Source organism: Rhizobium sp. RU36D (assembly GCF_900176345.1).
Classification (GTDB): domain Bacteria; phylum Pseudomonadota; class Alphaproteobacteria; order Rhizobiales; family Rhizobiaceae; genus Allorhizobium.
Window position 1 is genome coordinate 1 of the sequence record NZ_FWXU01000027.1, and the last position, 55,119, is coordinate 55,119.

Sequence of the window (55,119 nt, forward strand, 5' to 3'; positions counted from 1 at the left end):
ATATGGGCATCGGCGGCATAACCCCCGCACAGAAACTGAAAATGGCCGCGTAAATTCTACTACAGAGCCCCGTTAAAAACGGGGGGATTACCCTATCGTCGACGGTTTGTCTCCATCACGGTGCTCCAGATCGTCTTTTTCCCAGCGGAAATGGTAAGGTTTTCCTGAGTTTTCATCGTAATAAATCCGGGTCGGCAGATCGTTGTCGCGGTTAAATTTTCCGTCTTTTTTCCAAAACGCGTAAACGAGAGCGCCGTTCTCGCCAAACCCCATTTCCGACGGCAGATCACCAGGCGCATCCTGGTCACCAAGCGCATTATACCAGGTAACCCGCCAAGGTATTCCCGTGGCTTTGTGGAATTCGGTTCGAACGCTATGCTTCTCCTGATATGGCTCACTCATAGCTTAAAGTAGCATAAAATCAAAATAATCGCAAAAAGTGTGTAAAGTTGTTTTCTGCTAGGCCGATTTACCTAATCACATCAAGCCATTATCGGACATCTTAAAATCCTTGGAGTGTCCGGCCCCAGTCCGGAAGTTCTGAAAAAGTCCGATCAAAGTCCGGATTAAAGTCATTTCAGTCCGATCGTGAATGCCTGAGCCTCCCTCTGTCACCATTTCAACAGAAGGAAGTTGCGATATGGCAGATAGCAAAAGTTCAGACCGGGCAGGGTATGCACTTGTCCAGGTTCTGTTCGATAAACTTGATGAGCGCGACCGTCGTATTGCCGCGCTTGAAATAGAAATCGCGTCCCTTCTTCGCGAACGTGCGGAACGCCTCTTCAACAAGGAGGACCGCGAATGATCATCGATTTCCCAAAGGGGGCCGCTCCGGCGGCCTCCGACACGAGTTCCCACCTGGCGCTGCGCGATATCAGTCTGACGGTCGCAAACCGCCATTGCGGCATCATCCTCCGCAGCTTCGATCCGTTTACGGATGCCGACAGCCTGAACCGCACTGCGAACTGCAAGGCCTTGTTCGATTCCATCCTCCACACCGAGCAAGGCCGGCCAATGCTTCGGCAATATGAACCGCGCGATCTCATTGTTGATAGCGCGGTGATGATCGAAGCAGGCTTTGAGGGCCATGCGATCGGGACGCTCTATTTCCATCGCGACGCCGGCAACAACATGCTTTTCAAGGCTGTCGTTGTTCATCCCGCTTTCGGCGGTATGAAACTGGCAACCGCCATGATCAGCGTAGCAATACTGACTGACCTGGTTACAAACGGGCCGGCGCAGGAATATCGCTGCACCATTCGGGAACTGCCTGAAGGGCTGAACGAGGCGTCACGAATTTCGTTCGCAAGGTTGGGCTTCCTACTTGAAACCGAGACGGGCAAATCCCAGCTCAAAGGTAACATCCATGATCGCCATCGCTTCGCCTCGGCGGAGCAGGACCAAAACAGCCCGTTCTTCATCCGTTACCGCCGCATGTCGGCCGGTCCTGAAGCGGTCCCGGCAGCAAGGGCGTTCCTTGCAGCATGGAGCGAGGCGATATTGCCCTTCCCTCACAACATCTGACGGTTGAGCTGAATGCACTGATCGCGTGCTTACCGCGCGATCAGTTCGCCCACCGCCTCGTATCTTCGGCTACGGCCTTGTCCAGCTCCGCTTTCTGCTCCTGCAGCATTTTGATCATCTTGCCGACAAATCGGACATAGTCGTCCGGTCCCTCGTGCCGGAGTACCCGCGCCAGATGCGTGCGCACGGCATGAAAAGCCGTTTCGCTCGCGTTCAGATCGTACCCGTTCTCGATCGCACTGGCCGCAAGCTCGATCTCCCCTTCTATCCGAATCCGGCGCGCGCGGTTCGCGCCGTTTGATGCATCCGCATCCTCTGCGTTCCGCAAATCCTCATCCGTCATAGCAAACCACCTTTCTTAGAATTGGAGGAAATTCATGCCTTCCCAGTATGACGAAAACGATCCTCGCAACGCAAATCCGGGGCGGCGTAACAATCCGGGCATCCATCGCGACAGCGGTGAAGTGCGCAAGGAATTTAATTTTGAGGCCGAGTTCGGAGAACGGCTCGCTTCGCTCTCGCCGGAGGGGCGTCAGAGCGTCGATGCCATCGCGCGCCACGGAACAGATCGGCTGGAGCGGGAGATGAACGACCAGCGCCGCTCTCACAAGTATCGCGTGGCGATCGAGGAAAATCGGCGGCTTAAGGATCTGGTCCGGCATCCTGAACTGCGGCTCGGCGATATCAAGCTCGACGGACAGTCCGAGATCACCCAGATCGAAGACCTCGCGAAAAAAACGGTTACTCGCCGCGAGGAAAACTACCGCGAGAATATCCGCGAAGAGACTCGATATTCGATCGAGCGGGAGATGAGTGACGACCGCCAGCGCCGGGAGCGCGGGCCGGACTACGACGTATCCCGCGACGATCCCGAAAGGGAGCGTTGATCCATGGCCCACCCTTTCGGACTTGGGCTCCAAACGTTTGTTGTCGGGGGCACATGCCTTGCCCTCGGCAAAGCCGCCGAAGCTCTTGGTTACCCCCTGTTTCAGGATTTCTACTACGGCATAGCAGGAATTGCCGTTGCCGCCGCCGGGCTGACATTGGCTCGGCAATGGCGGCGAAGCCGAACAGTCGGGAAAATGCTAAGGCCGACCGGAACCTACGGAAAGGCAAGACTGGCGAGCCAAAAAGACGCCATCGAATTTGGCCTCGGTGGCAAGATCGACGGCAAGGGCATTTTCCTCGGTGCGATTGGCAAGACACCGCTGATCTATCGCGGGCTGTCGCATGTTGTCTCGGTCGCGCCAAATGCCGCAGGCAAGACGGCGTCGATCACGATGCCGAATGCCATGTCCATTGGCTGGAATCTCGTATGCACGGACAAGGGCGGCGAAGTCGCCGCCCGCACATGGAAACACCGCCGCGACGTCCTCAATCAGACCGTCGTCGTCATCAACCCATGGAACCTGTTCGCGGCGCTAGGCCTGCCCAACCATCATTTCAACCCGGTTGGGCATCTGCCCGCCTTGGTCGGATCGCCGGAACTTGTGGATGCCGCCCGCGCCGTCGCTTCTATCCTGATCCCCGATCCTCCCACACGAGGCGAAAACCAGTTTTTCCGCGACGCTGCAAAGGACCTCTTAACGTGGCTTTTGATTTATCTAGCGCATCTCGAAGCGGATACAGGAGAACTCGCCTGCAATCTTTGCTACCTCTACAATCTCGTCTGCGGCTCGAAAGAAGACCTCGACGAATGTCTTGCTGCCATGGTCCGCGCGGAAGACTACGGGAACGGGGCCGTGACAAAAGCCGGCGGCCGGATCAAGGCGCGGGCCGAGCGCAACGCCAAGACGTTTGAGAGCATACTGGCCGAAGTGCAAAACGGGTTGGCCCTGTTTGATCCACTCGGCCCTCTCGGAAAGACAACCGAATATTCAGATTTCGACCCGGCCGACCTCAAAAACAAGCCTATGTCGATCTTCATCGCGGCCCCGCCTGAGAAACTGAACGGCCCTTACGGGACATGGGCAGGACTGGTCGTCGATAGCCTCATCCGCACGGTCATGCAGGCAAGGACGCTGCACCCTCGCGTGACCTTTCTACTCGATGAATTCGCCAATCTGAGTACCGGCGCGCTGCCGTCCATCACGCCCGCCCTCTATGTCGGACGCTCCTATGGATGTCAGCTTCATCTTCTCGTGCAGGACCGCACCTCCTTCAAAAGATATCCGGAACCCTCCGCCTTTGAAACGCAAATGGAGGTGATGCAATTCTGGGGCGTGCGCTCGATCGACGATGCGAAATGGCTCGAAGAACGGGCCGGGATCACCTCCATCATCACCGAAAGCGGAAGCCTGCCCGTGACGGAAGGCAGGGCCGTCGCGGACGGCAAATACTCCATGTCCCTGTCTGAAAAAGGCGTGCCCGTCGTCAGCAAGGGCAACGCGCTTCAACTGCCTGACTATAAGCAACTGATCATTTTCAAGAACCAGCCCGTCATTCTCGCCGATCTCATCAGCTACCGCATGATCGACCCTCTCCTCACGCAGGCCGCGAGCCTGCCCGGCGACGAAAACGAACCAGACCTCCCGATACGCTTCACTCTTCCCTGAAATAGGAGCAGTCCATGCGCAAAAAGCGTCCCTCCCGTCCGGGTTTTCTTCCGGACGATACAACCCCCGTGACCGGCAGCACCGCCGGCTCCGGCATTCTGGCCTCGCTCTTCTGGCTAATCGCGTTTCCGGCGACAGCCTATGTTCTCGTCTCCCTCTACGGCCTGCCAGGTTTAAAATTTCAGTACACCTACCAAGGCCCCAAGGATACGCGCACCGAGACCGAGTGCCTCTACCTCACGTTCGACGGCCCCCAGCGCGTGATCCCGCCTGTTCATCAGGACCGCTGCCCCATCATCAAACTCTTCCCCACGAAACATATTCCCACGCTCTTCTGACAGGAGATCAGCATGAACAAGACGCTTGTGGAATGCAGTCTTATCATCATCGCGTGCATAACCGGTCTCGCCAACTATGCCGGGCTCACGCTCACAGCAGGCGCCCATGACTGGTGGACAAAGGGCTTCTTTGCCATCGTCGCCCTCGGCGTGACCACGTTCACCTATGTCGTATGGCACGGTGCCTTTGCCGTTGCACCAAAATTGCCGCTCTTCAGACACCGGGCACGCGGCTGGGGCACCACACTTGCCGCCTGCGCGCTCCTGCTAGGCGTATCGAGTTTTCTAAACGTTGCAGCCTTTGGCGGGGCGGAGGCGATCCGCTACGGATATGAAGAAACTGTGGTCGCCGGAGAAAAAGCTCTCGCCGACGCATCTACATCGGGCGGCGACCTGACGGGATTGCGTTCCAGCCTGTCGGCCCTGGCCGGCGAGGCAGCTAGCCTCAGCTCCTGTGAGGTTAAGAGCGGTTGCGTCTCCGGAGGTCGCGGCGCGGGCGGCATCTCCGCCACTCTCGATGTTCTCGCAAACACTGTCGCGGCGCAGGTGGCTACCATCGATGCGGCTGAACAGGCTTTGGCCGCAAAGCGGGAAGAAGGCAAGGCTTGCCTCGTTCAGATGCGGCAGGCCGTCTCCGCGACGAGCGTAGCTGGAGACCGCGACAAGATGCTGGCCGCTGGAATCGATTGCCTCAACGCCGTTATCGGCAATCTGCACGGCACCGATATTGCTGCTGACATCCGCCAATCTATGGCGGGGATCGTGCAGGGTACGCTTATCCCGGCATCGGTCAAAACCGACAAGCAGAAGCAGGCCGTATCCAACATCATGGCGTCGATGAACGCGAAGGCCCAGGCGATTGCAGACACAATTGGCGCGAAGGACACGGATCAAAGTTTCGAGCCCGTCTCCATGCCCGTGACGAACGCCAGCCAGGCTGTTGTTCTCCACTGGAAAGCCGTTGTCCCGGCCTGGATAACCGGGATTGCCCTCGATCTCCTGCCCTTGATCCTGCTCTCTTTTGAAGCAACCTTGATGGCTTCCCGCCGGGCCTCGCCGGATGATGCGGTTCTCGACTGGCCGGTGCGCGAGCTGATGGCTGCGAAGTTCTTTCTGAACGACGTCAACGCACAGGGCAATATGCTGACGCTTCGTGCCAATCCGCCCGTTCGCAGCAAGGCCGGACCGCGGAGCTACGGCCCTGACGAACACAGCGTTTGATGGAGGGGGCGATGATCGCTGTCCTCCGCCATTTCAGAGACTACGGGCCTGCCTATATGGCGGGCCTCGGGGTCGCCTTTCTAATCAGCGTCGATGTTCTTAGGGCGTCCGGCTTGCAATGGTCGGATATCGCTGCGCTCGCGAAGCAGTTTATCCCGGATCGCAACGGGCGTGAGGTCAAGAATTACGTCGAGTTCACGACTGTAGAAGCGGGCGCCTTAAGCGTGACAACTGGCGTCAAGTTCGCGTCCTCGATTGAAGAAGGTCGGATCACCTCGCAGTGGTGTTACGTGGAGCCTTTGGTCAGCCAAGGGGCGACAACGCTGAATCTCTTTCTATCAACGGTCGAGGGCCGAAATCGCCCGAAGCTTGTCGATTTCGCTCCCGCTGATCTTCAGCCTTTCGGGCTGACGGCGGACGATGCCCAAACTCTCCTTAAAACCTACTGCCGTTTTCAATAGGAGCCGCATCGATGTACGAACTCATCACCAAAATCTGCCCGCCTTCGCTGCTGGCGGGCATCGTGCTCTACGGCCTTGCCTGCGCCTTGTGGTTCCAGCCGCTGGTGGAGCGGCGCCTGGCTACAAAGACGATGATCCCCCAGTGCGAAACCATCATGCGGAACACGCTCACCAATGATAATCGCGCCATGCGCCACGAATACAACAGGCAAAGGGCAGCGCTCGACGTCTACCGCCGTCTGACGGGAAACTTGTCGGATATCCCGTTCATGGACACCATAAACGATCTCGTTGAAGACCTCGCGCCGCCTGAGCTTCCGCCAATCGCCGTACCGAATGAAATAGACACCAGTACCGTCTGCGGATGCGCTGTCGCGGGAGCCTTTGATGCGATCCGGTTTCCAATGCTGCTTCACGTCATGCGTCTCAGGGCCTATCAACCGGCCGCGCTGCAAACATTGCCTCACGTTGCTGCCGGCTTGGCGCGCTCGGGTCAATGCGGGCATGCATCATGACCAGGAGATCGACGATGAATGTCAGCACTGTCTACTACCGGGATCACAACGGTATTGTTGTCACCGACAAATATTTGCGTACGAAACATAAAGATCAAGCGCTCGCGCCGATTACTTCAATCCGGATTGGGCGGGAGCCTCTTCACCTGTCGCTGGCCTTAGGACTCGGCATCCTGCTTTTTGCGTGGCGGTTCGGCGATCTTCTGTACCTGCACGAACAGCTGGCGATTGCGGCAACTGCTTGCATCTTTCTAACGGCAGGTTACTCCCTCGCCTCCCTGCAAATGGGAACCTATATCCACGAGAAGACCATGTTGTGGTCGAGTTACTGGAGAGTGAGGAAGATCCGTGATGCCGTCATCGCAGCAAGGCGCAATCTCGGTGATCAGGCCGAATCCGCTTTCATTGTCGAGGACCTCGACCTTTAAGCCATCCTGAAACGCTCGTTTAGAGGGCCGGCATATCCAGTTTCGCAGCTGGCCTGAACGAAACGGCTTTCGGCTCGACTGCTTCTGCTTCCAAGGAAATGTTATTGCCTTCGGGTAGGTGCCGTTTCACGGCATCAGGCATATCTGCTTTCAGGGTCTCCTCAAGTTCCTTGAGTTCTCCTTTGGTGAGACCCTCCTCGCCGACCCGCTCGCGCGCTGCATCAAGGCGCTCCTGATAGCTGTGAAGTTGATCGCGCTCTTCGAGCAGCAGCTTTTGCGCATCACGGGTTTCTTGCAGCTGTTCCCAGCGCGGGCGCCAGTCTTCGATCTGCTCGGGATCAAGGTCCTTCACCTCGGCACCGTGCTCGTCAAAAACCCGCGTTCCATCTTCTGTTTTAAAAACCTTGCGCCCGTCGGGCAGAATGTAAGCCTTATCGAGAATGACGCGGAGCTCTTCGCGCACTTTGGCCAGGGCCTCGTCATTCTCATGAAGGGCCTCAATGGTAGCGGTATCGTAGCCGTCAAGGCGGACGGTAAAGTCAGAGATTTCGGCATTCGTTGCGAGGGCCGTTAAGAGGATTTCCTCCAGCGATTCCTCTCTTAGATCCTGTTCCTGTTCGCGTTTTTTCTCCGTCTGCTGCCGCGCGAAGTCCGTGTCACGCCGTTCTTCCTCACGCCGCCATTCAGCATGTTTCGCAAATTCCAGGCGATAGGATCGAAGCGGCAGTGGTTCCATCAGCGGCCACACTCCTTTGCCACCATGGCGGCGATGACCGCGCCGGGCAGATAATCCTTGAAGTTGTCAAAAGCGGACTGGATTTTTAGGAGAGTGCCGTCCTTTTGATAAAACCAGTCATAGATGCATTTCATGCCATCTGTCGCCTTGTTGTCATTGGCGTAGCGAGCATAGGCAAGGCCCTCCACGACACCGGAGATATAGAGAACCTGCTCATCAGGGCTCATTTTCTCCCTCACGCTACCGGCCGTGAAGTCTCCCGCATTGACTGCAACCGCCGCCGTCAAGAACGGCACCGAAATCAAAGCGTTTCTCAGCAGAGACGAAGTATTAACTAGATCAATACGTCGCATATACGACCGATTTTGATACAATTTTCATAATTTCTTCACTTGTGTTATCCTATAGTTGTGTTGGATATTTTTTTGTTTGTTTTTACGGATAATTTACTGGCCGTTGAGGCCGTGGCCAAAGGTGCAAAAGGGGTCGTTTTTGAGGCATACCGTCCGGGAATCGCGGATTTCTGAAACGGCAAGAAACATGAGAAAAATCGGATATTTAAGGGTCTCCACTGAAGAGCAGCGGCCCGATCGACAAATAGAAGGTCTGAAAGCGATCTGCGATGAGATGCATATCGAAATCCTTTCCGCCGTCAGCAAAACAAGGCCGGTTTACGAAGGCGTGAAGGCCCGCCTGCGATCCGGAGATGTGCTAGTAGTCATCGACCTTGATCGTGCTTTTCGCTCAGCCGCAGAGGCACTTAGCGAGATCAATCTTTTAAGCAAGCGCGGCATCGGCTTCCGGATCGCCAACTTTGGCTTCGACACCTCGACGCCAGAGGGCTATTTTATGCTGACTGTTCTATCAGGAATGGGCGAATTCGAAAGGCGTATCCTCTCCCGTCGGACCAAGGAAGGGCTTGTCGCAGCGCGCCTGCGCGGAAAAACGCTCGGGCGGCCTAAGAAGCTCACCGACGCTCAGATTGGGGAGGCCATTACGCGCCTGCGGTCTGGTGATTCCAACATGAGTCAGTTGGCCAAAGAGTTGAAGGTCTCTAGATCGACTTTGTCTCGTGCTCTACGGAGCCGCTGAAGACCTAACTTGGCTCCGATGCTTCTTCGTGCGCAAGGGATCGTCACCCGTGGGGGCTCGTGAGGAGCTCGGGGCACAGCGTAGGGGTCGGCCCCCAGGGCTGCGTGCAGCAAAAGCAAATATAGTTATCTAGAAAATCAGACGTTTGTGCTATCTTCCGGCAAATCTAATGCGGGAATCGCCAATGTTTGAAGACCTGCTTAAATCACTACAGCAGCTTGATGGCATGAAAATCTCGGTGCCCGTCGCGGCTGAAGCTGACGCCGACGGCTTTGTTGATCGGCAGTGCCCGGCAACAGAATGCGAGTTTCTTTTCAAGGTGCAGGAGGAAGACTGGCGGGACATCGTCACTGACGAGGTCGTGTGGTGTCCGTTCTGTGGTCATCAAGCCAAGTCCGACGAATGGTGGACGCACGAGCAGATCGAAAAAGCAAAAGAAGCTGCTCTTGCCGAGGTAAAGCATTCGATCAATCAGGCGATGCGCCGGGACGCGGATCTTTTCAATCGCCGCCAGCCGCGCCGGTCGTTTATTTCGATGTCGATGAAGGTTGACGCGAAGCCAAAGGAGATCGTTCTTCCGGCCGCTGCCACCGACCCGATGCAGCTCAAGATCAAATGCCCGGAATGCGCCTGCCGCTACGCCGTCATTGGTTCGGCCTATTTTTGCCCGGCCTGCGGTCACAACGCCGCTGACCTTGTCTTCAGCCAGTCACTCGGTACGATCCGCGCGACGCTCGACAACCTGCCAGCCATCGCCTCCGGGCTGCCGTCGCGCGATGATGCAGGCAATATTGTCCGGCTGCTGACAGAAGATTCACTGCAAAGGATCGTGACGGCATTTCAGCGTTTCGCCGAAGCGCTCTATGCCAAGCGGCCGGGTCAACCGGCTCCGCGCCGCAACGCGTTTCAGAATCTGGATGAGGGAAGCAAGCTTTGGCAGGCCGCCTGCGGAAAGACCTATGATGCGTATCTTTCGGCAGCGGAACTCGATCTCCTGAAGCGCCTGTTCCAGCAGCGCCACCTCCTTGCCCATCGCGAGGGTCTCGTCGATGCCGACTACATCACAAAGACGGGCGATCAGAATTATCGGGAAGGCCAGCGCCTTGTCGTCAAGGAAGTTGCGGTCCGCGAATGCGTCGCGCTCATCGAGAAACTCGCGCAGGGTCTAGCGGCTGACGCGACATGATGCCAGGCAGGGTGCGTTAGTCGATCACAAACGACGGTTGGTATGACTTGTTGCCCTGACGGTCGAAGTCGAATTCATAGATGACGCACGGTGCGATTCCCTGATGATGCTGCCCCATGAAAAACAGCAGGCTGTTCGGGCACGCGGCAAAGATGTGCACTAATCCATCGGGATCGTCGTCGCGCAAACTGCGAATACTAATGGCAATCTGTTCGGCCAAAGCAGCTGCGTGGCCGCCACCGGCAACGTTCTGATGCCCCGGCCCTTCCGAGAACGCGAACGTAACGAGTTTGCCAATATTCGGAAGGTACTGATCAACGTAGCGGCGAATGTGCGGCGCCACTTGCTGGGCAATGCTGATGCCGACGGCGATCTCACTTCCCTGACCGAACGTTTGCTCGGTTATCTCAAGACGCGGGCCAGCGGTCCCGTCGCCCGCCTGCCAGATGCGAGAACCAACCCGTCCCTTCTGTACCAGTTCGGTGCTGACACCCGATTTTACGTCGAGCACCGCACCTGAAAGAAACGCAATCGACGCGTGAGCGTCCAATATGAGACGCAGCTTCGGAGATTTTTTCGCGGCCGCCCCGAGAAAGGCGGTGACCAGTGGCCTGATGTCCACCTGCCAATCGCGCCCGTCCTGAAGATAGCGCTGCCTGAAAGCATCGGTCAGGATCAGGGAGTTTTCAGGGGTCGCGCCGACGATATCGGCAGCAGGACCGAGAAAGCTGCGGATTGCTACAGGAAGAAACTGCTCTTTGGGCTGCTGTTTTTCCAGCAGCAACCCCTCTTCGCCGCAAAGCTTGAGGAGTGTCTCGCGGGTCAGGCCATTAAGCTGCCGGATCTTCAGTTGCCGAGCCAGTTCGTCATACCTGAAATCTGATGCGGCCGCGCTGCATCCCATGACGCCGACGACCTTCGCCTTGATGTTTATTTCGGAGCGAAGCTCGTCCAGCGAACGATGCCCGTCAATGATGCGGAAACCACCGATCACGGCCTTTAGGGCGTTATCATCGGGAAGCTCCAGATGCTCCCGCCAGAGCTTGCGGACTTTTCCCATCCTGCTGCGATCGGTCGTGCCGTCGAAAAGGCGTTCAATCAAAAGCGTCCGATCGTGGCCGGAGACCAGCTCTGCCAGAGGGTCGCCGTCCTTGATCCGATAGGTGGTCAGGAACGAAAAATGGGCGTTCTGGCCCTGCGGCAGCTTCGCTCTGGCTTCCCTCAATCGCTGGAGCAGCGAAAATGACTGCGCGCCGATAAAGTCGGGATCGATGAAGTCTTCATAGCCGAAGCGCCCGCCGGTCTCGACGTGCCACTTGATCTGGTGATACTCGGCTGCAACGCGATCCGGCCCTGACCTTGCGACGGGTGGATCATATTTGACGACGACATCGTCGAAAGATTTGGGGCCGTCCGCCTCGAACGTGACTTCGACGACACAGGAGTGATCGTCTAGCAGGTTGAAGGCGTTTTCCCAAAAAATCCGAGACTGATAGTTGTCGCCATGCCAGCGAGCAGTGACCGCGTTAGCCATTGCGGCCCTCCTCGAACGGACGTGTGGCCTGCATGGCTGCCACCACTTCGAGCGCGCGTGCAGGCTTGACGGCTGATCCGGGATAGGCGTCCAGAATAATTCCGGGCAGCAGGCGCTGGGTCAGGTCGGAAAAGGTGTAGCCGTAAGGGCGATCCTTACTAGCACCGGTTGCCATCACCATCCTCTCAATATCGGCTTGGCCGAATCCAAGCTCGCCAAGCGCCCCGGAGAGAAGTGCGCGACGCTGTGCCTCGTCAGGACGACCGAACAACAAGATGTCGGCTGCGCGCCTTTTCACCGCCGGGTCCAGCGCACCGAGGCGGTTGGTGCACATGATAACGGCTGCGGGCAAGCTGGCGTTCGCAATCCGATCAATTCCGCGAATGAAGGCGTTTACGCCTGCACGATCTTCATGGTGCATCTGCGCGTTTTCGCGCGACTGAACCAGAGCGTCGGCTTCGTCCACGAGCAGTATGACCCCGCCACGGGCTTTGCCCGACCGTCCCTTGAGCTTGCTGGCTTCGCTAATGGCATAGTCGAACGCCGCCGTCAGCAATTGCGTCATTTCCCCTACGCGGCCCTGGCCACGCGTGGACAAGCTCAATGGCAGCAGCGTCAGGTCGATATCTTCCTGACGCGCGACTGCGTCGCCGATCGTCTCCGCCAGCTCGGTCTTCCCGGAACCTACATCCCCCGCCAGAACGACGAGCGGCGGACGGCGCTGAACTGTGGACAGCAAGCCATTCATCTTTGGATGGTGCTTTTGTGCCCAGGCTTCCAGCCCGGCCGGATTGACGAGAAGCGCCAGAATCTTGGTCAGACGAGCCTTCTGATCGTCCAGTCCCACAAGACGTGCAAGACGTTCACGCGGACCGATGTCCGGATATGTGACGCGCCGTTCGAAAAACTCGTTGGGTCCCTGCGTTGTGTTCATTACCAGCTCCTTACGCTTGCGCGGTTAAGAGCCCGTCCGCCTGAGGAATAGACGCGGTCTTCAGCAAAATAGCCGGTGACGCCGGGCTCCGGCGCGCCGCCGCGATAGAAAGGCAAAGTCTTCTTGAACGCGTCCTTCTGGTCGCTTGTAAGCATGTCCCAGGCGGCGCTGTAGGTGAGGTAAGAATAGAAGGTCGCGCCCGAGATGTTCGCTCCGGGTTTGATACGACCGGGGTCTTCGTCATTGGCGGCGGCATCGGCAAGATCATGTGCGGTGTAGCGCAGCGTAGGTTCGATCCAGTCGTTATTCCGGCGGTAGCCGTAAGTGACGACGCCGAGATAACCAGCTTTCAGCAGACCGATGATCTCGGTTTCGTAGCTGTTGATATCGGCGTCGGACGGCGAGCCGTAAAGTCGCTGCATCCGCTTAAGATCGGTAGCAACCTTCGCCGCCATGTGGCGGGCATGGGTAACAGTGAAGGTGGTGGTCTCGGATACAGTGTAGCTTTGCGACATGGATGCCCTCAAACCTGAAAACTCGAACCGAAAATCTTCTGCCAGTAGTAGACCGTCTCTTGCTTCGTCGGCGCAGCGAGCGCTGCATCGAGTGCATCGCCTGCGTCGAGCGCAGCCGCGACAATCATGTCGGCCTGCTGCGCCGTGTAGAGCCGACTGACATTGTTCCTTACGTTAACCGGATCGATGATCTGGACCGGCTCGGTGAAGTTGCCGACGGTACGCGACGCGTAATAGTCGGAGAACACGATGCGCTCGCGGAAATCGCTCCGCGCTATGTAGGTAAAGAAATGCTGCAATGCCTCCGGATAGTCGGAGAAATCTGCACCGCCATCTGCCAAATGCGCCAACACCATCTCAACCATGAAGGATTTGAAGCGGAAACCGTCACGCTCTCGCTTCATGATGCGCGTCCAGTATTTGGCGAGACGGACGACCTGCGCGAAGTGTGTCGGCTGCGCCGTCTTGCGCTTCCCGGCAAACTCCAGATGCAGCGGAATGCTGGTCTTGAGAAACGACCCGTCTTCCTGACTGACAAGATTGCCATACCACTGTGGATCGCCGTCATAGAGAATGGGCACGACATCGACATCAAGGCCGGAGCCCCTGAACGAGACCGTGACACTGTATGTCTGCGGCTGGACCTGATCAGGGCTGAAATTCGGGAAGGCTTTCCGCAGGCGCTCGGCCAGATACTCCAGGAGCGCCGCGACATCGCTCGGCGCGGATGCGCCGCTGATGTAACAGGCCACATCGATGTCATTGAGCGAACGAAGTGCTGTACCCTTGGCAAGGCTGCCGGAGAGCATCATTTTCTTGAGCGTGAAATCCGGATGCTCGGCGAGGTAGCCCTCCAGCTTTTCGCGCAGCCGCCGCGCCTGTGCACGGTATTCCTGCGCCTTGTCCCTCGGCAAGTTGACCTTGTCTTCGGCGAATCCGACAAGGTCGGCGTGATCGACATGGAGGCGGCTCATAGGGTCACGTTTTCCTTGCGCTTGACGGGTTCGACATGAGATACATGTCTAGTATATAGGACGAGACGAAAAACTCGTCAAGTTTTACATGACGGAGTAGACATGACTGATCAACGGGACCCTTCTCAGATTTTTCAGGAACGGCTGAAAAAGGCGCGCGAATTAAGGGGTTACAGTCAAGAAGACCTGGGCACGCGCACAAATATGCCGGCGAGTTCGATCGCCCATTTTGAGACCGGAACACGCAAGCCTTCGTTCGAATCACTGCGCCGGATCGCGATCGGACTGGAGATTACGACCGATTACCTGCTGGGCCGGGTCGATAGCCCAGAGCTCGCACAAGCCGGTGATCCTCTCTTTCGAGATATCGGGAAGCTGACCGGCAATGACAGGGAGATCGCCAAGGATTTTCTTGAGATGCTGGCCAAGCGCAACAGCAACAAGAAAGATCAGCACGAATGAACACGCCCGCGAAGCGCATTTTCAGTCTGAAGATTGCCAAGCAGACGGCGGAAGCCTTTCTTCAGGAGGAAGGCATAACATCGCTCCCCGTCGATCCGTTTGCGATTGCGGAGAGCCGCGACATCGTTGTCGAAGGCAAGCCGGAGAAGACGGATGGGGTGTCGGGTATGCTGCTTCGTCACGGCAACAATTTCGGAATCATCTATGCGACCCATATTCCCAGCATGGGCTTCCAGCGGTTCAGTGTGAGCCACGAACTGGGGCACTATTTTCTTCCGGGACATATTGACCAGGTCTTGCAGGGCGGGGTTCATCTGTCACGGGCGGGGTTCGTGACGGCCGATCCTTACGAGCTGGAAGCCGACCATTTTGCAGCAGGGCTTCTTATGCCTTCGGCTCCGTTTCGAAAAGCTATCGACGCCTACGATCCTGGCCTTGAGGCAATCGAGGCCGTTGCCAACCTATGCGTGACATCCCGCACGGCCACGGCCATTCGCTTTGCAGAACTGACCGATGCCGCCGTTGCCGTTATCATGAGCACCGGCGGGATTATCGACTACTGCTTCATGTCAGAGGCGATGAGGTCGCTTCCGAAGCTAGACTATTTGCGCAAGGGCACGCCCCTACCTACGGGAACCGCTACAGCCCGATTGGCTTCGGACACTGTGCGCGTGAGAAGTGGCGACCGGATCGCCGACGAGGTAGATATTCGGGATTGGCTTGGCGGTTTTACCAAAACAGCTGTTTCAGAGGAGTCGGTGGGGCTTGGGGGGTATGGAAAGGTCCTTACCATTCTCGTATCTCCCACGGTCGGGCGGGATGACGAGCTTGATGAAGATGGCGAGGAAGACAAACTAATCGAGAGCTGGACACCGCGGTTCCGTCGGTAGCGAACCAGAAGCCTTAAACTTTACACGCAACGAGTACCCATGACTTATGCGTTGAGTTCGCTTGCGACCGCGTTCACTTGGTAGCAAAGGTATCACTTTCCAATGCGGGTCCGCAGATATACGACGTGTCTTTAATTGCCGCTTGAATATTCCACACGCAATTTTTCGACATACGGCAGCATGTCGACCAATGGTTTGCATTGCAATCCACTCCGCCAGCAGTATCAGCTTCGAGGCACGCACTTCAGTGCCCTCCATGTCTGGAATGGAGGCGCGTTCGCGCGATTTAAGCTTACCTTGTTCCATCTCTAGGGTAGAATGACCGCTCTGTGCTCGGTGCATCATGGATGACCAGCTATGGATTCGCCCATACATGTACCCGTCGCCTTGCATTCCGAAACTTTACGTTGAAGATGGTGGAGGATGGAGGCGTCATGGATTTTTTTGACAAAGGCGGCAAGGCAACTTGCTACACGCCAGACGGAGAGCATTTGTATGGCTGGACGGGAAAGCCCGTTGGCTATTTCAGCGACGATCGCGTCTATGCCTTCAACGGAAAACTGTTGGGCTGGTTTAGCGATGGCTGGCTCTACGACCGTAAAAACAAGCCTGCATTGTTTTCGTCGGACGCGAGCGGCGGACCAACCAAGCCTGTCCTTAGCGTCTTGCCCGTAAAATCAGTCCGCTCGGTGCGCCCCATCAAATCCGTGCGACAGGTGGCGCATGTCAGGCCTGTCAAAAGCCTATCATGGTCCCAGTATTCGAGTGCTCTATATTTCCAGCAGTAAGACCGCATCGGTCTTATCACGTTCCTTACCCCACGATGCCCCGATGGTCACACCACACTCTGAAATTTTGTATATTTACGCGCTTAAATCGTGGGAACTGAACGAGGTGACGCCGTTTCAGGGGTTTGCACCAGGGTTGATTCCCTTGGCTCCGCTGCTAGCGCTCCCTGCATTTTTGCCCACTGATATAGAGCAACTTACGATACCGCCGGAAGACCAGATGGCGCGACGGCGTGGTGGCATGGGGCATTGGATATGGAGTCCGGTCAATCTCGATACGCTGATCGAAAAGCGAAAGCCCTTGCCTGTTGTTCCCTTCATGGTGCTGTTCACCGCAGATGCGGGTGTCGCGCATTCAGTTACCAAATGGCGCAAAACGCTGACATTGAAACCACTTCATGTCAGCACCATTGCAGGTGTGGGTGCGCTGGCACCTGACGAGCTGACACTGGAACGGCTCCGCCTGTATTGCCGGATGGCACTCCGTCAAGCCAAGACCTTGCAGCGCAAGCTCGATATCGGGGATAGCGTTAAAGCCCTCGACAACTGGAAGCCGCTGGACGCGCGACCTTCGAGCCTGTTCTTTCACGGGCATAATGTCACCGTTGCCAACGAACTGACATTGCGAAGCATCGGGGAGGAAGCACCGGAGAATTCCAAAGGCCATCTTAATGTGTCAGAGCACGAAAGCTATGTCCGCGGCATCACGGAATCGACGCAAGCCGTGTTGAAGCTTCATGATGCCATTGCCGATCGCGCTGCATTTCTCGTTCATCCACGCCAGCCCGATATCGTGCTGGTCGCTCCGGCTTCTTACCGGAGGATCGAGGAGCGGGCTCAACATAATGCGCCGTCAGAGATAGTGAAAAAAGTTCTTCGGGCCATGGACCGCCAACGCGGCTTCACCCTCAGTCTCAATGCCGAGGAAGAAGATGTGGACCGTATCGGTCCGATCATGAGTGAGAGAGGGGCAGAGCTCAGGCTACAATCTTTGGCGGTCGCATTGCGATCCGCATCCACACTGGCCGCAACGATACGGCTGCCGCCGGCGGTGAATAGAACAGATGGCGTGGTGGCACAACTGTCGGCGCATCTGCGATCCTATGACAATCCTCCCGACAGCAAAACGGCGAGAGTGTTCAGAACAGTGCAGAATGCACTAAAAGACGCGGTACCTGCCGAGCATCTCGCGCTTATGCAGGGATCGAAGTCCGGCATCAAAATCATTGCGGACGCGGCGCTGGAATGGTTGCCCATAGATGGGCTTCCTCTGGGGCTTTACACTGACGTGTCGCGCATACCCGTGACGCCGGGCAACATCCTTATGGAGCAGTTGCGTCCCCGCCCGCCGATACAGGTCAGGCCCGAGAGCTTCCGTAACTTCCTGCTTCTGTCGATGTTCGATGAAAAAGACCATCTCGCGGAGCTCATCGCACAGGCCATCGACAAACTTGAGGATAGTAAAGGGCGGCCCATCCGCGGTACTCGACGCACGCCCCGTACGGTCAAGGAGTTCATCGCGGCGGTGAATGCCTATGAGGGTCCAATGCTGATCGTTGATAGCCATGGGCAGCACATCAATGACAATGTGGCTGGAGGGCTTATCATCGGGGGTGAGGCGATCGATATCTGGTCACTTCGTGACCAGATCCGCATGCCTCCGATTGTCGTCCTGAGCGCGTGCGACACCCATCCTCACGACCGCAACCATGCTTCCGTGGCCAACGGCTTCTTGAGCTGCGGCGCATCGGCCGTGCTGGGCACCGTGCTCCCCATTCGAGGGGAGGATGCGGCGTCCTTCGTGCGAAGGCTATTGCTCCGTGCAGTGGAGTATGGCGGGATTATGAACAGTACGGGCCGGTCGGTGCCATGGACCAATATCGTTAGTGGTGCACTCAGGATGCAGCTAGCCAGTGACATTTGCGGCGGCCTGAAAGATCGTGGCCTTGTCACGGAGATGCAAGCTGCAGAACTACAGCTATCCGCCAATATGGATCTCAATCCACATCGCAAAGACTGGCTGCACAGGCTGGCATTACGGTGCCAAGAGGCTGGAGGCTTCAACGCTGTCCGATGGCAGGTCCTTTACGACGATATTCTCGCCGCATCGGACGTGATACGTTACACCCATCTGGGCAATCCGGAAACCATCATTCTCTCGGAGCCAGCTATGTTCGAGCGGTTTCACAAAGCTTTCGAATAGGCGCGCCGAATGAGCCGGTTTTGCGCGTGGGGTGTCCGGATGCCAGTCGGCGGTTAACCACTGCTACGGGCATGGGCCAGGCTCCATCAGTGCTACCCTTGGCCAGAATTCGCCTTCAGCGAAAGAACGAGCGTCATCGGATTTGCCGGCGAAGCGGTAAATCCGTAGCGCTCATAAAAGGCCTTAGCCTCGTCCGAAATCGCATGAACGAGAAGCCCACGAATTCCCATGATGTGGGCCGCCTGACCGGTGCGAAGGACGGCATCTTGCAAAAGCGCAGCGCCAATACCCTGGCCCTGCCAGTTACGGTCAATCGCCAGACGCCCGAGGACTGCCATGGGGATCGGGTCCGGCATATTGCGCCGAACGCCTCCGGGCGCGTCTGATGCAGCGAGTGCTCCAGAGGAAAGGCAATAATAGCCAATCACCCGTGCCTCATCGCAAACGACATATGTGCGCGAGGCTCCGCTGACCTGATTGGCGCGCGCCCGGCGGCGCAACCATTCATCAAGGCTGTCGTGACCGCTTTCAAATAGGGTAAGATGATGCGCTTCATCGAGAAGCGTAGGCGCGAGCAGCATTACGACTGCCAAGGCTTGGAAGCGTTCATCAGTCGCTCAAAGCCCGCACCGCTCGGCGGCTGGTCGAGGACGGCAAGATAATGCTCGTAGCTCTCGGAATCGACCTGCACGAGGGTTTGGTCGAGAAGCGCGTCCTCGGCTGCTATGCGGGCGGCATCGATCATAAAGTCTGAGCGGGTTTTGCCGCGTGCCTTGGCGGCACGGTCGATAAGCACGCGCACGTCCTCACGCACCTTCAGATTGACAGGGCGGACTTGGGATTGGGAGCCGGATTTCGGGGCCATAGTATGTTCCTTTTCTTACAATCATACCATGACCGGATACACAATGTGTATCTATTTCTGGTGCTATGCGTTCGATGGTGCCGCTTGCTACCGCGATCGATCCCATGACTTTTGGCCCAAGTAGCCTCTGCGCCCAATCGGCACTCATATTGTTTTGACAAACTTTGCCAAAACACCACATACTGGAGGTATGGAGAGTGACATGGCCACCATGAACGTATCTTTGCCCGACCCCATGAAAGACTGGGTGGAAGCCCAGACCAAGACGGGACGCTATGCCAATGCGAGCGATTACGTCCGCGACTTGATCCGCAAGGATCAGGAGCGGAACGACAAGATCGCCGCCATGCAGCGTTTTGTCGATGACGGCTTGAAAAGCGGCATCGGCTCGCGATCAAAAGACGAGCTTTTCGCAGCGGCACGGGCTCGGGTTGACGCCTCTCGCAGTAGCTAACAATGGTCTTTCGCCTCACCGAAGAAGCGGAAGAAGACATTATCGGTATTGCCGAAGACGGCATGCGCCTGTTCGGGCCAGATCAGGCCCGAAAGTATCACGACGAGCTGTTCGCGGTCTTCGATCTGATTGCTGAAAATCCGCGCATGGCACGAGAGCGGCAAGAGATTTCGCCGCCGGTTCGTGTCCATCCGTTCAAAGCCCATCTGGTTGTCTACACGATTGAAGCGAGCGGGGACGTGCTCATCGTCCGCGTACGGCACAGCCATGAGGACTGGTCGAACGAGGCCTCCTAAATCTCCTTTCCCTGCCTATATCGCGGTTCGATGGCCCGAAGCCGACCTTTCAGTTCCTTGGCGATATGGGTCTCAATGACCTTGGTTGCAAAGGTCTCCGGGGTGAGATCCGGTACGATCACTGCATTGAGCCCCAAGAAGCTGCGATAGCCGGTTTCGGACAGAAAGGGCTTGTCATGGTCCACCGCATTGGCGCTGAAATTCATCCATGTCATGAACCTCCCGCCTATCCCGAACATGCCGTCCATGTCGATGCGGACGCGCATAAGCCGCACTTTGATTATGAAGCTGCCGACCTGCCCCCAGAGGGGAACGGTCCCTGTCTCTGCCGCGCTCAACCGCGCCAGCATGCAGCCCGGAGCGTCCGGCCCTGCCAGAATGCCCGGCTCACCGTTGTTGAGGCGCAAGGCCAGTTCATTGGCTTCTTCCCGAAGCGCCAACGCCGCTTCAAGGTCACCGGCCAGCATTGAGGTGTGATGCCGCTCGATCAGGCCGCGATAGTAGGGCAGTGCTTTGTCCATCGTCGCAGGTAAATGGCCGTGCGTTCTTTCGAACGCAGCGGCTTTGTTGATGGTCTCGGCATCGGCAAGGAAACTATCGAAGCCGAGTTGAGCCGGATCGGCATAAGAGGATCTGCGCTTCATTGCTCCCGCCTCTCTACGCTGCTTCGGATTTGGTCGAGGCGACGGCAGACAGGCCGTGGAGAAAATCCGCAGCGCGCTGTGCATGAGCGGCGGCGGAGAAGATGGCCCGCTTGTCGCCCTTCAGAACCTTGAGCCAGCTATCGATATAGGCGGCATGGTCCTCCATCACTTCGGGGGTGATGGAAATATCAGCGCATAGGAAGGCCGCGCCAAGCTCGGCAACAAGCTCCTCGGCGGCATAGCCTTCATCGCCCCAACGCTTGCGGCCAAGGTCTCGGTCGAGCCTGTCTTTATGCTTCGTCCAGTGGACGCTTTCATGGGCCAAAGTGGCGTAGTAGCTTTCCGCATCCTTGAAAGTCTCAAAGGGCGGCATCTGGATACGGTCTTCGCCTGGGCTATAGAAAGCCCTGGGGCCGCCGTGCCGGATGTTCGCACCGGTTGCCGCGAAGAAACGATCCGCTTCCGTAATCCTTTGAACGGGATCGAGCGCCGGGGGCGCGGGCTGATTGTACTGCGCCGGGAGTCCATCGATCTGCTCGACGTTGAACACGGTATACCCCTTCATAAAAGGAATGTTGCGTTCGATCTCCTCGCCGTTGGCCTCGTCGGTCTCGGATTTGTGCAACGTGCTGGCATAGACGACAAGGCTGCCGCGTTCGCCCTTGCGGACATTCGCGCCAAGCTCCTGCGCCTGCTTGAAAGTCATCCAGATAGGGGCGGAATAGCCCTTCTCGATGGCCTCGGCCCACAACATGACGATGTTGATCCCGCGATAGGGAACGCCATTGCTGCGCAGCGGCCGCGTGATCCGCCCGGCTGCATTTTCGCCGCTCCATGGTTTCATCCAAGGCCGGACGCCCTGCTCCAGATCGGCAATGATCCGGCTGGTGACACGCTCGTAGACATCTGCTCTGTTTTCGTTTTTCATGGGAAAGCTCGCTTTCAAAAGGGTTGAAGGGCGAAGCTCTTTTTCTTTCTAAAAGCCGCGCCTGAACCCTTGGCCAGCGCCGAGCGTCCAACTAAAAACCCGCGTCAGCGGGTTGGACGATCGACCGTAAGAGCGGGGCTCCAAAGCCTCACCGCCCGAGGGCGGGGAGTTCCGACAACACGGGAGGGCTTCAGCCCGAATGGAGCGGGCCGGAGGAACTGAGGCTATTGGGCAAGCCCCGATCGTCGGTGTAAGCTGGATAAAAGGGTTCCTGCGCGCGGGAACCGGGCGCCAAAAGAAGTTGGCGGCTGAGTATCAGACGCCACCGCTAGGGTCTGCCAGGGATCGTGACCCGGATGGGCCGAAACCGCCTTCACGGATTCGGTGGCATAGCCATAGAGGCCGGTCGGAATACCGGGGCAGCCGTCAATGAACTTGCCCCGATTTAGGGGAGATCGCGGCCGCCGACGTGACATTATCGGCTGACGAGCCGGATTGTGTAAATCCAAAATATCAGCTTAATGTTGAGGTCTTCAATCCTTTGCACGCAGCGAGACGGGCCGTTGCGGGAGTCGATCATGTTAAAAGCCACCAAAGAGGAGACTGAGGAAGTCAGGGAATATTTCGAATGGCAGGCGCCTGACCTTCAGGTAACCTTCATGCAGAAGGTGTACTCGGAAGCCGTCATGAACACTCGCCACGACGTGTGGGATATCCACACCAACAAGGATCGGTGGTGGGTGATAACGGGCGGCACAAACCTGTACTCGCAAGAGCAGTTCCCGAATATGGATCTTGCTCTGACCTTCCATCTCGGCCTTATGCTGCGCATACCGCGCACGGAGAAACAACAGGAAGGTGATCTCAACATTCTTCCGTTCGGCTCCGTATTCGAGAAAATCGAGGAAGCTGGCACTGCCTTGGCACAGGCGCAGAACCTGTCGGACTATCAGGCTGTCGGCGTTCGCTGCCGCGAGACACTGCTGGAACTGATCGGCGTCGCTCAGGATGCCGCGATGTGGACGGATGAACCGCCGCAGCGTGCGAACTTTCGCGCGTGGGCGGAAATTATCTGCAACAGTCTTCTACCAGGCGACAGCAACAAAGAGCGCCGTGGTGCCATCAAGAATTCACTAGATTCCGCATGGACATTCTCGAACTGGCTGACGCATTCAAAGTCCGCCAGCTGGCTCGACGCCGAGATGGCGCACTCGTTGATCCAGCACGCCATCGGCATGGCGACATCACTTATTGTCCGTGAATTGCGCGGAGTGCCCCCGGAATGCCCGACGTGCGGATCGCCGCATCTCGAACCCGACCAAGGCGAAAACACAGAGCTGCCTAGCATACTCTGGGAGCGGCCACGTTGTACCGATTGTGGTTGGACCGGCCGGCCTGTTCCAATTCTCGACCTTGAGAATGGACAGCCCATCATCGTGCGTGAGGGGGAAAGCAGCGATGAGTGCAGCATAATGACTGTCCCGCTTCGCACGATCGTAAAGCCGGGAGAACCCGTGATCAAGCCACTGAAGGAACCAGAGGCTGGTCCTCCGGAGCACACAGTCTATTTCGCTTACGGGTCGAACATGTCGACAGCCCGGCTGCGCGAGCGCATGCCACGCTGTGAGCCGATCGGCATTGCGACCCTGCCAGGCCACACCCTTCGTTTTCACAAGCGCAGCATTGATGGTTCAGGAAAGTGCAATGCGTTTAAGAGCGGCTATGAGGATAGCGTGCTCGGGGTCCTATTCAGTTTTGATCCTGCCGAGCGTAACAAGCTCGACAAGGCAGAAGGCGTAGGCAGCGGATATGTGCATGCAACGGTGACGGTTATCAATGAAAAAGGGGACAGGCGGAAGGTCCTCACCTATCTGGCGACCACTGACTACATCGACGACACTCTCAAGCCTTATGACTGGTACAAAGACTTTGTCGTTGCGGGTGCCAAGGAACACAATCTGCCCGCTGACTATGTCGGTAAATATATAGAGTCCGTTGAAGCGGTAGCAGATCCCAATGAGGCGCGGGGGAACAAGCAGCGGGCTATACTGGAAGTTCTTAGGCAGTGAGGCTGTCTGTAATTGAGTGAGGCTGAATGCCCCCAAGCCCGCGAGGACCAGCGCGAGATCCATGGTGAACCGGAAGCACGAGCTGAAATCTTGGTCCTACGCGCTCTGGCGTGCCATGTTCGCGCGATGACGCAGTAGGCGCGCAAGGCTTGTACACGCTGAGGCGGCCTCGACACCGATACACCCGACGACCCAATCTAGTTGATGATCCCGGACTTGCATGCGCGCGTTTACAAGCGCCGATTTGATCGCTTGGGCGAGTGCGCCATCTCCTAGAGACTGGTGAACTGACGGCAATGCCAATATGTCCACGGTCGTAGCGAGTTGTAAACTAGAAGACCGTATCTTAGCAATTCTCCATCCCTGCTTTTCATCGATCACGGCAATGGCGCCCGTGTCATTTGCGATGGCAATAGTAGCGGCCTCGCCGTCGCCTAAAGTTTCGTTCGTTTCACCGGAGACGAGGTCCTCAAACAATATGGATGCCGCAGGCGACATTGGGTCTCTATGTACCATGCCGGTGTCGAGCAAGCCTCGCATAACTACAGCGTCTTCATGCCCGCCGCCCAAAATTTCGGCCGCGGCATAGTCACTGACCCTGATCGGTACAGTCAGTGCTGCGAGAATCCGTTCGCAGTATCCGGAGCCGATCAGATTAATAAGCACGCTGGCGTCAAGGACAAGTGCGCCTTCGTTCGAACTAAGAGAGCTTGAAAAGGTCATCCACCTCGTCCTTACTGCTCTCTGCCTCCTCGATAAGCGCCCGCACTTCCACGCGGGGCAGCTTCAGCAGGCGGACCAACTGCTCCTCCGATACCAGATCCTTCAACGCAGCTTCACTTGCGAGTGTCTCCAGCCGGAGGGACGACCTTGCCTGAACCGCGTTGCTATCTGCTTGGGCCGCACCATCCCCTAGCACTTGGCGCGTTTGTTCCCGCGTGAAGCCGCCGTTGCTGGCAAACCAATCCCAAGTCCCCTTCTTGACGATCCGAAGATCTTCAAGACGCACCACCAGAGCCTGCTTCGAGACACCGAAAAAATGTGCGAGCAAGATGATGTGCCGCCTCGTCAGGTGCGAGGAGCCTGCCGTGATTTCCTTGTATTTTTCCATGACCACGCGGGCCGGCATAAGAAAAGCTGGCCCGAACGCGATCGCATAGCGCTCCTCGCGAGAGTTTTCATATTTCTCGTCTTCATAAACCTCCGCCATACTTCTCGTAGCAATCAAATGCCCAAGTTCATGGCTCGCAGTAAGCGTCCGCCTTTCCCTAAGGTGAATCGCATTGATGAGCATGCATGCTCCCACCTGTTCATCGAATGCAAACAGGCCAGAGACCTTGGGATGAAGCTTTCGCACATACACCCTGACGCCCATGTGTAGTTCCAGCAGCGCGGGAAGGTCCTGTATGGGGCCGTCCCCTATTCCGAGCCACCGCCGTAAGTCTTGGGCATCCTGCTCAGCCTGCACCCGGACATCTCCCACGGAAATCGACTTCTCGGGGGGATAATGCCGAGGCCTTGATACACCGACTAAGTCTTCCAGTTCCACTTCGGCTTTCACCAGGTCGTTAAGCAGTCTTGCGGCCTCCTCGATCTCCGGCTGATCGGTCTCAGCAAGCCTGCGAAAGCGCGGAACCAAATCAACGTGTACCGCGCCCTTGCGGAGCAGCGAGTTGACGGAAGTTCCGTAGCGCAGGCTTAGGGCCTGTATCTCCTCTATCTTGGCGGGGCGTTGGCCCTTTTCGATAGCCACAAGGGTAGTGCGGCCGATTCCGGCCGCGCTCGCCGCCTCTTCCTGCGTTACTTTTGCAGTTTCGCGCGCAATACGGAGCCGCTTTCCCAATTCTGCGGGCTTGAGTTGATCGCTGATATTCATGGCCTACTGCTAATCCAGGCGTTCAAGAACGACTGTGCTCCTATGCTATCTATAAAGGCGGACCACTCCTCTTCGTGACGCGTCAACAGCTGGTCCAGCTTGCCTGCGACCACCGGGGCTTCCTCACGGAGACCCGGCGCCAAACCGTGCACGAACCTGCTCTTGACGAGGGTGTACTCGGGTGATTTACGCAGGCCCGCCATATGATCGAAATGCATAACTCCAGCAATGGCATACTGACGAAGTGCCCGCGTAATTTTCTTGAAGTTCGGATTGGCTCCTTCTTCAAAAACCGCCGCACCTAAATTCTCCCAAACATACGTCGAAGCAGGCTCTGATAGACCGGCCGCATGCACGCTGAGGCGCCTCAGAAGGCATGCAGCACAAATTCCGCACTGCCGGAAATGCCCGTCGACGGAGACATGCCGCGCCTGCTGCCAGCACGATCGCGTATCCATCCACTTGACATCGTCGGAACCAAGCCGCGCAAAAGCGGCTAAGGTTTCGCCCTTAGTGTTCCAGATCCGAGGAAACTCGTATCGAACAGCGTGGCCGAGAAGAGCGCGGCTCAACGCTTCCATTCTTGCGGTGAAGGCAGGATGATTGCGATAGTCGGGGTATCCTTGACCTACTGGCAGCAGGGCCGGACCAAGCGCCCCCTGACCGCTCTCCGGCACGATGACAACCGGCGCATTGACCAGAAAGGCGCCAATCGCTGCGATCATGGCAAACTTAAAGCCTCGCGATCGTGCACTATTTTCCCCGTTGTCGCGACCTAGCTCAACCTCGTATGGCACCGCCGTAAAGGGACGTGCAGCCCTCTCCGCTTTCGTAAGACGAGTGCCGCTTCCGCCGAGCCTTACGAGCACGAGTTTGTCACCGCGCGTTGCTCTTTCGAGACCAGCTACCGCACGAGAATCCATGCCGTCGCTATATGCGATCACGGCTTCCGCATTCCTGGGAAACTCCATGACAATCTGCCGTGGAGATTCTGCGGGTGAAATCCGCGTAACAAACTCAATTTTCCATCGATCGCCGGTTAGTAGCTCCAAGCCGGCGATGAGCGGTTCATATACCTTGCTGCTGGACCATAGATCCGCATCGTGGACAGCAATAAGGACGTTGAACTCCCGGCCCCATATGACGGCCCTTCTTGCCAAAGCGCGATCGCAGAATTCGACCGCCGCCGCCACTACCAAGGCGTCGAAGACAACGTTGTTCCAGTTCCGCGAAGCGAAGGACTCTAGCGCAGCAGTCTTAAACCGGATGTCTCGGCCGATAATACAGGCCTGCACATCCTTGCGCCGTCTCTCACTCGATGCGACCACATCAAGGGCAAAGGTCGGCCGTTCCAGAAGAATCGATTCACGCATGGATCGGCACACCATCATTGAGCCCTGCGCGGCGAAGAGACCGCCTTGCGCCAGTGGGGGCAAGCAAGCTGGCACCGAGGGTCGAGGAGACTAGCTGCGCAGCTGCATCTCTCATGCGCCTTTCGACCTTCATGGCACGGCGATCAGTTGACTTCCGTACATAGTGTTCAGAGGTTTGGCGAATTCCTGCATGCGTACTTTCAATAGCGGCGTTACCCACCGCCTCATGAAATGAGTCGCGGCTTAAGCGGCCTTCGGTTGCTGCGATGGTCGCCCATTCCTGCAATTTTTGGCCAAACACGGAGCCCGACGCCAAGGGCGCGGCGTCACGGAGTTGTGCCAAAGCGATCTCAGGCATTCCCAACGAGTTGCCGTCGCGGTCGAAAATTCGGCGAAGTGCGGAAATGTGGCTAGGCGAAACCTCGTTGCGGAAATCGCTCCGCACCGCGCGTGCCAAGGCATCCGCTATTTCTTCGCGGCTGTGATTCGAATTGTCAGCTCTCGCAGCAAGTCCCCGCCATGCCGGTCGCATAGGCAGGCTTCGGTGTGGTCCATCACTCATATCGCACCTCAATGTCAAACATTTCTCATAAATTTCCGACATTGTCAAATCAGTGGGTTGTGACCGCGTAAACTTTTCTAGATGAACGCGAAAATCTCCGTGGTTGGCATTCAGAAGGGGAAGACGGTCGCGAGTTCCGGATCGAATCTGGAGCAAGCAGAGCGAGGTTGCGATCGTACACTGACTGGATTTTTGCAAAGCAGCATCCGATGTTGGTTCGATGGGTATGTGCTTCGTACTGCGTCTACGGCGGATCTGGGGCCGCGCAGCGGGCCAAAAGATTGCACTGACCGTTGGTTACGCCCGTATATCGACGAAGAAGCAAAACCTTGCCGTTCAGCTTCATGCCCTGAAAAACGCGGATTGCGACACGATCTATGCCGACAGGGCAACCGGTGCTTCCCCAATGCGGCGCGGGTTGGCTGCGGCCATGCGGAAGGTCCGGCCGCAGGACCAGTTCGTCATTTGGCGGCTTGACCGATTGAGCCGCAAGGCCACTCACCTGGTGACCGCTGTCGAGAACCTGACGGAGCGCGGCGTGCAAGTTCGCGTATTGACCGGCCGAGGTACGTTTGCGGACTTCTCCAATCCGGAAGGGCGGTTTGTCCTTGGGATTATCGCAAGCTTCGTTCAGTTGGAGTACGAGACAATCGGCGGCCGAACAGCCCAGGGGCTACGGCTCAGGTTGGAGTCAGGCCGGACCTCGTCCCCGCAGCGGGCCAAAGCGTCGGGATGGCTTAAAAGGCACTTTCGGCTGGCGATCGAACGGACATCGGTTCGTCCATGGTCCGGTGTCGGTGGAGAGGGAAATCTCCGGGCCTGACGAGCTGGTTCAAAGGGGGGGCGATAGGCCCTTTGTCGATGGGTGCAGGGAGAGCGACAATCTCCTTGCGCGCGGTCCAGCGACAAGACGCTGGCGAGCATCCAAACCGCGTAGGGTTGGTCATGAGGTATCGGGGAGCAGGAACACTTCCTGATTGGTGATGCAACGACCAGACGGTGCAAGTGGTCAATCGGCGATACGATTGGATGGCGCATGACGGTTCGATACCGGGTCATGCGCCACGGCCGGAGGGGATGCAACGGGGAGCGCGCAGCGGGCTCCCCTTGCCAAGATGGTGCGGCGTATTACGCCCGCACACATCTTGCGGAAGCCGGAGGCGCACGTCCCTTCATTCCCTTTGGCGGATGAAAATTGATTTTATCGCCGTGGCACATTGCGTCGGGGCCAACGCGCAACGCCATTCATATTAGGGTTCTGTGATTTTCACGCCATCGTATTCCAGTTGCTTTTTCACAGAATTTATAGGATAATAATCCTGCATAGGGCGAATTGCGACTTGGCTAGATAGCCGCTCTTGTAATTCGCCTGCACCAAACCCAAGTCACGTTTATTGGCCGCGCCCATGATTGCGCTTCTGACTTGGCTAGTTCTTCTCCCTTTAACTTCTTTCCCGTCACCGCGCCTCGGCGTGGCCGCGACGCTATTGAGGCACGAACATGGTTCCCGACATCGAAAGGTATCGCCGCCACATCGAAGCATTTGACCTTTCAGAAGATCAGAAGACAGAAATCCTTGTCGCCGTCTGGAACCTCGTCGAGGGTTTCGTGGATCGGGCCTTCGACCATGACAGCTACGCTTTGGCGGCGAGTGGTCCGCCAGAAATTGGTGACCACACCGCGACTCTGATAGACTTTAAGGAACCAAGCATGTCAGGCGCATTCAATGCGACCAACCGCGGAGAAACCAAAACACTTTAAGCGAGATACGATCCATGGAGAAACAAGCACCACCGTACGCCGTCATCTACTGTCGGGTTTCAAGCCAGAAACAGAAAACGACAGGCCATGGGCTCGATTCTCAGGAACTACGCTGCCGTCAGCATGCAGATTCCTTGGGCTACAAGGTCGAAGCCGTCTTTCCGGACGACGTCAGCGGTGGCGGCGACTTTATGAAGCGCCCGGGCATGGTCGCGCTCTTGAGCTATCTCGATGCCCAGCCCCATAAGCGATATGTCGTGATTTTTGACGACCTCAAGCGTTTCGCCAGAGATACCGAATTTCACATCAAGCTGCGGCGCGCCTTCAAGGTACGGAATGCTCGCATTGAATGTCTGAACTTCAAATTTGAGGATACGCCGGAAGGACGGTTCATCGAGACGATCCTTGCCGCGCAAGGAGAGCTCGAACGCGAGCAAAATGGGCGGCAGGTCGTACAGAAAATGCAAGCTCGCCTGATGGCTGGCTATTGGTGTTTTAAACCGTGCGTGGGCCTGAAGTTCGCCAAGGTGGAGGGTCATGGAAAGTTATTGGTTCGAAATGAGCCACTGGCCTCCATCGTCGAAGAGGCATTGCGCGGGTTTGCCTCGGGGCGCTTTGCAAGCACCACTGAAGTGAAGCGTTTCCTTGAGAGCCAGCCAAGCTATCCCAAAGAGCCAGATGGCACTGTACATTTTCAACGAGTGAATGATCTGCTCACTCGGCCGATATATGCCGGATATCTCGATGTACCCGAGTGGCGAATTGTAATGCAGCCAGGCAAACATGAGCCATTAATTGACTTGCGGACATGGCAGGCAATCCAGGATCGATTGAAAGGGCCACCCAAGGCTCCAGTACGAAAAGATCTAAGTGAGGATTTCCCCCTTCGCGGTTTTGTCTTGTGCGACTGTTGCGGCAGACCCATGACTGCCGGATGGTCGACTGGTCGCAACCGAAGGTTCCCTTACTATTTTTGCCAAACTAAAGGCTGCGATGAACGCGGACGATCTGTCCGGAAGGAAAAGATCAAGGCGGATTTCGTCGAAATCCTGGAAGGTATGGAGCCATCTAGGGAACTCTTCCTGCTGGTCTACGAGATGCTTAGCGATCAATGGAACCGACGACTCTCGTTAGCGAACGAGTCAGCAGAAGCTGCGAAGGCGGAGCTGCGGAAAATTGACGGCAAGGTTGAGCAACTCATGAATAGGATAGTGAGATCTGATAGTGAAACGTTGGTGGCTGCCTATGAAAATCAGATCAAGAAGTTGGAACAGGAAAGGCGGCTTCTCAAAGAACGGAGCGCTCCTTCGGCCGGACCGCATAAAGAGTTCAAGGAAACTTATAGAACCGCCATGGAATTCCTGGCAAACCCCTGCAAACTATGGGCTTCGCCGCACATTAGGGACAAGCGCATAGTGCTTAGGCTGGCGTTTTCTAGTGGCTTGCCCTACAGCCGAAAACGAGGTTATCGAACCGGCGAAATCGTCAAAAATTCCTTACCGTTCAGGGCTTTAGGGTTCATATCAAACAGAAAGGAAGGATTGGTGGAGCTAAGCGGGATCGAACCGCTGACCTCTTGCATGCCATGCAAGCGCTCTCCCAGCTGAGCTATAGCCCCATACCATGGGTCCGGCGGAGCCGGTTCCGGGAACCTGTCGAACCATCTGTCCGGCGGGTGGCGGCTTATTACTTGCCGATTTGGAAGATAGCAAGCCGAAAAATGAATGCCCGGAAATTTTTATGAAATTTCCGGGCGGATCAGTGGATTACACGTCGTCCTCGTCGCCGGATACGCCGATGATATCCGACATGTCGTCGTCATCGTCGTCTTCGTCGGCCGCCAGGAAGGTGTCGTCTTCGTCGTCATCCAGTTCGACATCGTCATCGCCGATATCTGGAATGTCGTCTGCGCCGCCGTTGTCATCACCGTCTTCCAGCGAGACCAGTTCGACTTCCGTGCTCTCGGTATCGACTTCGGAGACTTCCTCCTCCTCAGCCTTTTCCATGACCGCGTTGACCGAGCTTTCCTCGAAGTAGGACAGCGGCCAGGACTTGCCGGTATAGGGCGAAACGATCGGATCCTTGTTCAGATCGTAGAATTTCTTGCCGGTATCCGGGCAGGTGCGTTTGGTTCCAAGTTCTGCTTTTGCCACTGTCAAAGCCTCGTAAAGTCCGTGAGATTATGGGCATGCGCCGCAGGCCCGGCGACAAGGCCGGCCGAATTTTCAGTCCGTCCCCTTACTCGCTGCTCCCTTTCCTGTCAAAGACAAACTATAAGCATGGCTGCCAACCGCCAGGTCGACCACGGTTCGGCCTACCATGCCGGATTCGATCTGTATGAAAACTGCCTCTATTGCCACGGCCGCCATTCTTCTTACGCTTCTGACGCAGATCGGCGGACTTATATTGCTGGCGGCGATATGGGCGAGGCGCCTGCTGGGATGGCCACGGCGGTTCGTGGTGACCTTGTCGCTGTTCGCCGTGCTATATGGTGTGACCAGCATGGTCACCACCGTCGTCGCTCCAGTCTTCGGCCGCGTGCCGCTGCCCTGCTTTGCAGGCCATCAAGATCGGCTCGTCATCCGTTCGGCAATGCTCTGCGTGATGAATCGTCACTATGTCGTACCGGAGTTGAAAGAGGCGGCACTTGCCCTTGCAACCGAGATCGATCGCCAATTCCCGGGCACCATGACCCTGGCGCTCGATGGAAATTTCCCATTTATCGATGGTTTCCCGCTTCTGCCGCATCTTTCCCATGCGGATGGCCGGAAGCTCGACATCGCCTTCTATTATGAGGATGAGCAAGGGCGCTTCCGTGATGGACAGACGCCCTCGCCGATCGGCTATTTCGCATTCGAGCAGCCCATGCCGGGAGCGACATTGCCCTGCGCCGGGCGCAACGATGTGCTGACCACCCGGTGGGACTTGGATTTCCTGCAGTTCATGCGCGAAGGTCGGCGCCTGGAGGAGCACCGAACGCGCGCGGCCTTGCAGTGGCTGGTGGACGAGGGACCGCGTTATGAAGTGGACAAAGTCTTTGTCGAGCCGCATATCGCCGAACGGCTTGATGTTTCCGGTCCACTGATCCGATTTCAGGGCTGCCGGGCCGCACGCCATGACGACCATATTCATATACAGGTAGCGCCATGACCTTCATCATCGCCATCGACGGCCCCGCTGCTGCCGGCAAGGGAACCTTGTCCCGGCAGATCGCCGAGCTCTACGGATTTCACCATCTCGATACGGGCTTGACCTATCGGGCAACCGCCAAGGCGCTGCTGGATGCCGGGCTGGCTCTCAACGACGAGGCGGTTGCGGAGCGGATGGCGCGGGAGGTGGATCTGGGCGGGCTTGATCGCGATGTGCTGTCGCGGCATGAGGTCGGCGAGGCGGCATCCAAGATCGCCGTCATGACCCCCGTCAGGCGGGCGCTGGTGCAGGCGCAGAGGGATTTTTCCCGCCGCGAGCCGGGCACGGTACTGGATGGCCGCGATATCGGCACGGTCGTCTGCCCTGACGCACCCGTGAAGCTCTATGTGACCGCATCTCCCGAGGTGCGGGCACGGCGGCGGCATGACGAGATCCTGGCCAAGGGTGGTTCGGCGGATTTCGAGGCCATTTTCGAGGATGTGAAGCGGCGCGACGAGCGGGACATGGGCCGCGCCGACAGCCCGTTGAAACCTGCAGATGATGCGCACTTGCTTGACACGTCGGAAATGAGTATAGAGGCGGCGTTTCAGGCGGCTCGTGACATCATCGATACCGCTCTGACCAGGAAATGACGGGACCGGTTTTCCGGTCTTTTGCAAAATAAACCGAAACTGTCGTCCCCGCGCCGGACAGCCCTTGCCAAGGGCGGATGACGGATTTCGGTCGTTCAACACGAACCCCCGGCGCATGCCGCATCCCCAAGGGGAATGCGTTTAGGAGATTTCATGTCTGTTTCTACCCCCTCGCGCGATGATTTCGCAGCACTTCTCGAGGAGTCTTTTGCCAAGACCGACCTCGCAGAAGGCTATGTTACCAAAGGTATCATCACCGCGATCGAAAAGGACGTCGCCATCGTTGACGTCGGCCTGAAGGTCGAAGGCCGCATCGCGCTGAAGGAATTCGGTGCACGTGCCAAGGACGGCACGCTGAAGGTCGGCGACGAAGTCGAAGTCTATGTCGAGCGCATCGAAAACGCGCTTGGCGAAGCCGTTCTGTCGCGCGAGAAGGCTCGCCGCGAAGAAAGCTGGATCAAGCTCGAAGCCAAGTTCGAAGCCGGCGAGCGCGTCGAAGGCGTCATCTTCAACCAGGTCAAGGGTGGTTTCACCGTCGATCTAGATGGTGCCGTTGCCTTCCTGCCGCGTTCACAGGTCGACATCCGCCCGATCCGCGACGTCACCCCGCTGATGCACAACCCGCAGCCCTTCGAAATCCTCAAGATGGACAAGCGTCGCGGCAACATCGTGGTTTCGCGCCGTACGGTTCTGGAAGAGTCCCGCGCCGAGCAGCGTTCTGAAATCGTTCAGAACCTCGAAGAAGGCCAGGTTGTTGACGGCGTCGTCAAGAACATCACCGATTACGGTGCGTTCGTTGACCTCGGCGGCATCGACGGCCTGCTGCACGTGACCGACATGGCATGGCGCCGCGTCAACCATCCGTCGGAAATCCTGACGATCGGCCAGCAGGTCAAGGTTCAGATCATCCGCATCAACCAGGAAACCCACCGCATCTCGCTCGGCATGAAGCAGCTCGAGTCGGATCCGTGGGATGGCATCGCTGCCAAGTATCCGGTTGGCAAGAAGATCTCCGGTACCGTTACCAACATCACGGACTACGGCGCATTCGTCGAGCTGGAGCCGGGCATCGAAGGCCTGATCCACATCTCGGAAATGTCCTGGACCAAGAAGAACGTACATCCCGGCAAGATCCTGTCCACGACGCAGGATGTTGACGTTGTCGTTCTCGAAGTCGATCCGTCCAAGCGCCGCATCTCGCTCGGCCTCAAGCAGACGCTTGAAAATCCGTGGCAGGCATTCGCTTACGGTCATCCGGCCGGCACCGAAGTCGAAGGCGAAGTCAAGAACAAGACCGAATTCGGCCTGTTCATTGGCCTCGAAGGCGATGTCGACGGCATGGTGCACCTCTCCGACCTCGACTGGAACCGTCCGGGCGAGCAGGTCATCGAGGAATACAACAAGGGTGACGTCGTTCGCGCCGTCGTTCTCGATGTAGACGTCGACAAGGAGCGCATCTCGCTCGGCATCAAGCAGCTCGGCAAGGACTCGGTCGGCGAAGCTGCTTCGTCCGGCGACCTGCGCAAGAACTCGGTCGTTTCGTGCGAAGTCATCGCGATCAACGATGGCGGCGTCGAAGTGAAGCTGGTGAACCACGAGGACATCACCTCGTTCATCCGCCGCGCCGACCTGTCGCGTGACCGTGACGAACAGCGTCCGGAGCGTTTCTCGATCGGCCAGATCGTCGACGCTCGCGTGACCAACTTCTCCAAGAAGGACCGCAAGGTCATGCTGTCGATCAAGGCTCTCGAGATCGCAGAAGAAAAGGAAGCCGTCGCTCAGTTCGGTTCGTCCGACTCGGGTGCTTCGCTCGGCGACATCCTGGGCGCCGCGCTCAAGAACCGCAACAACGACTAATTTCGGGTTTACGACCTGAAACAGAGAACCCGCCGGTTAGCGCCGGCGGGTTTTTTCATGCGCATTTTGTGGGGTCCATCGGCTCAGGACCAGCCGGCCATGCGCCAGTAGAGATCATTGGCGCGCTCGGCATCGGCGGAAATCCCTGATGGCATATCGGCAGCCACGTCCTCCGTCGTCTCGGCTGCGGGCTCCTCATCGCGCTGGCGTTGCTGGTTTCCGCCCTCGCCCCGCTCTCCGGAGGCCTGCTGATCCGCGGGTTCCTCGTCGTCCCGGCGACGCGGCTTTTCACTGGTGGCCTCTTCCTCCGCCTCGTCGGCAAAGAGATAGCTGACCACAGGCAATACGGCGCTGTCGGGCAGGTCGAACGGCGGCCGCAGGGCGCTGAACTGATCTTCCAAGGCACGCCACTGGCTGAGGATGGTTTCCGGGAAGGAGCGTTGCGTCGGACCGTCCCGATCCATGCTGTCGATGGGTTCTTCGGGCCAGATGCCCGCTTCGGACGCGCCACGCCTTTTCTGTTCCATGGCTTCCGGTTGGGCCGGCTCGTGGCTCGATGCGGTCAGTCCGTCCATATCCTTGACGCCAGCAGCCTGGATGGCTTGGGCCACCAGCGCCCGGCCGGGAGCCTGCGACTGATCCTCGGGCACGAGGTGCAGGAGGCTGTCCACCTCCTGCCATCCCTTCAAGACGAGCAGGGTGGTTTGCGGTCGATCGATTGACTTGGCCGTGTCGGTGGCGCGGCGCAACTCGCTGCGCGGCGAATACTCCTCCATGTCGGACAAGGCCGCCTGCGGCATCTCCCGCTCGGTCGATGCGGTCTCGAGGTCAAGTTCGGCCTCGGCATGCGGCGCCGGGTCGGTCGCAGGTTCGGCTTGCGTCAGCTCTTCAGCGGACGGCGTGGGCAGTTCGGCGGCAAAGCTGCGCTGCAGCAGCACCTGGAGCCCGTGGGCGTCACTGCGTTCGGCGATCAGGCGTTCCGGCGAGGCGGAGGTCGTTGCCAGCTCGACATCTTCAGGGAGATCGAGCATTTCCTCAGGCGCATCGGCCGCTTGTTCCTGCGCTTCATCGGCGCCTTCGGACAAAGCTGTCTTCGGTGCGTTCGCTTCCGGCGCGGCCACATCCGATTTCAACGCCGGCTTTGCAGCCGCTGTCGCCGGCGTTGCGGTGTTTTCTGCTTCGGGCATGGGAAGCGGTGCCGGGGTCGTTGCAGTTTCCGTGGCGTCTGGCGCCGTCAGCTGTTCTGCCGCGGTCGCAGGGCTTGCCGTCCTGGCGGCTGAGGGTGGATTGTGCGCTTCGCTCTTCGCTTCGGCGGCATTCTGCCGATAGGAAGTGACCACGCTGCGGGCCGCGAGGTCTCGCTCGGCGGTGCGTGCCAGTTCGATCAGCATGGACAGCTTGGCGGCGTCGGCGCCCTCAGGATTTTTCAGCGCTGCCAGAAGCATGCGCAACTGGGCACCGGAGAGGGCCCGAGCCAGCTGACCCTCCAGCTTGACACGCTGGGACAGCGGCAGGGCAGCGATTGCCTCTGCAAGGCGCATGGCGAAGGCCAGCGATGATTCGCCTTCCTTGCGGGTAACGTCGATGGCCGAACCAAACACTTCCGCCAGCATGGCGAGGTTTTCGGCCATGCGCTCGCGCCCCGACAAGAGAAGCATGTTGAGGCGTGCGGCAACGGCGCTCTGGTCCAGGGCAGACGGCGCCACCATCTGCGGCGCAGCCGCGTTTGCGTGAGCACCACCCGCGATCTCGATCAGTGGCCGCTGCTCTTGATAGGAAATCTGAGAACTGGGAACCGAAATGACCGGAGGCAGCATAGCTCTCTCCCGCGTGGCTGAAGTCTTGGGGAATCAGGGGTAAAAGCGTCCGCTCATGCGGCCGGCGCGGTATGGCGGAATATCGCCTCGATTCGCGCTCTACTTGTTACCGTTCAGATTGCCTGGAAATGGTTAATAAATTGCTAACCATTAATCGCTACGGGGTGCTTGCCGCCTCCTGACGCCTCGCGTAGCCTTCGCGCAAACCCCGATTCACGTCAGGGCGATCGTCGATAGTGGAACCGCGTCATGAACCTGGCAAATCCGATACTGAATGCCGATAGCTACAAGCTCGGCCACTACCTGCAATATCCGCCAGGTACGCGCGCCGTCAGCGCCTATATAACGACGCGGGGCATGTCGTCATGGCCCGAGGTGGTGTTTTTCGGGCTGCAGATGTTCCTCAAGGACTATCTGAGCAAGCCCTTCACCAAGGCCGATATCGACGAAGCGGAAGAGATCGCCCGCTTGCATGGCCAGCCCTTCAACCGGGAAGGCTGGGAGCATATCCTCAAAGAATATGGCGGTTACCTGCCTCTGCGCATCGAGGCCCTGCCGGAGGGAAGTGTGGTGCGCCGCGACGTGCCGATGGTGCAGGTGGTCAATACCGATCCGAAATCGGCCTGGCTGACATCCTATATCGAAACCGCACTTCTGCGCGCCGTCTGGTATCCCTCGTCCGTTGCGAGCACCGCAAGGCGTGTTCGGCAGGCGATCCAGCCGTTCCTGGAGAAGAGTTGCGTCGAGCCTGAAAAGCTGGCGATTACGCGGCTAACGGATTTCGGGGCACGAGGTGTAACCTCGCTCGAACAGGCCGGCATCGGCGGCGCGGCGCATCTCACGCAGTTCAACCAGACCGATACGCTGAGCGGCGTGTTGTATGCGCGCAAATACTACGGCGCCGAAATGGCCGGACTATCGATGCCGGCCTCGGAACACACGACCATGACCGCCTGGGGCCAGGATCGCGAGATCGAGGCCTTTTCCGGCATGATCGACAATTTCGCGTCCTTCGGTCACTACTCTGTCGTGTCCGACAGCTACGACATTTACAACGCGGTTGCCGAAATCTGGGGCAAGAAACTGCAAACGAAAGTTCGCGCCGCCGGCGGCACGCTGGTGGTCAGGCCCGATAGCGGCGACCCGATCGACACGCCGGTCCAGGTCGTGGCACAGCTTGCCTATGCCTTCGGAACCCATCTCAATGCCAAGGGCTATAAGGTGCTGGACGATAATGTCCGGGTGCTGCAATCCGACGGCCTGTCGCTACAGGACATGACGATGATCCTCGGGCGGCTTGAGGGCATGGGCTTTTCCGCCGAGAACATCTCCTTCGGCATGGGGACCACACTCTTGCAGAAGGTCAGCCGCGATACCTATTCCTTCACCATGAAGGGCAGTGCGGTCGAGGATGCCAACGGAAAGTGGCGCGATATCACGCGGCGGCCCGCCAGCCTCAGGGAGCGGCTGCCCAGCGCCGGCCGGCAGGCCGTTATACAGGATGGCCGTGATATCCTGGGCATACCGCTTCAGGAACTCGGCAGCCGGCCGAACCTGTTGCAGCCCGTGTTCGAGAACGGCGAACTGCTGAAGGACTGGGGGTTCGAAGAAATCCGCGAGCGCATCAAGGCCGCGGGTCTCTGACCGGCTACCTCAACCCTCTCACGGGGAGAGATTGCGGAACATCCGGTAAAGACCGTTGTCGTCGGAATTGCAGGCGGTAATCGCGTCTTCTTCCCGCGTGTCCTGCTCGTAAAGCTCGGGCGGCATGGCATCCAGCCAGTTGGCGGGGACGCGCATCCAGTTTTCCTGGTCCATGGACGGCATGTCTGCCTCGTATGGGTAGCCTGCATCCGACATGACAGGATAATCGGAAACCGGGGCGGAGAGCATACCGGCAAGACCGCCGCCGGATGCTGTCGTTTCATTCTGTTCACCGTGGTTGGAAGCAAGCAAAGATACGACGTCCAACATCGGCGAGGCTGCATCCATCATGGTTGCGCTGTTCCATGGCTAGTGCGCCGAAGCGCTTATGACCCTTTATATTTCGGACCTTTGATACAACCTGACTGGTTAACACGAGGTTGATCGGAGCCCGTATCGGCTCCATCTCTTGCGTGAAAATTGACATCGTGCATTCTTGAAAACGCGTCTTTTCCGGAGGAACTGGCATGACGCTTAAGCCACCGCAGAATCTCAGCTTTTCCAGCTCAGGCCGCTTCGATCCGCTGGCTTATGAACTCATGGCGGAGAAAGCCGACGCGCTTGGCCGCAGCGGGCAAAAGGTTGAGGCGGCGCTGAAGGCGCTCAAGGCCGGCGATCCGGCTGGTGATCCCCAGGTCTATGAAAAATTGCTGGCGGACGCCGCAGACCACGTCTGGGCCTTCTTCATTCAGCGGGAAATATGCGGATTTCGCAATCAGGCGGATGCTGTACGCCGTTACGAGATTCCGGCCGAAGTCATGGGTCGGCTCGGTGTGTCGCGGCGCTGAGACAGCTCAGGCTGCTTCAGGGAGGCGTTTCTTCAGCAGGGAATACAAGCCGATCTCATCGACCTGGACGGGCAATATGTCCGGCTGAAGCGCTTGTTCGGCCTGCTGGTCCTCGATCATCTCGGCCTGGCTGGCCGTCACCTGGGCCGCGCCTTCGCTATCGGGTTCGCCTGATGTTACCGGCTCCGCCTGCTCTTCTGCGGTGGGCTCTGCGTCCGTTGACTCGCCTTCGGTCTCGACAAGCTCGATCTGCTCGGCTGCGGCCGCGAGAAGCTGCAGCATGTCAGTCGGATCAATCGACGGTATGCCCTCGACGGCGCCCTCAGGCAGTTTGGCCGCGAGGTCATTCTGCTTCTCCAGAACATCCTGAGCTTTCTGAACGTCTTCAAGCTTCTGGGAAGCCTCGGCGCTCGCGATATCCTGCACCCGTTCGGCCCGGGTCTCGGAGTCCTCGACGCGGGTCGGATCGGAATATTGCGGGCCGAGCTTCAGTTCCGCCAGGGTTTTCGGATCGGCAATATCCTCGAGCCGCTGCAGGACCCTGCGGCTATCGGACAGGCCAGAGCCATTGCCCGCCTTGCGCTCCAGGGCATCCTTCAGGCGATCATTGTCCGTGCCGTAGGGGTTCTTGATAGACGCGACCAGCTGATCCAGCGTGATATTGAGCTCATCAAGGGCCAGATCCTTGGCTATCTGTCGTTTTGCGGAATCGCCCAGACTCTTGAGCGCTTCCTCGAAGGCGCTGCCCAGACCATAGGAAGACTTGGCTTCCTCGACATCGATACCAAGCTTCTCGCCGAGTTGCTCGATGAGATCCATGCGCATCTCATTGATATCGACCTGACCTTGGCCGAACAGCGCCTGGGCAATCTTCTCCTTGGCGCGCTTAGCCTCTTCGCTCGCGGAAATCTTGGCTTCAACGAGCGGATCGGTCTTGGGCTTGGGGGAATTCCGCTCGGCCTCTTCCTTGCGGCGCTGCTCCATGTCTTCCAGCAGCGACTGCATGACATTAGTGGCAACCTGGCCGAAGGCCTGTTGTGTGGGCAGAAGCATGGGATTTCCTCGCGCGCAGCAAGACGATTTGCAACCTAACGTCGCCTGTCGTGCTTAATGTTGCGTAAACGGAGGCCGCGAGATCATGCCGCAAAGGCGTTCGGATCAGCTATGGGCGAAAATATCGGTTTCTTCCCAGCCCAAGAGGTCCAGCTTGGAGCGCGTCGGCAGGAAGGCGAAACACGCCGCCGCATGCTCCATCCGGCCATCACGCACGAGCCGCTCGGTCAACCGGTCGCGAAGGGCGTGGAGATGCAGCACATCGGACGCGGCATATTCAAGCTGGGCGGGTGACAGTTTTTCCGCGGCCCAGTCCGAGGACTGCTGCGCCTTGGAAATGTCGACATCGAGCAGTTCCTTGAGATTGTCCTTCAGCCCGTGGCGGTCGGTATAGGTCCGGCAAAGCCGCGAGGCGATCTTGGTGCAGAAGACCGGTTGCGCCGTCACGCCAAAGGTATGGAACAGTACGGCGATGTCGAATCGCCCGTAGTGGAAGATTTTCTGCTTGGTCTCATCCGCCAGCAGACCGACCAGGTTCGGCGCCGCCTTCTGGCCGGCGGCAATACGGATCACGTCGGCCGTTCCATCGCCAGGCGAAAGCTGGACGACGCAGAGGCGGTCGCGACGCGGAACAAGGCCAAGGGTCTCTGTGTCGATCGCAACGGCACCGGTATAGCGGGCGGCGTCCGCCTCGGAAATATCGCCTTCGTGATAGCGGATTGTCGCGGCCATCTGGAACTCCTGATCTCATCTTGCGTCATCGGGTGATAGCCGAAAGATGAGGCAGGCTCCACCGCTTTCCCGGCGACTGTCAGCTGATTGTCGGACGAGACACGGGACCTGAGGGAGTGAGCGCCGTGAAGGCAAGCGTCTGGTCCAGGTGTGTTGCCCTGAGCGACAGCAGCTTCTCCGCATAGGTGAGACGCACGCCGAGATAGGCGGGGTCCTCCGCCCGGTTGACCAATTCCTGGGGATCGGACCGCAGGTCGAACAGCAGTGGGCGAAGCCCGGCGAAATGCACGTATTTGAAATCGGCATCCCGGATGACGGCCAGGTTGCACTCGGCAGAGCCCAGACCGAAGGCCCATTCCTGGTCACCATTCACGACATCGCGGAAATCGAATTCCCAGAAGGCCGCGTCCCGCCAGTTCTCCGGCGATCCGCCCGAGAGAAAAGCCTGTAGCGAAGCGCCGTCGATATGGTTTTCCGGCTTCGTTTCCATGTAGTCGCAGATCGTCGGCATGAGGTCGGCGGCCGATGTAAAGTGGTCGACGACCCCAGCCCGTGCCTTCTTCCCGGCCGGCTTGATGACCAAGGGCAGGTGATAGGATGCGTCGAAGAACCCGCCCTTGCCCAGACTCCAGTGATCCCCCATCATCTCCCCGTGATCGGAGGTGAAGATTACCATTGTGTTGTCCCATTGGCGGCTTGCCTTGAGCGCCTGGACGATGCGACCGAACTGCGCATCGACCTCCGTGATCATGCCGTAATAGATCGCGCGGATCCGATCAAAATCGGCGGCGTTCCAGTCCGAAACCATGCCCGTCGCCCCGGCGACGAAGTGTGTCTTCTGCATGCCGTGCATCCCGTATGCGACGATCGGATGCAGCGCCGATTCCGCCGCCCGCTCCGCGCTACGATGATAGGCAGGCCCGTCGCCCGGCGCATACATGCTGTTATAGGGTTCCGGCACGCAGAAGGGCGGATGCGGGCGCAAGAACGAGATATGCGCGAACCAGTTCGAATCCTGTTCCGGCAACCAGCGCAGGAAGGCATCGGTCATGAAGGCCGTCTGGGTTTCGTCCGCCTGATAGGCGGGTGGCATGGTGTTGACGTCGGGCAGACCGGGGCCGCCGGTCTGGTGAACCGACCGATCCGCACTGATGCTGTGGCCCCGTTGCCGCAACCAGCTCAGCCACTGCTTTTCGCTTTCGATCAGGATCTGCCCGACCGTGAACCCCGGCAAAACGCCTTCATAGCTCGTCAGATGCGGGTCATTGGGATGCAGCCGGCGCGGATCGGGCGAGACATCGGTATAGCCGAACAGCGTCGGGTCGTAGCCGGCCCTGCGAGCAGCAAGCGCCACATTGTCAAAGCGAGCATCGAGCGGCGTTCCGTTGCGGCAGACCCGGTGGTTCATCTGGTAAAGCCCCGTATAGATCGAGGCCCGGGCGGGGGAACAGGGGGCCGCTCCGGCATAGTGGCGGCGAAACAAGGTGCCTTCGGCGGCCAGCGCATCGACATGCGGCGTGCGAACCGTGGGATGCCCAATTGCTGACAGACAATCTCCACGCCATTGGTCGGCCGTGATCAGCAGAATATTGGGCTTCATGTGATGTAACCTAGGCTCAGCGTTGACGGCTCCCCGACCGACGGCGAAATGTGTGACAGACCTCGCCGGCAAGCAATCAAAAACTGCCATTCACCCATTTTTGAGCATTTGCCGCAGCGCCGCATGGGCCTGTCGGCCAGCCGCCCGCGGCCGGTCTGGCGCAAGCCGCTGGTCCGGAACTCGTATCCTCGGCTGCTTGCCTGCGCCGTGATGTCGCGGCCCGTTGTCGGCTGCGCTGCAGAGCCTTGTCGGTATCTATCTGATAAATAATGATTTGTTCTTAGTTTCGCTGCAGAGGCGGCGAGGAACCGCGGCTCTGACAGCTATGCGCAAATGGAAGTGCTGCATTGCAGCAATCGCCGTAGCCAAATCAGACGGATGCAAGTACATATAAATCATCGAAGCGACGCACTCCTCCTCCCAGTGTCGTTTCGAGAGGATCGGCAATACTCCTCCTCCTCCCAATTGCCGATCGAGTTTAAGAGCCTGGCGCACCTCCTCCCGCGCCGGGCTCTTTTCATTTTAGGCCCCTCCCCGATTTTCCATCCGTTGAACCGGCCACCTGGCGCCAATCGCCTTGTGTTCCAGGCACACCGAGGCGCCAGGGCCCTGACCTGAGCCAATCCTCCGCCGTTCCTCGGGTTTACCCGTGAAGAAGGATAGGTAAGATGGGAACCAGGACATCATCAGGAAGGACAGTATTTTGGCGGCGAAATTCGGAACAAGCGGTCTGCGTGGCCTTGCCACGGAACTGACCGGCAGCACCTCGGCGCTCTATGCAACGGCATTTGCCCGGTATCTGCTGGGCAACGGCCTGGCAAAGCCAGGTGACATGATTGCCGTTGCGCAGGATTTCCGCGATTCCAGCCCCGAAATCGCCTCCACCGTGATGGGCAGTCTCAAGCGCGAGGGCCTTGTTCCAATCGATTGCGGCCGCATACCGACGCCGGCCCTGGCGCTTTACGCGATGTCCAGGGGTGCGGCGGCGATCATGATCACCGGCTCGCATATTCCGGCAGATCGCAACGGCATCAAGTTCTATCGGCCTGACGGCGAAATCGGCAAGGCGGACGAGACCGCCATCACCGAACTTGCGACTGATCTCGCCAGTGATCCCGTTGCCACCCGTGTCGAGGAGGGATCCGGTGATGACCACAGCGCCGAGGCGGCGGCTCTGCTTTTTAAGCGCAATTCCAAGATCCTTCCGGCCAGTGCCTTGAGCGGATTGAAGATCGGCGTCTATCAGCACAGCACCGTGGCCCGCGAGACAATGGTCGATATCATCAGGCATTACGGCGCCGAAGCGGTCGCCTTGGGCTGGTCGGACAGCTTCATTCCGGTGGATACCGAAGCCGTCTCGCCCGACACGGAAAGCTTGCTGCTGAAATGGGCTGGAGAGCATGGCCTCGACGCCATCATCTCCGCAGATGGCGACGGCGACCGTCCCCTGGTGGCGGATGAGAGCGGCCGGCCCATGCGGGGTGACCTGCTTGGCCTGATTGCCTCCCGCTTCCTCAGGGCCGAGGTTGTGGTGACGCCCGTCACCTCCAATTCCGGCATCGATGCCGCCGGCGGTTTCGAGGTGGTCCGAACCCGGGTGGGCTCCCCCTTCGTGATCGCCGCGATGAGCGAAGCGCTTGGCGCCGGCAAAGGCAAGGTGCTGGGTTTCGAGGCCAATGGCGGCCTGATGCTGGCATCCGATTTTTCGCCTGAGGGACGGGAGATCGGCCCGCTCCCCACCCGCGACAGCTTCCTGCCGGCGCTGGCGGTCTTGGGCACGGCGGCGGCCCGCAAGATGTCGCTGTCCGAACTGGCCAGGGAATACAGCCTGCCTGTGGCAGCCGCCGACCGGCTGGAAAACTTTGCAACGGAGCGCAGCGCCGCGCTGATGGCCTATCTGCGTGGCGCGCGCGACAACCTCTCGGCCTTCCTCTCGCCCATCGGCACGGTCGCCGAGATCAGCGACATCGACGGCTTGCGCGTGACGCTGGGCGATCGCCGCGTCATCCATTTCCGCCCTTCGGGCAATGCCCCGGAAATGCGGTGCTATGTGGAAGCGCCGACGGCCGACGAGGCAGACGCCCTATTGAAGCAGGGGCTTGCGGCCATCGCCGCCTGGAAGCCCTGAGCTAAGGCTCGCTTACTCGATCAGGATCGCCCTGAAATCGTTGACATTCGTGCCGGTGGGACCCGGCACGAACAGGTCTCCGGACAGTGAAAAAGCACTCCAGGCATCATGTCCCGCCAGGAACAGCTTGGGGTCACCACCCGCGGCCCGAATTGCCGATACGGTCTGACCGTCGGCGAAGGCGCCGGCATTGTCTTCGGAGCCGTCAATGCCGTCGGTATCCGCCGCCAGCGCGTGGATCCCGTCTATGCCATCGATATCGAGAGCCAGCGACAGCAGGAACTCGGAGTTTCGTCCGCCCTTGCCGGCCTTGTCACCCGTGATCGTCACCGTGGTCTCGCCGCCGGAGAGGATCACGACAGGGCGGGCGAAGGGTCGATTTCGCAGCCGGGTTTCGCGTGCAATCGCGGCATGCATGCGGCCGATGTCGCGCGCCTCCCCCTCAATGGAATCCGAGAGAATGACGGTCGAAAACCCTGCCGCTTCGGCCTTTGCCGCCGCTGCCTCGAGCGAGACGCGGGCGGAGGCGATCACATGGACCTCGTTGCGGGCAAAGGCGGGATCATCCGGCTTCGGCGCGGCTGATGCTGCGGACTTCAGATGCGCCATCACGCGGTCCGGAAGGGACATGCGGTAGCCCTTGATAATGGCCAGCGCTTCTTCCGCCGTGGAGGCATCCGGCACGGTCGGGCCTGATGCCACGAAGGCTGCAACGTCGCCGGGCACGTCAGACACCACGAGGCTGACGACTCGCGCCGGCGCCGCGACCAAGGCCAGCCGTCCACCCTTGATGCGCGAGACATGCTTGCGCACGACATTCATGGCCGAGATAGGCGCACCGGATGCGAGCAGGGCCTTGGCGACCGCGATTTCGTCGGCGAGATCAAGACCCTCGGGCGGGGCCGGCAGCAATGCCGAGCCGCCGCCTGAGATCAAGGCGATCACAAGATCATCCGCTGTCAGGCCCGAAAGCTGATCGAAGAGAGCGGAAGAGGCGGCAAGGCCGGCTTCATCGGGAACCGGATGGGCCGATTGCAGGACGCGTATCTGCCGGCACTCGGCGATCGGCCCATGGCGGGCGACAACCGTGCCCTCCAACGGGCCATCCCAGACACGTTCAAGCGCCGCCGCCATCTGGCTTGCCGCCTTGCCGGCGCCGATGACGACGGTGCGGCCCTTGGGTCGCTCGGGAAGATGGGCACGAATCGCTTCAAGCGGATCGGCGGCCTTCACCGCCGCGTCGAATAGGCCTGCCAGGAATGCACGTTGCTTTTCATATGCCAAGATATGTTCCGATCCGTCCGTCACCATTGCGGGCCGCATCTTGGTCCGGCCATGCTGAGATTTCCACCCCTTTTCGTCGGTCAGCGAACCGAAGCGCGGGCACGGGGCCGCTGGTCGTTGCGCTCGTGCACGAAGATTGCCCCCGGCAGCGGATCCAGGCCCCTGATAATATCGGATGCCTTTTCGCCTACCATAATGGTTGGCGCATTGGTGTTGCAGGAGGGCACGCGCGGCATGACGGAGCTGTCACAGACGCGCAGGCCTTCGAGGCCATGGACCTTAAGATCGAGGCCGACCACTGCCATGTCATCAATGCCCATCTTGCAGGTTCCGACAGGGTGGTGGTCGGTCTTGGCATTGGCGCAGCCGTAATCGAACAATTCGTCATCGGTCATGACCTTGGGACCCGGTAACCGCTCCGCCAGGACATAGGGCTTCAGCGCCGCCTGGCTCATGATCTCGCGCGCGATCTTCAGGCCCTCGATCGACATCTTGCGATCATGCGGATCGGACCAGTAATTCGGGTCGATCAAGGGTGCCGCCGAGGGATCGGCGGAGGCCAGCCGCACAGTGCCGCGCGAGCGGGGATGCAGATAGGCGGAATTCAGGGTCACGCCGGCATTCCTCAGCTTTTCAACGCCAGCCTCGATGCCGGAGCCAAGGCCGAGATGGAACTGGATATCGGGCGAACGGGCCTCCGGGTCGGCATACCAGAAGCCGCCGGTTTCGAAGAGGGAGGAGGCGACTGGTCCGGTCCTGAACAGGATGTATTCGATGCCCGCCCATAGCGTGCGATGCAGCTTCGCAACCCCATCATAGGTGTGGTCGCCGGTGCATTCGGAAATGACGAAGAGATCGAGATGATCCTGCATGTTGGAGCCGACGCCCGGCAGGTCGTGCTCGACCTTGACGCCGACCGAGCGCAGGTGATCCGCTGGCCCAATGCCGGATTGCTGCAGCAGCTTCGGCGAGCCGATCGCCCCGGAGGTCACCAGCACTTCGCGATCTGCACGGACGACCTCTCCGCCGGCCAGTTCCACGCCGATGGCGCGCGCTCCCTGCAGAAGGATACGCTGAACCCGCGCGCCGGTGCGGATGGTCAGGTTCCGGCGATCCTTGATGGGCGAGAGATAGGCCAGCGAGGCGGAGGAGCGGCGGCGATTGCGCTGGGTCAACTGGTAGAAACCAACGCCCGCCTGCTGGCGGCCGTTGAAGTCGTGATTGTAGGGAATGCCGAGTTCCTGGCCGGCACGGATATAGGCATCGCAGATCGGCAGCGCGGAAACCGGCATGGAGACCCCGAGCGGCCCGCCATAGCCATGATAATCATCGGCGAAGCGCTGGTTGTCCTCTGCCCGCTTGAAATAGGGCAGAACCGAGCGATAGTCCCAGCCAGTGCAGCCGTCTTCCGCGGCCCATAGATCATAGTCGGCGGCATTGCCGCGGGTATAGAGCTGGGCATTGATCGATGAGCCGCCGCCGATCACCTTGGCCTGGGTGTAGCGCAAGACGCGGCCTTTCATGTGCTTCTGCGGCACGGTCTCCCAGCCCCAGCTTGCAACGCCCTTGGTCATCTTGGCAAAGCCGGCCGGCATGTGGAACAGGGGGTTCCAGTCGCCGCCACCGGCCTCCAGCAGCAGCACCTTGACGGCGGGATCTTCCGAAAGGCGATTGGCGAGCACGCAACCCGCAGGCCCGGCACCCGTGATGATGTAATCGTAGGTCATCGTCATTCCTCGAATTATCCGCTCGGACAGGTTCGCTCAGAGCCGTCCAATGGAAAGCCCGCCATCGGCATCGATCACCGAGCCCGTGGCGAAGGCGAAATTTCCGGAGGCCAGCGAGGCGCAGATGGCGCCGATATCGCCGGGCTCCCCCCAGCGCTTCATCGGCACCAACCCACCCTCGATCAGCGCGTCGTATTTGGCCGATACGCCGGCCGTCATCTCGGTGCGGATGATGCCGGGTCGGACCTCGAAGACCGCAATGCCATGGGGCGCGAGCCGCAGCGCCAGGCCCTGCATCAGGGTCGAGAGCCCCGCCTTGCTGATGCAATAATCCAGCCGCTCCGGCGAACTCAGCGTTGAGGAAACCGAGCTGATCGTGATGATGGAGCGCGGGCCTGTTACTGCCTCATCCGCCAGCATGCGCCGGAGCACGGCCTGGGTGAAGAACAGCGTGCCGCGCAGATTGGTGGCCATGATCGCATCGTAGTTTTCAGGCGTCAGCTCCAGGAAATCGCCGCGCACGACCGATGCCATGCCGGCATTGTTGACGAGGCAGGAGATTGCGCCGAAGCGGTCGCAGATGGCCTCGACGGTTGCGGCATGTCCGGCGACATCGCTGAGATCGGCAGGGAAATAGGCCGCCTCTGCCCCTTGGGCTTTCAGGTCCTCCAGCACCGGATCATCCGCCGCCATCTCGCCGAGGCCCGTGATGGCAATGTCATGACCACTGGCGGCCAGTGCCTTGGCGATGCCGAGGCCTATGCCGCGACCGGCACCGGTGACGATGGCAACAGGGCGTTTCGCGCTGGTCATGCCGCAAGATCCTTCTGCCGGATATGCCGGGCGACCCGCAGCGCCTGCGCCGCCACCGTCAGCGCCGGATTGACCGCCGCTGACGTGGGCAGATAGGCGGCGTCGACCACGAAGAGATTTGGGTGGTCATAGGCGCGGCAGAAGGGGTCGAGCGGCGCGGTTGTCGGATCGTTGCCGATGCGGACGGTGCCGCATTGGTGGGACGGGGTTCGCTTGTCGAAGGCGCGCGACAAAACGATTGGGAAGCCAGCCGCCCGCAACACCTGCTTCAGCTTGGCCACGAGGTCGAGATGGGCCTGCCAGTTGGTCTTGACCCAATGCAAGATGATCCTGTCGCCATCCACCATGACACGGCTTTCCGGATTGGGAATGTCCTCGCTCATGGCGTAGAAATCGATGGCATGGCGCGAGATGCGCTCCAGCAGCCATTCCGGCACCTGCGGAAGATTGGCCTTCAGGATCTTGCCGGAGACACGCCCGAGTAGCTGGACATTGCCGAGCGGCGGCCCGCCCGCCCCATCCGAGAGGTAGAAGTCATTGAAGGCAAAGGTCTTCTGGTAGACCGAATCATTGCGGTATGTCGGCGATATCGCCAGCACGGCCGATGAATTGTGGTTCATGAAATTGCGGCCGACCTGGTCCGAGCTGTTGGCAAGTCCGTTTGGGTTCTTGCCATCGGCCGACCGCAGCAGCAGCGCAGCTGACATGACGGCACCGGCCGAGAGAATGACCAGCTTCGGCCGCAGAACCTGATCGGCCCCATCGGTTTTTGCATGCACGGCCACGATGGAACGGCCATCCGGGGATGCCTCGAGCCTCGTGACCTTGCTCCTGATGCGCAGGGTGACGTTTGCGTGTTTCAGCGCGGCTGCGAGGGCGGCCGTTTCGCCGTCCATCTTGCCATCTGCGCGGTGGGGATGGGCATCCCAGGGCGTCTGGCCGGCCGCAAGCCAGCGCTCGATATCGACGCCGAGCGGGAGGCTGAACGGATGGAGCCCATTCTTCGCCAGTCGCTCACGCACCAGGGCAATGGCCGGCTCGTCCGGTACCGGTTTATGCGGATAGGGCGTGGAATGGGCGGGTTCGGTGGGATCCTGGCCCAATGCGCCACGCACCTGAAACAGGCGTTCGGCCTCGCCATACCAGGGCTCCAGTTCTTCATAGGGAAAGGGCCAGGCAGGCGACACACCCTCGCGATGCCGCATCTCCTCGAAATCCTCGCGGCGATAACGGAAGAGCACGGCGCCATAAAATTTGGAATTGCCGCCGACATTATAATAGTTGCCGGGATTGAAGGCCGAGCCATCGGCCTCATACCAGCTTTCCCGGGGGCGGAAATGGCCGCGCTGGAAGATGGCGCGCTGGTCTCGGTTTTCGGGCCTGTCGGTCAGATGGTCTCCGGCTTCGAGGATAACGATCGACGCGCCGGAGGGAGCAAGGCCGGCGGCGACAGTCGCGCCGCCGATCCCCGAGCCGATGATGACAATATCAGGCTGGCTTTGCATGGCAGGCTCACGCGATCCGGGCCTGGGTGGCGGGATCGAAGAATACGGCCTTGTCCAGATTAAAGGCGAGCCGGGCGGTCTGGCCGGCCTCGATGCGCGCATCGGCCCTAAGCCGGCAAACGACCTCCTTCGATCCAAGCTTGGTGACGGCGAAGGTGTCGGAGCCTGCGGGCTCCACCACTTCGATCAGGCAATCCCCCTCGGCGATGGTGCGGGCGTTGCGATCCGAGCCGTCGGGATCGGTCAGCGCCTCCGGACGGATGCCGAACACCACCTGCTTGCCGGCATGGGCGGCGAGCGCCTCCTTGCCCGGCGCGACTGGCAGGCTGAGAGGGGCACCGCTGCCGCGCGCCAGGGAGATCGAAAGACCGGCTTCCGTCTTCTGCACCTCGGCCGTCAGCAGGTTCATCGCCGGCGAGCCCATGAAGTCGGCGACGAACATATTGGCGGGGTTGTTGTAGATTTCCGCTGGCGAACCGAACTGCTGTAGCACGCCATCCCGCAACACCGCGATCTTAGTGGCGAGCGTCATGGCCTCGATCTGGTCGTGGGTGACATAGACGATCGTGGTCTTCATGCGGTTGTGCAGCCGCTTGATTTCGGTGCGCATGTCGACACGCAGTTTGGCATCGAGGTTCGATAGCGGCTCGTCGAACAGGAAGACCTGCGGGTTGCGCACCAGCGCGCGACCCATCGCGACACGCTGGCGCTGGCCGCCGGAAAGCTGGCTTGGCTTGCGGTCGAGCAGGTGGCGGATCTGCAGCATGTCCGCCACTTCGGCGATCGCCTTGTCACGCTCGGGTTTCGGCACGCCGCGGATTTCCATGCCGAAGGCGATGTTCCCGGCCACCGTCATGTTCGGATAAAGCGCATAGGACTGAAACACCATGGCGATGTCACGCTTGGAGGGCGGCAGGCCCGCGACATCTCGGCCATTGATGGCGATCTCGCCTGACGTGATCGGCTCCAGGCCAGCGATCGTGTTCAGAAGCGTGGACTTGCCGCAGCCTGATGGGCCGACCAGCACCAGGAAGCCGCCTTCCTCGATCTCCAGATTGATGTCCTTGAGGATTTCCAGCGCGCCATAGGACTTGCGGAGGTGGGATATCTTGAGAAACGACATGGGCCTTACCCTTTCACGGCGCCGGACATCAGCCCGCGGACGAAATAGCGGCCGGAGACGATGTAGACGATGAGCGTCGGCAGCGCCGCGAGGATCGCGCCGGCGAAATGGACATTGTATTCCTTCACGCCTGTGGAGGAGGAGACGAGGTTGTTGAGGGCGACCGTCATCGGCGTCGAGGATGCACCGGAGAACGAAGCGCCGAACAGGAAGTCGTTCCAGATATTGGTGAACTGCCAGATGACGGAAACGACGATGATCGGGCCTGAGGACGGCAGGAGGATACGGCGGAAGATCTGGAAGAAGCTCGCGCCATCGATCTGCGCCGCCCGCACCAGTTCGGTCGGGAAGTTTTCGTAGTAATTGCGGAAATAGAGTGTGGTGAAGCCCAGGCCATAGATGACATGCACCATGATCAGGCCCCAGATCGAGCCGGCCAGTCCAAGCATGCCGAGAATGCGCGCCATCGGGATCAGCACAATCTGGAAAGGAATGAAGCAGGAGAGCAGCAGTAGCCCGAAGAATATGTTCGAGCCGCGGAAGCGCCATTTGGTCAGGACATAGCCGTTTAGCGCACCGATGATGGTGGAAATGGCAACAGCCGGAACGACCATCAGGATCGAATTGATAAAGAAGGGCTTTAAGCCCGTGGGCTGGACGCCGATTTGTGCCGTGGACCAGGCCTGGAGCCACGGTTCGATGGTCCAGACCTGCGGCAGGTTCAGCATGCCGCCCTGGCGGATCTCATCCAGCGGCTTCAGAGAGTTCACCAGCATCACGTAGAGCGGCAGCAGGTAATAGATGGCAAACAGGATGAGGGCCGCATAAATGACCGCGCGGGTCAGCCGGCTGTGAGAGATGACGTTGTCGGGGCTTGGGGCGCTCATCAGCGTTTGCCTCCGCGAATTTCGGAATAGAGATAAGGCACGATGATCGAGAAGATCATGATCAGCATGATGATCGCCGAGGAGGCGCCAATGCCCATCTGGTTGCGGGTGAAGGTGTAGGAATACATGAAGGTCGCGGGCAGTTCGGTCGCCTGTCCCGGCCCGCCACCCGTGAGCGCAACCACCAGATCATAGGCCTTGATCGCGAGATGGGCGAGCACGACGAAGGCCGACAAGAAGACCGGGCGCATCAAGGGAATGATGATGCGGCGATAGACCGTCGCCGTGGAGGCGCCGTCGATCTGGGCCGCCTTGATGATCTCGTTGTCGACGCCGCGCAGGCCGGCAAGGAACATCGCCATGACGAAGCCGGAGGACTGCCAGACGGCGGCGATGACGACGCAGTAGATGGCGTAGTTGCGGTCCTTGATCCAGTCGAAGGCGAAGCTCTCCCAGCCCCAGAGATGCATGGTGTTTTCAAGGCCGATGCCGGGATCGAGGAACCACTTCCAGGCGGTGCCGGTGACGATGAAGGACAGTGCCATGGGGTAGAGATAGATCGGCCGGAGAAGACCTTCGGCGCGGATCTTCTGGTCCAGCAGGATGGCGAGCGCCAGACCCAGCACCGAGCAGATGACAATGTAGAGCGAGGCAAAGATGGCGAGATTGGAAATCGCCCGCCACCAGTGCGGCAATGCCCAGAGCTTTGTGTAGTTGCTGAGCCCTACGAAATTGTAGGAGGGCAGCATCTTGCTGTCGGTCATGGACAGGTAGCCCGTATAGGCGATGAAGCCATAGACGAATACCAATACGATGACAAAACTGGGGGCGAGCACGAGCTTTGGCAAAAGCTCCTGCAGCCGATTGCGGCTGTCCATGATCGTTACCGTTGTTTGGATGCTATTGATCAAGAGGCTTGGCCCCTCACCCTGACCCTCTCCCCGCAAGCGGGGAGAGGGGAACGGATACGCTGCGGCCTTCGCCCTTCTCCCCGTTCACGGGGAGAAGGTGCCGGCAGGCCGGTGCAACAAGTTGCACCTGAGCTGAGGGGCTGGCTAGCCCCATCTGCTTTTACTTCGCTGCTTCCACCGCCGCTGCCAGTTCCTTCACGGCTTCCTCGGAGGAAAGCTCGCCGTTGAACTGACGGGTGACCACGTCGTAGATGGCGTTCTTGACGGAGGCCGGGTTAGCATGCCCGTGGGCCATGGAACCGTAGAGCGAGCCGCTGGCATTGGCGTCGGCCAAGTCCTTGATCGCCTTCTTGCCGCAGGCGTCGAAGTCGGTGTCCGGAACGTCGGTACGGGCCGGTGCCGAACCCTTGACCACGTTGAAGGCCGACTGGAAAGTCGGGCTTTCAATCGCGGATGCCATCTGCAACTGGGCCGGAACCTTGTCGGCAGCTACCTTGAACATGGCGAACTGGTCGGAGTTGAAGGTCACGGAGCCTTGCGTGCCGGGGAAGCGCATGCAGACGAAGTCGGTGCCGGGCACCTTCTTGGCCTTTACGAATTCGCCCTTGGCCCAGTCGCCCATGAACTGCAGGCCGGCCTTGCCTTCGATGACCATAGCCGATGCCAGGTTCCAGTCGCGGCCGGAGAAGTTGTCGTCGACATAGCCGCGCAGCTTCGTCATGCGGTCGAAGGCTTCCTTCATCTTGTCGCCGCCAAGCGCTGCGGGATCAAGATCGATGAAAGCCTGCTTGTAGAAATCCTTGCCGAGCGAGAGCACGACAGCGTCGAAGATCGTCGCATCCTGCCAGGGCTGGCCACCATGGGCGACCGGCGTGATGCCCTGTTCCTTGAACTTGTCGAGCAGGGCAACGAGCTCTTCCCAGCTGGTCGGCTCCTTGCCACCGGCCTTGTCGAGAGCGGCCTTGTTGATCCAGACCCAGTTTGTCGAGTGCACGTTGACAGGTGCGGCGATCCAGTGGCCGTCATACTTCGAGAACTGCTGCAGAGCGGTCGGGATGACCTTGTCCCAGCCTTCCTTGGCCGCGATTTCATCGAGATTGCCGAGTGCGCCTTCCTTGGCCCAGTCGAGAATGTCGAAGCCCAGCATCTGAACGGCTGTCGGGGCATTGCCCGCGGTGACGCGGGCGCGCAGCACGGTCATGGCCTCGGTGCCGCCACCGCCGGCAACCGGCATGTCGGTCCAGGAAATATTCTTGGACTCCAGATCCTTCTTCAGAACGTCGAGTGCGGCGGCTTCGCCGCCGGACGTCCACCAGTGCAGAACTTCGACGCTATCGGCTGCACGGGCAATGCCGCCAACCGCCATTGCCATCAGTGCTGCCATTGCCGTCGTTGTCATGAACTTGCGCATAGATATCCTCCCTTTTGCAAGTAAACCTGCGGGAAACCCCGCTCCTCCTGTTGCGCTTGGGGCGTCGTTTGACGCCCGCGCCTGTCTCGCGGCCTCCCGACCGGAGGCCCATTTAAAACGTTATAAATTTATCAAGTCAAGGGATAAACAACCGAATGAAAAACCCTAATTTTCAGGGCAATTTATATGATTATTGACAGTCAGACACGTCTGAGAATCGCATTCCACCAATTGGAAACGTTTTAAATTTCTGACATGATCATTGCGTGCCAAGCCGGCGCGGTCTATCCTCCTGATATATCCGAGTGAAAGCGTGAGACGCCGTGAAGAAGTCCATCAAACCGATCGACGCGCGAGGGAAAGATGACGGGCGAAAGAGCGCGAAGCCGACGTTGCGGACCATTGCGGCGGAAACCGGGCTTGCGGTCACGACCATCTCGCGGGCGCTTGCCGACGACCCGTTGATCAATCTCGATACCCGCAAACGGGTGCGGGCCGTGGCCCAGGCGCTGGGCTATGCGCCGGATCGAGCCGCCCAGAGGCTGAAGACGGGACGGACGAATGTCATAGCCGTGCTGCTCGACCCGCACGAGGAAATCCTCGGCTTCGGCACGTCCCTGCTTTACGGCTTGACCAGCGCGCTGCAGGGCACGCCCTACCATATCATCGTCATGCCGAACTTCGTCGAAAGCTCCAATGTCGAGGCCGTCGACTACATCATTCGAAACCGGTCTGCCGATGGCATCATCTTCACGCGCACCGAATTGTTCGACGAGCGGGTTCGCCTGCTGCTGGAGAAGGATTTCCCCTTCG

57 protein-coding genes and 1 tRNA gene (1 of these 58 only partly in view) are annotated in these 55,119 nt (G+C 59.0%); 26 read left to right on the forward strand and 32 right to left on the reverse strand.

Going from position 1 to position 55,119, the window contains the following annotated elements; translation table 11 throughout:
• Window positions 1-87 precede the first annotated feature (87 nt).
• Window positions 88-402 carry a hypothetical protein gene (locus B9A97_RS24190; protein WP_084368393.1) on the reverse strand — a complete coding sequence of 105 codons (315 nt, stop codon included), beginning with the start codon at window positions 400-402 and terminating at the stop codon, window positions 88-90.
• Window positions 403-640: 238 nt separating this feature from the next.
• Here B9A97_RS24190 and B9A97_RS29930 point away from each other — a divergent pair, with 238 nt between their 5' ends.
• Window positions 641-805, forward strand: coding sequence for a hypothetical protein (locus B9A97_RS29930; RefSeq protein WP_179145388.1), 165 nt, complete (start codon window positions 641-643; stop codon window positions 803-805).
• On the forward strand, window positions 802-1,524 hold the full coding sequence (locus tag B9A97_RS24195) for a hypothetical protein (protein ID WP_084368394.1): 723 nt from the start codon (window positions 802-804) through the stop codon (window positions 1,522-1,524). Before B9A97_RS29930 ends, B9A97_RS24195 begins: the two co-directional genes overlap by 4 nt.
• Window positions 1,525-1,564: 40 nt before the next feature.
• On the opposite strand, the gene B9A97_RS24200 is transcribed toward B9A97_RS24195, so the two are convergent.
• Window positions 1,565-1,867, reverse strand: coding sequence for a hypothetical protein (locus B9A97_RS24200; RefSeq protein WP_084368395.1), 303 nt, complete (start codon window positions 1,865-1,867; stop codon window positions 1,565-1,567).
• 34 nt (window positions 1,868-1,901) lie between these two features.
• Between B9A97_RS24200 and B9A97_RS24205 the strand changes: the two genes are divergently transcribed.
• From B9A97_RS24205 to B9A97_RS24235, 7 genes are read left to right on the forward strand one after another with little or no spacing between them, the layout of a single operon-like run.
• Window positions 1,902-2,411 carry a hypothetical protein gene (locus B9A97_RS24205; protein WP_084368396.1) on the forward strand — a complete coding sequence of 170 codons (510 nt, stop codon included), beginning with the start codon at window positions 1,902-1,904 and terminating at the stop codon, window positions 2,409-2,411.
• A 3-nt stretch (window positions 2,412-2,414) separates the two neighbouring features.
• The gene (locus tag B9A97_RS24210) at window positions 2,415-4,079 is read left to right on the forward strand and encodes a type IV secretory system conjugative DNA transfer family protein (protein WP_084368397.1); all 1,665 of its coding nucleotides are present in this window, start codon (window positions 2,415-2,417) and stop codon (window positions 4,077-4,079) included.
• 14 nt (window positions 4,080-4,093) lie between these two features.
• Entirely contained in the window at window positions 4,094-4,417 is a 324-nt protein-coding gene (locus B9A97_RS24215) for a hypothetical protein (RefSeq protein ID WP_084368398.1), read from the forward strand.
• A 12-nt stretch (window positions 4,418-4,429) separates the two neighbouring features.
• The gene (locus B9A97_RS24220; RefSeq protein ID WP_084368399.1) at window positions 4,430-5,638 is read left to right on the forward strand and encodes a hypothetical protein; all 1,209 of its coding nucleotides are present in this window, start codon (window positions 4,430-4,432) and stop codon (window positions 5,636-5,638) included.
• A gap of 11 nt (window positions 5,639-5,649) precedes the next feature.
• A complete protein-coding gene (locus tag B9A97_RS24225; protein ID WP_143530691.1) occupies window positions 5,650-6,099 on the forward strand; it encodes a hypothetical protein in 450 nt (149 codons plus the stop codon).
• An 11-nt stretch (window positions 6,100-6,110) separates the two neighbouring features.
• Window positions 6,111-6,614, forward strand: a complete 504-nt coding sequence (locus B9A97_RS24230) for a hypothetical protein (RefSeq protein ID WP_084368401.1) — start codon at window positions 6,111-6,113, stop codon at window positions 6,612-6,614.
• A 14-nt stretch (window positions 6,615-6,628) separates the two neighbouring features.
• Complete coding sequence (locus B9A97_RS24235) at window positions 6,629-7,042, forward strand: hypothetical protein (RefSeq protein WP_084368402.1); 414 nt, start codon at window positions 6,629-6,631, stop codon at window positions 7,040-7,042.
• Between the two features lie 19 nt (window positions 7,043-7,061).
• Here B9A97_RS24235 and B9A97_RS24240 read toward each other — a convergent pair whose 3' ends face one another.
• Both B9A97_RS24240 and B9A97_RS24245 read right to left on the reverse strand, forming a co-directional pair.
• Entirely contained in the window at window positions 7,062-7,778 is a 717-nt protein-coding gene (locus B9A97_RS24240; protein ID WP_084368403.1) for a hypothetical protein, read from the reverse strand.
• On the reverse strand, window positions 7,778-8,065 hold the full coding sequence (locus B9A97_RS24245) for a hypothetical protein (protein ID WP_143530692.1): 288 nt from the start codon (window positions 8,063-8,065) through the stop codon (window positions 7,778-7,780). Before B9A97_RS24245 ends, B9A97_RS24240 begins: the two co-directional genes overlap by 1 nt.
• A gap of 253 nt (window positions 8,066-8,318) precedes the next feature.
• Here B9A97_RS24245 and B9A97_RS24250 point away from each other — a divergent pair, with 253 nt between their 5' ends.
• The gene (locus tag B9A97_RS24250; RefSeq protein WP_084368405.1) at window positions 8,319-8,870 is read left to right on the forward strand and encodes a recombinase family protein; all 552 of its coding nucleotides are present in this window, start codon (window positions 8,319-8,321) and stop codon (window positions 8,868-8,870) included.
• A 184-nt stretch (window positions 8,871-9,054) separates the two neighbouring features.
• Window positions 9,055-10,056: an RING finger protein gene (locus B9A97_RS24255; RefSeq protein WP_084368406.1), complete on the forward strand. Its 1,002-nt coding sequence runs from the start codon at window positions 9,055-9,057 to the stop codon at window positions 10,054-10,056.
• A 16-nt stretch (window positions 10,057-10,072) separates the two neighbouring features.
• Here B9A97_RS24255 and B9A97_RS24260 read toward each other — a convergent pair whose 3' ends face one another.
• Genes B9A97_RS24260 through B9A97_RS24275 form a run of 4 tightly spaced genes read right to left on the reverse strand, consistent with a single transcriptional unit; the run spans window position 10,073 to window position 14,013 of the window.
• Entirely contained in the window at window positions 10,073-11,590 is a 1,518-nt protein-coding gene (locus B9A97_RS24260; protein ID WP_084368407.1) for an SAVED domain-containing protein, read from the reverse strand.
• Window positions 11,583-12,524, reverse strand: coding sequence for an AAA family ATPase (locus tag B9A97_RS24265; protein ID WP_084368408.1), 942 nt, complete (start codon window positions 12,522-12,524; stop codon window positions 11,583-11,585). Before B9A97_RS24265 ends, B9A97_RS24260 begins: the two co-directional genes overlap by 8 nt.
• The gene (locus tag B9A97_RS24270; protein ID WP_084368409.1) at window positions 12,524-13,039 is read right to left on the reverse strand and encodes an HORMA-1 domain-containing protein; all 516 of its coding nucleotides are present in this window, start codon (window positions 13,037-13,039) and stop codon (window positions 12,524-12,526) included. The genes B9A97_RS24265 and B9A97_RS24270 overlap by 1 nt, the downstream gene beginning before the upstream one ends.
• An 8-nt stretch (window positions 13,040-13,047) precedes the next feature.
• Complete coding sequence (locus B9A97_RS24275) at window positions 13,048-14,013, reverse strand: CBASS oligonucleotide cyclase (RefSeq protein ID WP_084368410.1); 966 nt, start codon at window positions 14,011-14,013, stop codon at window positions 13,048-13,050.
• 102 nt (window positions 14,014-14,115) lie between these two features.
• Here B9A97_RS24275 and B9A97_RS24280 point away from each other — a divergent pair, with 102 nt between their 5' ends.
• The 4 genes from B9A97_RS24280 to B9A97_RS24295 all read left to right on the forward strand — a co-directional run bounded on the left by B9A97_RS24280 (window position 14,116) and on the right by B9A97_RS24295 (window position 18,356).
• The gene (locus B9A97_RS24280; RefSeq protein WP_084368411.1) at window positions 14,116-14,475 is read left to right on the forward strand and encodes a helix-turn-helix domain-containing protein; all 360 of its coding nucleotides are present in this window, start codon (window positions 14,116-14,118) and stop codon (window positions 14,473-14,475) included.
• Window positions 14,472-15,365, forward strand: a complete 894-nt coding sequence (locus B9A97_RS24285) for an ImmA/IrrE family metallo-endopeptidase (protein WP_084368412.1) — start codon at window positions 14,472-14,474, stop codon at window positions 15,363-15,365. The genes B9A97_RS24280 and B9A97_RS24285 overlap by 4 nt, the downstream gene beginning before the upstream one ends.
• Window positions 15,366-15,799: 434 nt before the next feature.
• The gene (locus tag B9A97_RS24290) at window positions 15,800-16,153 is read left to right on the forward strand and encodes a 4-fold beta flower protein (protein ID WP_084368413.1); all 354 of its coding nucleotides are present in this window, start codon (window positions 15,800-15,802) and stop codon (window positions 16,151-16,153) included.
• Between the two features lie 43 nt (window positions 16,154-16,196).
• Window positions 16,197-18,356, forward strand: coding sequence for a hypothetical protein (locus B9A97_RS24295; protein ID WP_084368414.1), 2,160 nt, complete (start codon window positions 16,197-16,199; stop codon window positions 18,354-18,356).
• A gap of 92 nt (window positions 18,357-18,448) precedes the next feature.
• Here B9A97_RS24295 and B9A97_RS24300 read toward each other — a convergent pair whose 3' ends face one another.
• Together B9A97_RS24300 and B9A97_RS24305 are read right to left on the reverse strand one after the other, a co-directional pair.
• Window positions 18,449-18,937 (reverse strand): GNAT family N-acetyltransferase, encoded by a 489-nt coding sequence (locus B9A97_RS24300; RefSeq protein WP_084368415.1) that lies wholly within the window; start codon window positions 18,935-18,937, stop codon window positions 18,449-18,451.
• Window positions 18,937-19,221 (reverse strand): type II toxin-antitoxin system TacA family antitoxin, encoded by a 285-nt coding sequence (locus B9A97_RS24305; RefSeq protein ID WP_084368416.1) that lies wholly within the window; start codon window positions 19,219-19,221, stop codon window positions 18,937-18,939. Before B9A97_RS24305 ends, B9A97_RS24300 begins: the two co-directional genes overlap by 1 nt.
• Before the next feature lie 202 nt (window positions 19,222-19,423).
• Here B9A97_RS24305 and B9A97_RS24310 point away from each other — a divergent pair, with 202 nt between their 5' ends.
• The gene (locus B9A97_RS24310) at window positions 19,424-19,675 is read left to right on the forward strand and encodes a type II toxin-antitoxin system ParD family antitoxin (protein WP_084368417.1); all 252 of its coding nucleotides are present in this window, start codon (window positions 19,424-19,426) and stop codon (window positions 19,673-19,675) included.
• 2 nt (window positions 19,676-19,677) lie between these two features.
• Window positions 19,678-19,971 carry a type II toxin-antitoxin system RelE/ParE family toxin gene (locus B9A97_RS24315; protein WP_084368418.1) on the forward strand — a complete coding sequence of 98 codons (294 nt, stop codon included), beginning with the start codon at window positions 19,678-19,680 and terminating at the stop codon, window positions 19,969-19,971.
• On the opposite strand, the gene B9A97_RS24320 is transcribed toward B9A97_RS24315, so the two are convergent.
• Together B9A97_RS24320 and B9A97_RS24325 are read right to left on the reverse strand one after the other, a co-directional pair.
• Window positions 19,968-20,615: a hypothetical protein gene (locus B9A97_RS24320; protein ID WP_084368419.1), complete on the reverse strand. Its 648-nt coding sequence runs from the start codon at window positions 20,613-20,615 to the stop codon at window positions 19,968-19,970. The two genes, B9A97_RS24315 and B9A97_RS24320, sit on opposite strands and share 4 nt — an antisense overlap.
• 13 nt (window positions 20,616-20,628) lie before the next feature.
• Window positions 20,629-21,543, reverse strand: coding sequence for an ArdC family protein (locus B9A97_RS24325; protein ID WP_084368420.1), 915 nt, complete (start codon window positions 21,541-21,543; stop codon window positions 20,629-20,631).
• Between the two features lie 578 nt (window positions 21,544-22,121).
• Between B9A97_RS24325 and B9A97_RS24330 the strand changes: the two genes are divergently transcribed.
• Window positions 22,122-23,612: a gamma-glutamylcyclotransferase family protein gene (locus tag B9A97_RS24330; protein ID WP_084368421.1), complete on the forward strand. Its 1,491-nt coding sequence runs from the start codon at window positions 22,122-22,124 to the stop codon at window positions 23,610-23,612.
• Window positions 23,613-23,708: 96 nt separating this feature from the next.
• Here B9A97_RS24330 and B9A97_RS24335 read toward each other — a convergent pair whose 3' ends face one another.
• From B9A97_RS24335 to B9A97_RS24350, 4 genes are read right to left on the reverse strand one after another with little or no spacing between them, the layout of a single operon-like run.
• Entirely contained in the window at window positions 23,709-24,335 is a 627-nt protein-coding gene (locus B9A97_RS24335) for a hypothetical protein (RefSeq protein ID WP_084368422.1), read from the reverse strand.
• Window positions 24,313-25,488 (reverse strand): helix-turn-helix domain-containing protein, encoded by a 1,176-nt coding sequence (locus tag B9A97_RS24340; protein ID WP_084368423.1) that lies wholly within the window; start codon window positions 25,486-25,488, stop codon window positions 24,313-24,315. The genes B9A97_RS24335 and B9A97_RS24340 overlap by 23 nt, the downstream gene beginning before the upstream one ends.
• Window positions 25,485-26,861, reverse strand: coding sequence for a 7-cyano-7-deazaguanine synthase (locus B9A97_RS24345; protein ID WP_084368424.1), 1,377 nt, complete (start codon window positions 26,859-26,861; stop codon window positions 25,485-25,487). The genes B9A97_RS24340 and B9A97_RS24345 overlap by 4 nt, the downstream gene beginning before the upstream one ends.
• The gene (locus B9A97_RS24350; protein WP_143530693.1) at window positions 26,854-27,318 is read right to left on the reverse strand and encodes a hypothetical protein; all 465 of its coding nucleotides are present in this window, start codon (window positions 27,316-27,318) and stop codon (window positions 26,854-26,856) included. The genes B9A97_RS24345 and B9A97_RS24350 overlap by 8 nt, the downstream gene beginning before the upstream one ends.
• A gap of 1,605 nt (window positions 27,319-28,923) precedes the next feature.
• Between B9A97_RS24350 and B9A97_RS24360 the strand changes: the two genes are divergently transcribed.
• Window positions 28,924-29,184: a hypothetical protein gene (locus B9A97_RS24360; protein WP_084368427.1), complete on the forward strand. Its 261-nt coding sequence runs from the start codon at window positions 28,924-28,926 to the stop codon at window positions 29,182-29,184.
• Window positions 29,185-29,291: 107 nt separating this feature from the next.
• Here B9A97_RS24360 and B9A97_RS30260 read toward each other — a convergent pair whose 3' ends face one another.
• The 3 genes from B9A97_RS30260 to B9A97_RS24375 all read right to left on the reverse strand — a co-directional run bounded on the left by B9A97_RS30260 (window position 29,292) and on the right by B9A97_RS24375 (window position 31,337).
• Window positions 29,292-29,723, reverse strand: coding sequence for a hypothetical protein (locus tag B9A97_RS30260; protein ID WP_244564348.1), 432 nt, complete (start codon window positions 29,721-29,723; stop codon window positions 29,292-29,294).
• Window positions 29,724-30,726: 1,003 nt separating this feature from the next.
• Window positions 30,727-30,802, reverse strand: a tRNA-Ala gene (locus B9A97_RS24370).
• 148 nt (window positions 30,803-30,950) lie between these two features.
• A complete protein-coding gene (locus tag B9A97_RS24375) occupies window positions 30,951-31,337 on the reverse strand; it encodes a TIGR02300 family protein (RefSeq protein ID WP_084368428.1) in 387 nt (128 codons plus the stop codon).
• A gap of 166 nt (window positions 31,338-31,503) precedes the next feature.
• Here B9A97_RS24375 and B9A97_RS24380 point away from each other — a divergent pair, with 166 nt between their 5' ends.
• From B9A97_RS24380 to rpsA, 3 genes are all read left to right on the forward strand, one after another.
• Window positions 31,504-32,334: a hypothetical protein gene (locus tag B9A97_RS24380; RefSeq protein ID WP_244564349.1), complete on the forward strand. Its 831-nt coding sequence runs from the start codon at window positions 31,504-31,506 to the stop codon at window positions 32,332-32,334.
• The gene (gene cmk / locus B9A97_RS24385) at window positions 32,331-32,966 is read left to right on the forward strand and encodes a (d)CMP kinase (protein WP_084368430.1); all 636 of its coding nucleotides are present in this window, start codon (window positions 32,331-32,333) and stop codon (window positions 32,964-32,966) included. The genes B9A97_RS24380 and cmk overlap by 4 nt, the downstream gene beginning before the upstream one ends.
• Before the next feature lie 153 nt (window positions 32,967-33,119).
• Window positions 33,120-34,823: a 30S ribosomal protein S1 gene (gene rpsA, locus B9A97_RS24390; protein WP_084368431.1), complete on the forward strand. Its 1,704-nt coding sequence runs from the start codon at window positions 33,120-33,122 to the stop codon at window positions 34,821-34,823.
• 83 nt (window positions 34,824-34,906) lie between these two features.
• On the opposite strand, the gene B9A97_RS24395 is transcribed toward rpsA, so the two are convergent.
• Entirely contained in the window at window positions 34,907-36,640 is a 1,734-nt protein-coding gene (locus tag B9A97_RS24395; RefSeq protein ID WP_084368432.1) for a hypothetical protein, read from the reverse strand.
• 249 nt (window positions 36,641-36,889) lie between these two features.
• Between B9A97_RS24395 and B9A97_RS24400 the strand changes: the two genes are divergently transcribed.
• Window positions 36,890-38,284, forward strand: a complete 1,395-nt coding sequence (locus tag B9A97_RS24400) for a nicotinate phosphoribosyltransferase (protein WP_084368433.1) — start codon at window positions 36,890-36,892, stop codon at window positions 38,282-38,284.
• An 18-nt stretch (window positions 38,285-38,302) separates the two neighbouring features.
• Here B9A97_RS24400 and B9A97_RS24405 read toward each other — a convergent pair whose 3' ends face one another.
• Window positions 38,303-38,635, reverse strand: a complete 333-nt coding sequence (locus tag B9A97_RS24405; protein ID WP_084368434.1) for a hypothetical protein — start codon at window positions 38,633-38,635, stop codon at window positions 38,303-38,305.
• Between the two features lie 176 nt (window positions 38,636-38,811).
• On the opposite strand from B9A97_RS24405, the gene B9A97_RS24410 reads away from it, so the two are divergent.
• Entirely contained in the window at window positions 38,812-39,132 is a 321-nt protein-coding gene (locus B9A97_RS24410) for a DUF6665 family protein (protein WP_084368435.1), read from the forward strand.
• A gap of 6 nt (window positions 39,133-39,138) precedes the next feature.
• Here the strand turns inward: B9A97_RS24410 and B9A97_RS24415 are convergent, their stop codons facing one another.
• The 3 genes from B9A97_RS24415 to B9A97_RS24425 form a co-directional block, all read right to left on the reverse strand.
• Window positions 39,139-40,185 (reverse strand): hypothetical protein, encoded by a 1,047-nt coding sequence (locus B9A97_RS24415; protein WP_084368436.1) that lies wholly within the window; start codon window positions 40,183-40,185, stop codon window positions 39,139-39,141.
• A gap of 105 nt (window positions 40,186-40,290) precedes the next feature.
• A complete protein-coding gene (locus tag B9A97_RS24420; RefSeq protein WP_084368437.1) occupies window positions 40,291-40,917 on the reverse strand; it encodes a ribonuclease D in 627 nt (208 codons plus the stop codon).
• 79 nt (window positions 40,918-40,996) lie between these two features.
• Entirely contained in the window at window positions 40,997-42,517 is a 1,521-nt protein-coding gene (locus tag B9A97_RS24425) for an alkaline phosphatase family protein (protein WP_084368438.1), read from the reverse strand.
• 703 nt (window positions 42,518-43,220) lie between these two features.
• Here B9A97_RS24425 and B9A97_RS24430 point away from each other — a divergent pair.
• Window positions 43,221-44,645: a phosphomannomutase gene (locus B9A97_RS24430; RefSeq protein ID WP_084368439.1), complete on the forward strand. Its 1,425-nt coding sequence runs from the start codon at window positions 43,221-43,223 to the stop codon at window positions 44,643-44,645.
• A 12-nt stretch (window positions 44,646-44,657) separates the two neighbouring features.
• On the opposite strand, the gene B9A97_RS24435 is transcribed toward B9A97_RS24430, so the two are convergent.
• The 8 genes from B9A97_RS24435 to B9A97_RS24470 form a co-directional block, all read right to left on the reverse strand.
• Window positions 44,658-45,929, reverse strand: a complete 1,272-nt coding sequence (locus B9A97_RS24435; protein WP_244564350.1) for a glycerate kinase type-2 family protein — start codon at window positions 45,927-45,929, stop codon at window positions 44,658-44,660.
• A gap of 80 nt (window positions 45,930-46,009) precedes the next feature.
• Window positions 46,010-47,656 carry a GMC family oxidoreductase gene (locus tag B9A97_RS24440; RefSeq protein WP_084368461.1) on the reverse strand — a complete coding sequence of 549 codons (1,647 nt, stop codon included), beginning with the start codon at window positions 47,654-47,656 and terminating at the stop codon, window positions 46,010-46,012.
• A 36-nt stretch (window positions 47,657-47,692) separates the two neighbouring features.
• Entirely contained in the window at window positions 47,693-48,469 is a 777-nt protein-coding gene (locus tag B9A97_RS24445; RefSeq protein ID WP_084368441.1) for a 3-ketoacyl-ACP reductase, read from the reverse strand.
• Window positions 48,466-49,974, reverse strand: a complete 1,509-nt coding sequence (locus B9A97_RS24450) for an FAD-dependent oxidoreductase (RefSeq protein WP_084368442.1) — start codon at window positions 49,972-49,974, stop codon at window positions 48,466-48,468. Before B9A97_RS24450 ends, B9A97_RS24445 begins: the two co-directional genes overlap by 4 nt.
• A 7-nt stretch (window positions 49,975-49,981) precedes the next feature.
• Window positions 49,982-51,097, reverse strand: coding sequence for an ABC transporter ATP-binding protein (locus tag B9A97_RS24455; RefSeq protein WP_084368443.1), 1,116 nt, complete (start codon window positions 51,095-51,097; stop codon window positions 49,982-49,984).
• 5 nt (window positions 51,098-51,102) lie between these two features.
• Window positions 51,103-51,984 (reverse strand): carbohydrate ABC transporter permease, encoded by an 882-nt coding sequence (locus B9A97_RS24460; RefSeq protein WP_084368444.1) that lies wholly within the window; start codon window positions 51,982-51,984, stop codon window positions 51,103-51,105.
• Window positions 51,984-52,862 (reverse strand): carbohydrate ABC transporter permease, encoded by an 879-nt coding sequence (locus tag B9A97_RS24465; protein ID WP_084368462.1) that lies wholly within the window; start codon window positions 52,860-52,862, stop codon window positions 51,984-51,986. Before B9A97_RS24465 ends, B9A97_RS24460 begins: the two co-directional genes overlap by 1 nt.
• A gap of 193 nt (window positions 52,863-53,055) precedes the next feature.
• Complete coding sequence (locus B9A97_RS24470; protein ID WP_244564352.1) at window positions 53,056-54,279, reverse strand: ABC transporter substrate-binding protein; 1,224 nt, start codon at window positions 54,277-54,279, stop codon at window positions 53,056-53,058.
• Window positions 54,280-54,629: 350 nt separating this feature from the next.
• Here B9A97_RS24470 and B9A97_RS24475 point away from each other — a divergent pair, with 350 nt between their 5' ends.
• Window positions 54,630-55,119, forward strand: partial view of a LacI family transcriptional regulator gene (locus B9A97_RS24475; protein WP_084368446.1) — the 5' end (the start) only. It continues 575 nt past the right edge of the window; the window shows 490 of its 1,065 coding nt (coding positions 1-490); it begins with the start codon at window positions 54,630-54,632; the stop codon falls past the right edge of the window.

Excerpts from the sequence above, each read along its gene's own strand:
- B9A97_RS24380 (WP_244564349.1), top strand. The coding sequence starts at position 31,504 with ATGCCGGATTCGATCTGTATGAAAACTGCCTCTATTGCCACGGCCGCC.
- B9A97_RS24250 (WP_084368405.1), top strand. The coding sequence starts at position 8,319 with ATGAGAAAAATCGGATATTTAAGGGTCTCCACTGAAGAGCAGCGGCCC.
- B9A97_RS24410 (WP_084368435.1), top strand. The coding sequence starts at position 38,812 with ATGACGCTTAAGCCACCGCAGAATCTCAGCTTTTCCAGCTCAGGCCGC.
- B9A97_RS24460 (WP_084368444.1), bottom strand. The coding sequence starts at position 51,984 with ATGAGCGCCCCAAGCCCCGACAACGTCATCTCTCACAGCCGGCTGACC.
- B9A97_RS24330 (WP_084368421.1), top strand. The coding sequence starts at position 22,122 with ATGTTAAAAGCCACCAAAGAGGAGACTGAGGAAGTCAGGGAATATTTC.
- B9A97_RS24440 (WP_084368461.1), bottom strand. The coding sequence starts at position 47,656 with ATGACCTACGATTACATCATCACGGGTGCCGGGCCTGCGGGTTGCGTG.
- B9A97_RS24275 (WP_084368410.1), bottom strand. The coding sequence starts at position 14,013 with ATGAGCCGCCTCCATGTCGATCACGCCGACCTTGTCGGATTCGCCGAA.
- B9A97_RS24255 (WP_084368406.1), top strand. The coding sequence starts at position 9,055 with ATGTTTGAAGACCTGCTTAAATCACTACAGCAGCTTGATGGCATGAAA.
- B9A97_RS24225 (WP_143530691.1), top strand. The coding sequence starts at position 5,650 with ATGATCGCTGTCCTCCGCCATTTCAGAGACTACGGGCCTGCCTATATG.
- B9A97_RS24190 (WP_084368393.1), bottom strand. The coding sequence starts at position 402 with ATGAGTGAGCCATATCAGGAGAAGCATAGCGTTCGAACCGAATTCCAC.
- B9A97_RS24205 (WP_084368396.1), top strand. The coding sequence starts at position 1,902 with ATGCCTTCCCAGTATGACGAAAACGATCCTCGCAACGCAAATCCGGGG.
- B9A97_RS24395 (WP_084368432.1), bottom strand. The coding sequence starts at position 36,640 with ATGCTGCCTCCGGTCATTTCGGTTCCCAGTTCTCAGATTTCCTATCAA.
- cmk (WP_084368430.1), top strand. The coding sequence starts at position 32,331 with ATGACCTTCATCATCGCCATCGACGGCCCCGCTGCTGCCGGCAAGGGA.
- B9A97_RS24465 (WP_084368462.1), bottom strand. The coding sequence starts at position 52,862 with ATGGACAGCCGCAATCGGCTGCAGGAGCTTTTGCCAAAGCTCGTGCTC.
- B9A97_RS24320 (WP_084368419.1), bottom strand. The coding sequence starts at position 20,615 with ATGAAGCGCAGATCCTCTTATGCCGATCCGGCTCAACTCGGCTTCGAT.
- B9A97_RS24470 (WP_244564352.1), bottom strand. The coding sequence starts at position 54,279 with ATGGCAGCACTGATGGCAATGGCGGTTGGCGGCATTGCCCGTGCAGCC.
- B9A97_RS24265 (WP_084368408.1), bottom strand. The coding sequence starts at position 12,524 with ATGAACACAACGCAGGGACCCAACGAGTTTTTCGAACGGCGCGTCACA.
- B9A97_RS24295 (WP_084368414.1), top strand. The coding sequence starts at position 16,197 with ATGGTCACACCACACTCTGAAATTTTGTATATTTACGCGCTTAAATCG.
- B9A97_RS24280 (WP_084368411.1), top strand. The coding sequence starts at position 14,116 with ATGACTGATCAACGGGACCCTTCTCAGATTTTTCAGGAACGGCTGAAA.
- B9A97_RS24195 (WP_084368394.1), top strand. The coding sequence starts at position 802 with ATGATCATCGATTTCCCAAAGGGGGCCGCTCCGGCGGCCTCCGACACG.
- rpsA (WP_084368431.1), top strand. The coding sequence starts at position 33,120 with ATGTCTGTTTCTACCCCCTCGCGCGATGATTTCGCAGCACTTCTCGAG.
- B9A97_RS24325 (WP_084368420.1), bottom strand. The coding sequence starts at position 21,543 with ATGAAAAACGAAAACAGAGCAGATGTCTACGAGCGTGTCACCAGCCGG.
- B9A97_RS24405 (WP_084368434.1), bottom strand. The coding sequence starts at position 38,635 with ATGATGGATGCAGCCTCGCCGATGTTGGACGTCGTATCTTTGCTTGCT.
- B9A97_RS24420 (WP_084368437.1), bottom strand. The coding sequence starts at position 40,917 with ATGGCCGCGACAATCCGCTATCACGAAGGCGATATTTCCGAGGCGGAC.
- B9A97_RS24400 (WP_084368433.1), top strand. The coding sequence starts at position 36,890 with ATGAACCTGGCAAATCCGATACTGAATGCCGATAGCTACAAGCTCGGC.
- B9A97_RS24305 (WP_084368416.1), bottom strand. The coding sequence starts at position 19,221 with ATGGCCCCGAAATCCGGCTCCCAATCCCAAGTCCGCCCTGTCAATCTG.
- B9A97_RS24340 (WP_084368423.1), bottom strand. The coding sequence starts at position 25,488 with ATGAATATCAGCGATCAACTCAAGCCCGCAGAATTGGGAAAGCGGCTC.
- B9A97_RS24260 (WP_084368407.1), bottom strand. The coding sequence starts at position 11,590 with ATGGCTAACGCGGTCACTGCTCGCTGGCATGGCGACAACTATCAGTCT.
- B9A97_RS24240 (WP_084368403.1), bottom strand. The coding sequence starts at position 7,778 with ATGGAACCACTGCCGCTTCGATCCTATCGCCTGGAATTTGCGAAACAT.
- B9A97_RS24235 (WP_084368402.1), top strand. The coding sequence starts at position 6,629 with ATGAATGTCAGCACTGTCTACTACCGGGATCACAACGGTATTGTTGTC.
- B9A97_RS24230 (WP_084368401.1), top strand. The coding sequence starts at position 6,111 with ATGTACGAACTCATCACCAAAATCTGCCCGCCTTCGCTGCTGGCGGGC.
- B9A97_RS24285 (WP_084368412.1), top strand. The coding sequence starts at position 14,472 with ATGAACACGCCCGCGAAGCGCATTTTCAGTCTGAAGATTGCCAAGCAG.
- B9A97_RS24290 (WP_084368413.1), top strand. The coding sequence starts at position 15,800 with ATGGATTTTTTTGACAAAGGCGGCAAGGCAACTTGCTACACGCCAGAC.
- B9A97_RS24270 (WP_084368409.1), bottom strand. The coding sequence starts at position 13,039 with ATGTCGCAAAGCTACACTGTATCCGAGACCACCACCTTCACTGTTACC.
- B9A97_RS29930 (WP_179145388.1), top strand. The coding sequence starts at position 641 with ATGGCAGATAGCAAAAGTTCAGACCGGGCAGGGTATGCACTTGTCCAG.
- B9A97_RS24360 (WP_084368427.1), top strand. The coding sequence starts at position 28,924 with ATGGTTCCCGACATCGAAAGGTATCGCCGCCACATCGAAGCATTTGAC.
- B9A97_RS24220 (WP_084368399.1), top strand. The coding sequence starts at position 4,430 with ATGAACAAGACGCTTGTGGAATGCAGTCTTATCATCATCGCGTGCATA.
- B9A97_RS24200 (WP_084368395.1), bottom strand. The coding sequence starts at position 1,867 with ATGACGGATGAGGATTTGCGGAACGCAGAGGATGCGGATGCATCAAAC.
- B9A97_RS24345 (WP_084368424.1), bottom strand. The coding sequence starts at position 26,861 with ATGCGTGAATCGATTCTTCTGGAACGGCCGACCTTTGCCCTTGATGTG.
- B9A97_RS24315 (WP_084368418.1), top strand. The coding sequence starts at position 19,678 with ATGGTCTTTCGCCTCACCGAAGAAGCGGAAGAAGACATTATCGGTATT.
- B9A97_RS24210 (WP_084368397.1), top strand. The coding sequence starts at position 2,415 with ATGGCCCACCCTTTCGGACTTGGGCTCCAAACGTTTGTTGTCGGGGGC.
- B9A97_RS24450 (WP_084368442.1), bottom strand. The coding sequence starts at position 49,974 with ATGCAAAGCCAGCCTGATATTGTCATCATCGGCTCGGGGATCGGCGGC.
- B9A97_RS24455 (WP_084368443.1), bottom strand. The coding sequence starts at position 51,097 with ATGTCGTTTCTCAAGATATCCCACCTCCGCAAGTCCTATGGCGCGCTG.
- B9A97_RS24335 (WP_084368422.1), bottom strand. The coding sequence starts at position 24,335 with ATGACCTTTTCAAGCTCTCTTAGTTCGAACGAAGGCGCACTTGTCCTT.
- B9A97_RS24415 (WP_084368436.1), bottom strand. The coding sequence starts at position 40,185 with ATGCTTCTGCCCACACAACAGGCCTTCGGCCAGGTTGCCACTAATGTC.
- B9A97_RS30260 (WP_244564348.1), bottom strand. The coding sequence starts at position 29,723 with ATGACCCTCCACCTTGGCGAACTTCAGGCCCACGCACGGTTTAAAACA.
- B9A97_RS24445 (WP_084368441.1), bottom strand. The coding sequence starts at position 48,469 with ATGACCAGCGCGAAACGCCCTGTTGCCATCGTCACCGGTGCCGGTCGC.
- B9A97_RS24310 (WP_084368417.1), top strand. The coding sequence starts at position 19,424 with ATGGCCACCATGAACGTATCTTTGCCCGACCCCATGAAAGACTGGGTG.
- B9A97_RS24300 (WP_084368415.1), bottom strand. The coding sequence starts at position 18,937 with ATGCTGCTCGCGCCTACGCTTCTCGATGAAGCGCATCATCTTACCCTA.
- B9A97_RS24215 (WP_084368398.1), top strand. The coding sequence starts at position 4,094 with ATGCGCAAAAAGCGTCCCTCCCGTCCGGGTTTTCTTCCGGACGATACA.
- B9A97_RS24425 (WP_084368438.1), bottom strand. The coding sequence starts at position 42,517 with ATGAAGCCCAATATTCTGCTGATCACGGCCGACCAATGGCGTGGAGAT.